Origin of the sequence: Streptomyces sp. NPDC090445 (genome assembly GCF_044769385.1) — a bacterium.
Taxonomy (GTDB): domain Bacteria; phylum Actinomycetota; class Actinomycetes; order Streptomycetales; family Streptomycetaceae; genus Streptomyces.
In genome coordinates this window covers 1-55,186 of sequence record NZ_JBIVXV010000015.1, presented here as the reverse complement: position 1 = coordinate 55,186, position 55,186 = coordinate 1, and the positions used below count along the sequence as shown (strand labels likewise).

Below are 55,186 nucleotides of genomic sequence, written 5' to 3'. Positions count from 1 at the left end.
TGCCCCCCCTGCCCCAGCCGGCCCCTGTTCCTGTCAATGGGGGCTGTGGGGGTTGTGGGGCCCGGGGGGGGGGGGGGCCGCGGCCCCGGGGGGGGGGGGGGGGGGCCCCCCCCCCCGCGGCGTACGGGCCGCGGCCGCTCAGCCGGCCAGGTTGTCGGCCATCTCCTCGCTGAGGTTCGACTCGGTGCCCGGGATGCCGAGGTCCTGGGCCCGCTTGTCGGCCATCGCCAGCAGGCGCCGGATCCGGCCGGCGACCGCGTCCTTGGTCAGCGGCGGGTCGGCGAGCGCGCCGAGCTCCTCCAGGGAGGCCTGCTTGTGCTCCATGCGCAGCCGGCCCGCGGCGGCGAGGTGCTCGGGGACCTCCTCGCCGAGGATCTCCAGGGCGCGCTGGACGCGGGCCCCGGCGGCCACGGCGGCCCGCGCCGAACGGCGCAGGTTGGCGTCGTCGAAGTTGGCGAGACGGTTCGCGGTGGCGCGGACCTCGCGGCGCATCCGCCGCTCCTCCCAGGCCAGCACCGACTCGTGGGCGCCGAGCCGGGTCAGCAGGGCGCCGATCGCGTCGCCGTCGCGGACCACGACCCGGTCCACCCCGCGCACCTCGCGCGCCTTGGCGGCGATGGAGAGCCGGCGGGCGGCGCCCACCAGGGCCAGCGCGGCCTCCGGGCCGGGGCAGGTGACCTCCAGGGAGGAGGACCGGCCCGGCTCCGTGAGCGAGCCGTGGGCCAGGAAGGCACCGCGCCAGGCCGCCTCCGCGTCACAGGTGGCCCCGGAGACCACCTGCGGGGGCAGGCCCCGGATCGGGCGGCCGCGGCCGTCCACGAGCCCCGTCTGGCGGGCCAGCTGGTCGCCTCCGGCCACGACCCGGACGACGTACCGGCTGCCGCGGCGCAGGCCGCCCGGGGCCATGACCACCAGGTCCGACGAGTGGCCGAAGATCTCCAGGATGTCCTTGCGCAGGCGCCGGGCCGCGATCCCGGTGTCCAGCTCCGCCTCGATGACGATCCGGCCGCTCACCAGGTGCAGCCCGCCCGCGAACCGAAGGATCGCCGAGACCTCCGCCTTCCTGCAGCAGGTCCGGGTGACGGGGAGCCGGGAGATCTCATCCTTCACCGCTGGCGTCATCGCCATGGGCCGATCCTTCCATGCATCCGAAAAATACGGTCGTACGCGGCGGCCAGCAGCTCCGGGTCGTGCTTCGGGGAGCCGTCCTCCCTGGCCACCGGCGCCAGCTCGACCGCGGCGCCGAAGCGCTGCGCGGCATCGGCGAGGGACTCGCGGTCGGGCACGGCGGCCTGGTCGGCCAGCACCACGTCCAGGGCGAGTTTAGGGGCGTGTCGGGCCAAAACCTCCAAATGACGCTGCGGAGAGAAGCCCTCGGTTTCGCCGGGCTGCGGAGCCAGGTTCAGCGAGAGGACCCGCCGCGCCTTGGTCGCCATCAGCGCGTCGAGCAGCTCCGGCACCAGCAGGTGCGGGATCACGGACGAGAACCAGGATCCGGGGCCCAGCACCACCCAGTCCGCGTCCAGGACCGCGGCCACGGCCTCCGGCACGGCCGGCGGGTCGCCCGGCACCACGTGCACGGACAGCACCTCGCCGGGCGTGGTGGCGACGGTGGCCTGCCCGCGGACGGTGTCGACGTCCGCGGGCCGGGCCGGGTCGTGGCCCCTGACCATCGCCTGGAGCTCCAGCGGCACCGCCGACATCGGCAGCACCCGGCCCTGCGCGCCGAGCAGCCTGCCGACCAGGTCCAAGGCCTGGACGGGGTCGCCGAGCTGCTCCCACAGGGCCACGATCAGCAGGTTGCCCACCGCGTGCTCGTGCAGGTCGCCGGCGGACTGGAAGCGGTGCTGGATGACGCGGGCCCAGGTCTGGCCCCAGTCGTCGTCGCCGCACAGGGCGGCCAGTGCCTTGCGCAGGTCGCCGGGCGGGAGCACGCCGAGCTCCTCGCGCAGCCGGCCGCTGGATCCGCCGTCGTCGGCGACGGTGACCACGGCCGTGAGCTCGCCGGTGATCCGGCGCAGGGCGGCCAGGGAGGCCGACAGCCCCATGCCGCCGCCGAGGGCGACGACCTTGGGGGCGGCCCCCTTGGAGGCCGCGCCGCGGCGCGGCGCGGTGCGGCCGGCGATGTCCTCGCCCCGCCCCGAGGTGAGGCGGCGCAGGCGGCGCAGCCTCAGGGTACGTCCGGTCACTCGCGCCCCATGTCCCGGTGGACCACGACGGTCTCGACCCCTTCGGAGGCGAGGCGGGCGGCGAGCTTCTCGGACATGGCGACGCTGCGGTGCTTGCCGCCCGTACAGCCGACGGCGATGGTCACGTACCGCTTGCCCTCGCGGCGGTAGCCCGCGGCGATGAGCTGGAGCAGCTCCGTGTAGCGGTCCAGGAACTCCTTGGAGCCCGGCTGGCTGAAGACGTAGCCCGACACCTCCGGGTTGAGGCCGGTGAAGGGCCGCAGCTCGGGCACCCAGTGCGGGTTCGGGATGAAGCGGCAGTCGACGACGAGGTCGGCGTCGACGGGCAGGCCGTACTTGTAGCCGAAGGACATGACGGTGGCCCGCAGCTCGGGCTCCTCTTCGCCGGCGAACCGGGCGTCCATCTTGGCGCGCAGCTCGTGCACGTTCAGGCTGGACGTGTCGATCACCAGGTCGGCGTCGCCGCGCAGCTCGCGCAGCAGGTCGCGCTCGGCGGCGATGCCGTCGACGATGCGGCCGTCGCCCTGGAGCGGGTGCGGGCGGCGGACCGACTCGAAGCGGCGCACCAGGGCCTCGTCGGAGGACTCCAGGAACACGATGCGCCGGGTGACCCCGCGCAGCTCCAGGTCGGCGAGGGACTCGCGCAGGGCGTCGAAGAACTGGCGGCCGCGGACGTCGACGACGACGGCGATCCGCGCCACGTTGCCCTGCGAGCGGGCGCCGAGCTCCACCATCGTGGGGATCAGCGCCGGCGGAAGGTTGTCCACGACGAACCAGCCGAGGTCCTCCAGGCACTTCGCCGCGGTGCTGCGGCCGGCCCCGGACATCCCGGAGATGATCACCAGCTCGGGGATGGCGGCCTCGGCGCTCTCGCCGGGCTCTGGTGTCGTGCCCGTACTCACCTGTGCTCCGTCTCGGTCGTACTCGGTCTCGTGCTCGGTCATTGCTCGGTCCCCCGTTCGGACGATGTCCCCCGGCTGCCGCCGGGCGGTACCCCCACCGCCTCCGCGGGGGTCTCATCCTCAATGATCTCTCCTGTCGCCGTGTTGACGGCAGGAGCGGCGGGGGCCGCCCGGGCGAGGGCCGCGGCCACGGTCTCGGCCGTCTTGCGTCCTATGCCCGGGACCTCGCAGATCTGGTCGATTGTCGCCTGCCGGAGCTTCTTCACCGAACCGAAGTGCTTGATCAGGGCCTGCTTGCGCGTGTCGCCGAGCCCGGGCACCTCGTCCAGCGGCCCGGCCTTGAGCCGTTTGCCGCGCTTGCTGCGCTGGTACTGGATGGCGAACCGGTGGGCTTCGTCACGTACCCGCTGGAGCAGGTACAGGCCCTCGCTGGTGCGGGGCAGGACGACGGGGTCGTCGTCGCCGGGCAGCCAGACCTCCTCCAGCCGCTTGGCCAGCCCGCACACGGCGACGTCGTCGATGCCGAGCTCCTCCAGGGCCCGCCGGGCGGCGGCCACCTGCGGCTGCCCGCCGTCGACCACAACCAGCTGCGGCGGGTAGGCGAAGCGCTGGGGCCGCCCGTCGTCCGGCGCCTGCCCCTGCGCTCCGTCCCCGTCCCCGTCCCCGTCCGCGTCCCCGTCCTCGGGAGACCACTCGCCGGTCTTCAGCTTCTCCTGGAGGTAGCGGCGGAAGCGGCGCGAGACCACCTCGTGCATGGAGCGGACGTCGTCCTGGCCCGCGAACGACTTGATCTGGAAGCGCCGGTACTCGCTCTTGCGGGCGAGCCCGTCCTCGAAAACGACCATGGACGCCACCACGTCGTCGCCCTGGAGGTGCGAGATGTCGAAGCACTCGATGCGCAGCGGGGCACTGTCGAGGTCGAGGGCCTCGGCGATCTCCTCCAGGGCCCGGGAGCGGGTGGTGAGGTCGGCGGCGCGCTTCGTCTTGTGCAGGGCCAGGGCCTGGAGGGCATTGCGGTGGACGGTCTCCATCAGAGCCCTCTTGTCCCCGCGCTGCGGCACGCGCAGGCTCACCAGGGAGCCGCGCCGCTCCGCGAGCCACTGCCCGAGGGCGGCCTCGTCCTCGGGCAGGACCGGGACCAGCACCTCCTTGGGAACGGCCTCGCCGGTCTCCTCCCCGTACAGCTGCTGCAGGGCGTGCTCGACAAGCCCGGCCGTGTCGACGGCCTCGACCTTGTCGGTGACCCAGCCGCGCTGGCCGCGGACCCGGCCGCCGCGCACATGGAAGATCTGGACGGCGGCTTCGAGCTCGTCCTCGGCGACCGCGATCAGATCGGCGTCGGTGGCATCCGCCAGCACGACGGCGTTCTTCTCCATGGCGCGGCGCAGCGCCCCTATGTCGTCCCGGAGCCGGGCCGCCTTCTCGTACTCCATCTCCTCGGCGGCCTCGTGCATCTGCGCTTCGAGCCGGGAGAGGTAGGCCCCCGTCCGCCCGGCCATGAAATCGCAGAAGTCCTCGGCCAGTTCCCGGTGCTCCTCGGCGCTCACCCGGCCGACGCACGGCGCCGAGCACTTCCCGATGTAGCCGAGCAGGCAGGGCCGGCCGATCTGCGCAGACCGCTTGAACACCCCGGCCGAGCAGGTCCGCACGGGGAACACCCGGAGCATCAGGTCGACGGTCTCGCGGATGGCCCAGGCATGCGCGTACGGCCCGAAATACCGCACGCCCTTCTTCTTCGGCCCCCGCATGACCTGGACCCGCGGGAACTCCTCGTTCATGGTCACGGCGAGGGACGGGTAGCTCTTGTCGTCCCGGTACTTGACGTTGAACCGGGGGTCGTACTCCTTGATCCAGGAGTACTCCAGCTGGAGCGCCTCGACCTCGGTGGACACCACGGTCCACTCGACGGATGCGGCGGTGGTGACCATCGTGGCCGTACGGGGGTGGAGGCCGGCCACGTCCTGGAAGTAGTTCGCCAGGCGCTGGCGCAGGCTCTTGGCCTTCCCGACGTAGATCACGCGGCGGTGCTCGTCACGGAATCGGTAGACGCCCGGGGAGTCCGGGATCTGTCCCGGCTGGGGACGGTAGCTGGAAGGGTCGGCCATGCCGCCACCCTACTGTCGCCCACCGACAAGCCGTACGCTCCGCGCCCCCACGCTCCGCGCCCGCCGCTGGGGGGGGCGCCCCCTGCCCGATCACGTGCGGGCCGCCCGTACCTGAGCGCGCAGTTCCCCGCGCCCCTGATGGGGTGCCCCCTGCTCGGTCGTCGCCTGCGGGCCGTGCGGGGCTGGTCGCGCAGTTCCCCGCGCCCCCGGGGCCCCTGCTCGGTTGTCGGGTGCGGGATGTTTCGTGGCTGAGCGCGCAGTTCCCCGCGCCCCTGAGGGGGCGCCCCGCCAGGGGCGCGGGGAGCTGCGCGGATGGCTTCGGGCGGCCGCGGGCGACGCGGTGGCCGCGGGGCTCAGCCGGCGATCAGCTTGCCGCCCTCCGCCCGGACCGGAACCGCCGGCAGCGGGTCGGTGGCCGGCCCGCGCAGCACCTTCCCGGTGGCGACATCGAAGCGGCTGCCGTGGCAGGGGCAGTTGCCCTGCCCCTCGACGATCTTGTCCAGGACGCAGCCGGCGTGCGTGCACTGCGCGCTGAACGCCTTGTACTGGCCCTCCGCCGGGCAGCTGACCACCAGCTTCCGCTCCCGGTACAGCTTCGCGCCCCCGACCGGCACCTCGGAGGCCGCGCCCAGTTCCACCGGGGCGGTGGGAACGGCCGGGGAGCCTGCGCCGCTGTTGGTCTCGGTGGAGCAGCCCGTGAGCGCCGCCCCGGCCCCGGCGGCCCCGACGATCGCGGCGGCGCCCTTGAGCACGGTACGGCGGGCTGCGGCGGGCGGCTGCGGCGCGGACATGCGGTTCTCCTGGCGTGAGCGTGAGGGTTTTGGGCCCATCCGACGATACCGGCGGCGGATGGGATACCTTCCCCCGCGTGATCGTCGTCGGTGGAGAAGCCCTGATCGACCTGGTGCCCGTGGCGCAGCCGCCGGGTGCGCTGCTGCCGCGGCCGGGCGGGGGCCCGTACAACACGGCCGTGGCGCTGGGCCGGCTCGGCGCCGAGGTCGCGTTCTGCTCCCGGGTGTCGTCCGACGGGTTCGGCGAGGGCCTGCTGGCGGGACTGCGGGCGGCCGGGGTGGACTGCTCGCTGGTGCAGCGCGGGCCGGAGCCCACCACGCTGGCCGTGCCCTCGCTGGGCCCGGACGGCTCGGCGGCGTACGGCTTCTACGTCGAGGGCACGGCGGACCGGTTGTTCCGGCTGCCCGGGGTGCTGCCGCGGGAGGCCCGGGCGCTGGCGCTCGGCACCTGCTCGCTCGTGCTGGAGCCGGGCGCGAGTGCGTACGAGGCCCTGCTGCGCCGGGAGGCCGGGCGGGGGCTGCTGACCTTGCTGGACCCGAACGTGCGCCCGGCGCTGGTGGCGGATCCGGCGGCGTACCGGGCCCGGTTCCTGGACTGGCTGCCGTCGGTGTCGGTGCTCAAGCTGTCGGAGGACGATGCCGACTGGCTGGGCGGGCGGGTGGCGGACTGGCTGGCGGCGGGGCCGTCGGCGGTGGTGCTCACCCGCGGGGCGCAGGGGATGAGTGTGTGGACGCGGGAGGGCGCCCGGTATGCGGTGGCTTCGCCGGCGGTGGCGGTGGCGGACACGATCGGCGCGGGCGACACGGTCAGTGCGGCGCTGCTGCACCGGCTGGCGGCTCCGGGGGGCGGTCCCGGCGGTGCGGTGGACTGGCCGGAGGTGCTGGCCTATGCCGCCCGCGCGGCGGCGTTGACCTGTACCCGGAGGGGAGCCGAGCCGCCGTACGCGGCCGAGCTCGGCTGAGCGTCGTCGCCGGGCGCGGCCCGGAGGGTGTGTAGCGAGTACGGCCCTGCCCCTGCCCGGGGGTGTCCCGGGCAGGGGCAGGGCCGACCGGCGCTGCGCTGCCGCTGACCCGCAAGGGGCGCGCGGCTAGGCCTTGCGGGCGCGGGCCGCGGTCGTCTTCTTCGCCGCGGTCGTCTTCTTCGCCGTGGTGGTCTTCCTGGCGGTCGTCTTCTTCGCCGGGGCGGCGGCCGGGGCCGCGTCGGAGATCCGCTCCGCGCCGAGGATGTCGCGCAGGAACTTGCCGGTGTGGCTGGCGCCCACGGACGCCACCTGCTCGGGGGTGCCCTCGGCGACGACGAGTCCGCCGCCGTAGCCGCCTTCCGGGCCCATGTCGATGACCCAGTCCGCGGTCTTGATGACGTCCAGGTTGTGCTCGATGACGATCACCGAGTTCCCCTTGTCCACCAGCCCCGACAGCACCTTGATCAGCTTCGAGATGTCCTCGAAGTGCAGGCCGGTCGTGGGCTCGTCCAGGACGTAGACCGTCCGCCCCGTCGACCGCTTCTGCAACTCCGACGCCAGCTTCACGCGCTGCGCCTCACCGCCGGACAGCGTCGGCGCGGACTGGCCGAGCCGGACGTACCCGAGGCCGACCTCGGTCAGCGTCTTCAGGTGCCGGGCGATCGTCGGAACCGCCTCGAAGAATCCGAGCGCCTCCTCGATCGGCATGTTGAGGACCTCGGCGATGGACTTGCCCTTGTAGTGGACCTCCAGCGTCTCCCGGTTGTACCGGTCTCCGTGGCAGACCTCGCACGGGACGTACACGTCCGGCAGGAAGTTCATCTCGATCTTGATGGTGCCGTCGCCGGAGCAGTTCTCGCAGCGGCCGCCCTTGACGTTGAAGGAGAAGCGGCCCGGCAGGTAGCCGCGCACCTTCGCCTCCATCGTCTCCGCGAACAGCTTGCGGATGTTGTCGAAGACGCCCGTGTACGTGGCCGGGTTGGACCGGGGGGTGCGGCCGATCGGCGACTGGTCGACGTGCACGACCTTGTCGACGAGGTCGTCGCCGTCGACCCGGGTGTGCCGGCCCGGCACGGAGCGGGCGCCGTTCAGCTCGCGCGCCAGGTGCGTGTACAGGATGTCGTTGACCAGCGTCGACTTACCCGAGCCCGACACGCCCGTGACGGCCGTGAGCACGCCCAGCGGGAAGGACACGTCGATGTCCCGCAGGTTGTTCTCCTTGGCCCCGTGGACCGTGAGCCTGCGGTCCCCGTTGACGGGTCGGCGCACGTCCGGGATGGCGATGGACCGCTTGCCGGACAGGTACTGCCCGGTCATGGAGGCGCTGTTGTCCAGGAGCTCCTTGAGCGAGCCGCTGTGCACGACCTTGCCGCCGTGCTCGCCGGCGCCCGGGCCGATGTCGACGACCCAGTCGGCGGTCTTGATGGTGTCCTCGTCGTGCTCGACGACGATCAGGGTGTTGCCCATGTCGCGCAGCCGGACGAGGGTCTCGATGAGCCGGTGGTTGTCGCGCTGGTGCAGGCCGATGGAGGGCTCGTCCAGCACGTACAGCACGCCGACCAGGCCGGAGCCGATCTGGGTGGCCAGCCGGATGCGCTGGGCCTCGCCGCCCGACAGGGTGCCGGCGGCGCGGTTCAGCGACAGGTAGTCCAGGCCCACGTCGACGAGGAAGCGGAGCCGCTCGTTGACCTCCTTCAGGACCCGCTCGGCGATCTTCTTGTCGCGGGCGTCGAGCCGGAGCCGGCCCAGGAACTCCGCGCACTCGCTGATCGACATCGCGGCGACCTCGGCGATGGACTTCTCCATCACCGTCACGGCGAGCACGATCGGCTTGAGCCGGGTCCCCTCGCAGGTGGGGCAGGGCACCTCGCGCATGTAGCCCTCGAAGCGCTCGCGGCTGGCGTCGCTCTCGGACTCCGCGTGCCGGCGCCGGACGAACGGCACGGCGCCCTCGAAAGCCGTGGTGTACGCGCGCTCGCGCCCGTACCGGTTGCGGTAGCGGACCTCGATCTGCGTCTTGTGCCCGTACAGCAGGGCCTTCCTGGCCCGCAGCGGCAGGCCGGCCCACGGGATGTCCGTGCGGAAGCCGAGCTCGCCGGCGAGGGCGCCGACGAGCCGCTGGAAGTAGTCCTTGGTGTGGCCGAGCGACCACGGCGAGACGGCGCCCTCGTCGAGGGACTTCTCCTCGTCCGGGACGATCAGCTCCGGGTCGACCTCCATGCGCGTGCCGATGCCGGTGCACTCGGGGCAGGCGCCGAAGGGCGAGTTGAAGGAGAAGGAGCGCGGCTCCAGCTCCTCGAAGGACAGGTCGTCGTACGGGCAGTAGAGGTGCTCGGAGAACATCCGCTCGCGCTCGGGGTCGTCCTCGGCGAGGTCGACGAAGTCCAGGATCACCATGCCGCCGGAGAGGCCGAGGGCGGTCTCCACGGAGTCGGTGAGCCGGCGCTTGGCGCTGTCCTTGACGGTGAGGCGGTCGACGACCACCTCGATGGTGTGCTTCTCCTGCTTCTTCAGCTTCGGCGGCTCGGAGAGCTGGATGGTCTCCCCGTCCACCCGGGCCCGGCTGTAGCCCTTGGTCTGCAGGTCCGCGAAGAGGTCGACGAACTCGCCCTTGCGCTCGCGCACCAGCGGCGAGAGCACCTGGAAGCGGCTGCCTTCGGGCAGGGCGAGCACCTTGTCGACGATCGCCTGCGGCGACTGCCGCGAGATCGGGCGGCGGCACTCGGGGCAGTGGGGCTTGCCGATGCGCGCGAAGAGCAGGCGGAGGTAGTCGTAGACCTCGGTGATGGTGCCGACCGTCGAGCGCGGGTTGCGCGAGGTCGACTTCTGGTCGATCGAGACCGCCGGGGAGAGGCCCTCGATGAAGTCCACGTCGGGCTTGTCCATCTGGCCCAGGAACTGGCGGGCGTACGACGAGAGCGACTCGACGTAGCGGCGCTGGCCCTCGGCGAAGATCGTGTCGAAGGCCAGGGAGGACTTGCCGGACCCGGACAGACCGGTGAAGACGATGAGCGAATCGCGGGGCAGGTCGAGCGAGACGTTCTTGAGGTTGTGCTCGCGAGCGCCACGAACGATGAGTCGGTCGGTCACGCCGGTCCGCACCTTTCTTGAGAGAACGGGGGCACAGCCCCCGTCCCAGGGTATGGGGGGCGCCTCTGCATTGGGGTCGAGATGGGAGTCGAGCTGACGGAGTCAGGCTGGACTTCCGAGCGTATAGCACGCGCATTCGATTTAAGGCACTCCGCCGACCGCTTCACCCGTTCGTGTGGCCCGGGGCCCTGCCGCGCCCCGCAGGGAGCGCGGGGAACAGCGCGGCCGGACCCCGCCGGCCCGCGCTTTCACGACCGGACTCCGGCGGAGCGCTTAGGCTCGGCTCCATGACCGATCATGTGCACGACCTGCACGTCGTACGTGAAGCCACAGACCGGCTGCTGACCGCGGTCGGACGACTGGACAACGCCGCCTTGGCCGAGGAGTCACACCTCCCGGGCTGGACCCGCGGCCACGTGCTCGCCCACCTCGCGCGCAACGCCGACGCCCTCGTCAACGTCCTCGCCGGGCGGCCCATGTACGACAGTGCCGACGCCCGCGACAAGGACATCGAGGAGGGCTCCGGCCGCCCGCTCCCGGAGCAGCTCGCCGACCTGCGCGCCGGCCACGACCGCTTCATGGCGCAGACCGAGGGCGACCAGGACTGGTCCCGCACCGTCGAGCTCCGGGGCGGCGTCACCGACCTCGCCGCGAACGTGCCGTTCCGCCGGCTCGTCGAGGTCGAGCTGCACCACGTCGACCTGAATGTCGGCTACGGGCTGGAGGACCTCCCGGAGGAGTTCACCGGCCGCGAGATCGACTTCCTCGCGGACCGCTGGTCCGCGCGTCCCGAGGTCCCGCCGACCGCCCTGGCCGCCGACGACGGCCGCACCTGGCGCACGGGCGCGGCCGGGGAGCCGGCCGTCACCGTCTCCGGCCCGGCCGCCGCGCTGCTGGCCTGGCTGGCCGGCCGCGGCGACAAGGGCGCCTCCCTGACCACCTCGGGCGGCCCGCTCCCGACCCTCCCGCCGCTTTAGGATCAGCACATGACGTACACCGGAGCGGTCAAGGTCGGCGGTCCCGCCGACGTACACGAACTCGCGGACCTGATGATCTCCAAGGTCGCGGTGGGTCCCATGGACAACAACGCCTACCTGCTGCGGTGCCGGGCCACCGGCGAGCAGCTGCTGATCGACGCGGCCGCCGAGCCCCGGACGCTGCTGAACCTGATCGGCGACGACGGCATCGCGTCCGTCGTCACCACGCACCAGCACGGCGACCACTGGGGCGCCCTGAGGGAGGTGGTCGACGCGACCGGCGCGCGGACGTACGCCGGCGCCCTCGACGCCGAGGGCATCCCGGTGCCCACCGACGTGCCCGTCGAGGACGGGGACGTGATCCGGGTCGGCCGGGTCGAGCTGACCGCCCGGCACCTGGTCGGGCACACCCCCGGCTCGATCGCCCTCGTCTACGACGACCCGCACGGGCACGCGCACGTGTTCACCGGGGACTGCCTCTTCCCCGGCGGCGTCGGCAACACCCACAACGACCCGAAGGCCTTCGCCAGCCTCATCGACGACGTGGAGCAGAAGCTCTTCGGCCGGCTCCCGGACGAGACCTGGGTCTATCCGGGCCACGGCAACGACACCACGCTCGGTGCCGAGCGGCCGCATCTGGCCGAGTGGCGCGAGCGCGGCTGGTAGGTCCGGCCGGTAGGTCTCGGTCACCCTTCGGGCCCCGTGCACTCGTTCCGGTCGAAGATGACCGGACGCACCTCCCGGCGGCGCGGGGAGGGGTAACTGCTGCACCATGCAACAGGACCCCTCCCCGTCCCCGGTTCCCCGATCCCCCTCGATGCTGCGCCTCGCGTCGGCCGCGCTCGCCGGCACCGCCATCGAGTTCTACGACTTCTTCGTCTACGGCACGGCCGCGGCTCTGGTCCTCGGCCCGCTCTTCTTCCCCTCGTTCTCCCCGCTCGCCGGCACCCTGGCCGCCTTCGGCACGTTCGGGGTCGGCTTCCTCGCCCGCCCGCTGGGCTCGGCGCTCTTCGGGCACGTCGGCGACCGCTACGGGCGGCGTCCGGTGCTGCTCGCCTCGCTGCTGCTGACCGGCCTGGCGACGGTGGCGGTCGGCTGCGTGCCCACGTACGCCTCCATCGGGCTGGCCGCGCCGGTGCTGCTGCTCGTGCTCCGCTTCCTCCAGGGCCTCGGCCTCGGCGGCGAATGGGGCGGGGCGGTCCTGGTGACCGCCGAGCACGCCCCCGAGGGGCGGCGCGGGCTGTGGTCGAGCTTCCCGCAGGTGGGCCCGTCGGTGGGCTTCCTGCTGGCCAACGGCATCACCCTCGCGCTGTCCGCGACGCTGACCGACGCCCAGTTCGCCGCGTGGGGCTGGCGGCTGCCGTTCTGGGCGGCGGGGCTGCTGGCCCTGGCGGGGCTGTGGCTGCGCCGCTCCGTCGAGGAGACCCCGCAGTTCCGTGCGCTCGCCGAGTCCGGGCAGCGGGCCGAGGCCCCGCTGTCGGAGGTCGTGCGCGGGCACTGGCGGCTGATCCTGCTGACCGGCGGGGCGCTGGCCGCGGCGTACGCGGTCTTCTACGGGGTCACCACCTGGTCCCTCGCGTACGGCACCGAGCACCTCGGGGCGGACCGCACCACGATGCTGGTCTGCGTCATGACCGGGGTCGGGGTCATGGCCCTGTGGACGCCGGTGGCGGCGGTCCTCGGCGACCGCTGGGGGCGCCGCCCCATGTGCCTGGCCGGCTGCGCGGCCTGCGCGCTGTGGATGTTCCCGTTCGTGGCGCTGCTGGGGACGGCCGACGCGGTGCCGATGGCGGTGGGCGCGGTCGGCGCGCTGCTGTGCATCGGGACGGTGCTGGCGGTGATCGGCGCGTACTTGCCGGAGCTGTACGCCCCGCGGATCCGCTGCACGGGTGCGGCCGTCGGCTACAACCTGGGCGGGGTGATGGGCGGGGCGCTGACCCCGATCGTGGCGACGGCGCTGGCGGACGGCTCGGGTCCGCCGTGGGGCGTGGCGGCCTACCTGGGCGGGATCGGGCTGGTGAGCCTGGTCTGCTTCGCGCTGCTGCCGGAGACCAACCCGGAGCTGGTGCGGCGGGCCGCGCACACGGAAACGGGGGCGGCCGAAGCGACCGCCCCCGTGTAGCCCCGGGCCGGGGCCTGCCGTACCGCGCGTAGTGCGTCGGCGTCAGGCCTCCGTCAGGCCTCGATGGTCTCCTGGGCCTGCTCGCCGTCCCGGCGGGCGGCGGGCACGGCGGCCGCCTCGGCGGCGGCCTGCTTCTTCGAGGCCATCAGGCTGGTGATGGTGGTGATGACGAGGACACCGCAGATGACGCCCAGGGAGACCGGGATGGAGATCTGCGGGACGTGGACCCCGGACTCGTGCAGGGCGTGGAGGACCAGCTTGACGCCGATGAAGCCGAGGATGACGGACAGGCCGTAGCTGAGGTGGACCAGCTTCTTGAGCAGGCCGCCGATCAGGAAGTACAGCTGGCGCAGACCCATCAGGGCGAAGGCGTTGGCCGTGAAGACGATGTACGGGTCCTGGGTGAGGCCGAAGATCGCGGGGATCGAGTCCAGGGCGAACAGCACGTCGGTGGTGCCGATGGCGAGCATGACCACCATCAGCGGGGTCAGGATGCGCTTGCCGTTGTTCGTGATGAACAGCTTGGTGCCGTGGTACTTGTCGGCGACGCCGAACTTCTTCTCGATCGACTTCAGGAGGCGGTTCTCCTCGAACTCGTCCTCCTCCTCGTCGGCGCGGGCCTCCTGGATGAGCTTCCAGGCGGTGTAGATCAGGAAGGCGCCGAAGAGGTAGAAGACCCAGGAGAAGGAGGTGATGATCGCGGCGCCGGCAGCGATGAAGATCGCACGCAGGACCAGGGCGATCAGCACGCCGACGAGCAGCACGCGCTGCTGGAGGTGCGAGGGCACCGAGAACTTCGCCATGATCAGGACGAAGACGAAGAGGTTGTCGACGCTCAGGGACTTCTCGGTGATGAAGCCGGCGAAGAACTCCTGGGAGGCCTGGCCGTTGCCGAAGTACAGCAGGCCGAGGCCGAAGAGCGCGGCGAGGACGACCCAGACGACGGTCCAGGTGCCCGCTTCCTTGATCGACACGTCGTGCGGTTTGCGGCCGATGAAGAAATCGGCGCCGATGAGGATGCACAGACCGAGAATGGTCAGCACCCACACGTTCAACGAAACATCCACGGTTCAGGCCTCCGGCAGATGGCTTGGCACACAGGTCAGCGACATCGCTGCCGGAGGTCTCTTCCACCCGGGCGGCCTGGAGGCCGTGGGCCGGCGCCCCGGGACCGCCTATGGGTCCGTATTGACGGGCACGCCGTAGCAGGAAAGCAGGAATACTCCCCTCCGCGGGCACCAGGGTACCCGCGGAGGACCGAAAAGGTAAAGGGAAGGCCAAGGACTGGTCATGGACGGGCATGGCGGCGGGCCGTGGCGACCCGCTGCAGCGCCTCCTCCAGCACCAGGCTGCCGGGCGGTGGCAGGTCCGGTTCGAAGGTCCAGTGGTGGCTGACCCAGGGGTCGGCGAGGTGGTCGTCGGGCACCGGCGTCAGCCGCATCAGCGAGCGCCACAGCGGGTCCAGCAGGGGCCCGTACGCCGAGGCCTCGTCCCGGTCGGCGACCAGCAGCAGGTGCACGCCGACCGCCGGGCCCTCGTCGGCGAGGTAGCGCAGCCGGGTGACGGCCCGGTCGTCGAAGCCGTGCGGGAAGTCGTGCACGATCAGCAGCTGCTCGGCCGTGTCCAGGTCGGGCGGCAGCTCCTCGGGCGCCCCGGCCCGCAGCGCCATCTGTACGAGGTCCACCCGGCGGGTCAGCCGTGCCAGCGTCTCGGAGACCCCGGCGGCCCCCGCGGCGGGCGGCGCGGCGAGCACCCCGGCGTGCACGAGCGGGCCGAGGGAGGCGGCCCCGGCCCCGGCCGCGTCGATGACGTGGACGGAGAACCGGCCGGCGGGGTGGACGGCGAGCAGCCGCGCCGCGTGCGCGACGGCCATGTCCATGGCGGCCTTGCGGAGCCGGTCGGTGTCGGTGGCCATGGCGGCCTCGGAGCCGGTGCGGCCGTTGTCGATCCACAGGCCGCGCTCCAGCGGGACCCGGACGAGCATGGGGATCCGCAGACCGGGCCGCTCCGGCAGGTGCAGGTCCCCGAGGCGCAGGGCCATCGGGGCCTCCTCGGGCAGCGCGTGCCCCTGCCAGACCGGGTTGGACCAGCGGGCGTACGCGGCCGGCAGGGCCGGTTCGACCACGTCGGACTCGGCGGCCAGCTGGGCGAGGTCCCGGTCGAGGGCGGCCTTGGCCTGGGCGACGAGTTCCTCGCGGCGGGCCCGGGCCGCCGCCTGCGCAGGGGCGCCGGCCGCGCGGTCGCGGGGGTCGGAGAGGGCCTGGTCGAGCTCGCGGTCGAGCCGGGAGTCGGCGAAGTCGCAGGCGCTGCGGTACGCCGCGACCGTCCGGGCCAGGTCCTCGAACATGCCCCAGACCTGGTTGTAGAGCCGCTCGTCCATGGACCAGCCGGAGGCGTCGCCCGCGACGGGGGTCGGCGGCTCGCCGGGCCGGCCGGGTGCGGCGGCAGCGGGCGCCGGCTCGGGCGGCTCGTCGGTGGTGCGGCGGCGGCGCGGGTGCACGTAGTCGACGGTCGGCGGGCCGCCGGCGGTGTCCGCGGGTCCGGCTGCGGGGGCGGGGCCCGGCGTGCCCGGGTACGGGATGCCGGTGACCGGGACGGCGACCGACTCGGCGTCCGGCCGGCCGGTCGGCCCGGTCGAGCCCGTCGAGCCGGTCGGCCCCGTCGGCGTGAGGCCCTGCGGCGGAGTGGGCGCGGCCGCGGCCTGCACGGGAGTGAGCGCACGGCCGTCCGCCGCGGCCGGCCCCGCCACCGCGGAGGCCAGCTCCGCGGCCGCCGGGGCGCTCAGCCCCGCGTCGGCGAGCAGTGCGGCGAGCCCGTCGGCGTAGCCCTGGCCGACGGCGCGGACCTTCCAGGCGCCCTGGCGGCGGTACAGCTCCAGGGCGACGACGGCGGTCTCCGGGTCGAGGCCGGTCAGCGCGTATCCGGCGAGCGCATCGCCCTCCGGGGCGGCCACGGCCACGTACGGGGCCGGGATCGCCCCGAACCGGGCCGGGCCCCCGGGCGGCAGCACGAGCGCCACCTTGACCTGGTCCGTCCCGGGCCCGACGGCGCCGAGGTCGACCGTGAAGCGGTGCTCGCCGGCCGCGGGACCGGGCGCCTGCAGCCCGGGCGGGGCGGAGGAGCCGGGGCGGGCCAGCGCGCCGGGCCCGCCGATCCGGCCCTCGGCATCGCAGACTGCGGCCAGGGCGAGCACCGGTGCGCCCGCCGTGACCCTGATCTCCACCCGGCTCCGGTGCAGGGGGTGGTTCTGCCCCCGGACCAGTTCGGCCGTCATCGTGCAGCCCTCCCCCGTGGCCTTGCTCTTCCGTTTCTCCGTGTACTGCTTACAGGTGCGGCACGATCGCCGGCATCAGGTCCTGGAACGTGCGGCCGTTGGCCGCCTCGCCCAGGGCCGTCATCTGCCAGCCGCCGCCGCTGCGCGACACCTTGGCCATGATCTGCGCCGTGTACTGGCCGCCGCCGTCGAGGGTGTACCGGGCCAGCTCCTGGCCGTTGGTCTCGTCGACGAGGCGGCAGAACGCGTTCTGCACCTCCTGGAACGTCTGGCCGGTGAACGAGTTCACCGTAAAGACGATCTGGTCGATGTGGACCGGGACGCGCTGGAGGTCGACGAGGATCGACTCGTCGTCCCCGCCCTGGCCGGCGCCGCCGATCAGGTTGTCGCCGGTGTGCCGGACCGAGCCGTCGTCGCTCTGCAGGTGCCGGAAGAACACCACGTCCACCGGCTGCTTCTCGGCGAACAGCACCGCCGAGGCGTCGAGGTCGATCTCCCGGGTCCGCGAGCCGAACAGGCCGCGGCGCTTGGCCGCCTGCCAGCCGAGCCCCATGCGGACCGACGTCAGCGAGCCGCCGTCACCCTTCGTCAGGCTGATGGCCTGACCCTTGGTCAAGTTGACCGTCACGCGCTGTCCCCTTTCCATAGCCACCCCCAGGCAGCGTGTACCTGCGGCTGACGCCAACCCTACTGACCTCCGCGGGGGTCAGGCGAGGCCCGCTTCCTTCATCTGCCGCAGCTCCTTCTTCAGCTCGCCGACCTCGTCCCGGATCCGGGCCGCGACCTCGAACTGGAGCTCGGCCGCGGCGGCCCGCATCCGCTCGGTCATCTGCTCGATGAGCGAGGCCAGTTCCTCGGCCGGGCGGTCCGTCACCGCCACGGCGCCCTTGGCCCCCTTGGCTCCCTTGGCCGCCTTGCCCGGCGCGGTCTTGGCCCCCGACAGGGCGGACACGGGTGCCTTGGCGCCCTTGCCGTCCTTCGCCTGGCGGTAGCCGGTGCCGAGCAGCTGCTCGGTGTCGAGCTCCTCGCGGGCGAGGGTGGCGACGATGTCGTTGATCTTCTTGCGGAGCGGCTGCGGGTCGATCCCGTTGGCCTTGTTGTACGCGATCTGCTTCTCGCGGCGCCGGTTGGTCTCCTCGATGGCCTTCTCCATCGCCGGGGTCATCTTGTCCGCGTACATGTGGACCTGGCCGGAGACGTTGCGCGCGGCGCGGCCGATGGTCTGGATCAGCGAGGTGCCCGAGCGCAGGAAGCCCTCCTTGTCGGCGTCGAGGATCGCCACCAGGGACACCTCGGGCAGGTCCAGGCCCTCGCGCAGCAGGTTGATGCCGACCAGCACGTCGTACTCGCCGGCCCGCAGCTCGCGCAGCAGCTCGACGCGGCGCAGCGTGTCGACGTCGCTGTGCAGGTAGCGCACGGCGATGCCGAGCTCCAGGAAGTAGTCCGTGAGGTCCTCGGCCATCTTCTTGGTGAGGGTGGTGACCAGGACGCGCTCGTCCCGCTCGACGCGCTGCCGGATCTCGTGCACCAGGTCGTCGATCTGCCCCTCGGTGGGCTTGACGACGACCTCGGGGTCGACGAGGCCGGTGGGGCGGATGATCTGCTCGACGAAGCCGTCGGAGCGGGACAGCTCGTACGCGCCGGGGGTGGCGGACAGGTAGACGGTCTGACCGATCCGCTTCTGGAACTCCTCCCACTTCAGCGGCCGGTTGTCGAGCGCGGACGGCAGCCGGAAGCCGTGGTCGACGAGGGTCCGCTTGCGCGAGGCGTCGCCCTCGTACATGGCGCCGATCTGCGGCACGGTGACGTGCGACTCGTCGATGACGAGGAGGAAGTCGTCCGGGAAGTAGTCGATGAGGGTGTGCGGCGGGGAGCCCGGCTCGCGGCCGTCCATGTGGAGCGAGTAGTTCTCGATGCCGGAGCAGGAGCCGATCTGCTGCATCATCTCCAGGTCGTACGTGGTGCGCATGCGCAGCCGCTGGGCCTCCAGCAGCTTGCCCTGCTTCTCCAGCTCCCCCAGGCGCCGGGCGAGCTCCGTCTCGATGCCGCGGATCGCGTTCTGCATGCGCTCGGGGCCCGCGATGTAGTGGCTGGCGGGGAAGACGTACAGCTCGCGGTCCTCGCTGATCACCTCGCCGGTCAGCGGGTGCAGCGTGGACAGGGCCTCGATCTCGTCCCCGAACATCTCGATGCGGACGGCCAGTTCCTCGTAGACCGGGAAGATCTCGACGGTGTCGCCGCGGACCCGGAAGGTGCCGCGGGTGAAGGCCACGTCGTTGCGGGTGTACTGGATGTCGACGAAGCGGCGCAGCAGCTGGTCCCGGTCGATCTCCTCGCCGACCTTGAGGGGGACCATCCGGTCGACGTACTCCTGCGGCGTGCCGAGGCCGTAGATGCAGGAGACGGACGCGACCACGACGACGTCCCGCCGGGTGAGCAGCGAGTTCGTCGCGGAGTGGCGCAGCCGCTCCACCTCCTCGTTGATCGAGGAGTCCTTCTCGATGTACGTGTCCGACTGCGGGACGTACGCCTCGGGCTGGTAGTAGTCGTAGTACGAGACGAAGTACTCGACGGCGTTGTTCGGCAGGAGCTCGCGGAACTCGTTCGCCAGCTGGGCGGCGAGCGTCTTGTTCGGCGCCATGACCAGGGTGGGCCGCTGGAGCTTCTCGATCATCCAGGCGGTCGTCGCCGACTTGCCGGTGCCGGTCGCGCCCAGCAGGACGACATCCTTCTCACCTGCGCGGATGCGCTTCTCCAGCTCGGCGATGGCCGTCGGCTGGTCACCGCTGGGCTGGTAGGAGCTGACGACCTCGAAAGGCGCCACCGTGCGTTCGATCTTCGATACGGGCCGCATGACTCCACCGTACGACCCGCCACTGACACTCACGCACCCACACGGCCCCGCGGGCGGCCCGCACGGCCCGGCCGGGTCCGGCGCGCCCGGCACGCTTCCCCCTTTCTGGTCCGTTTGTCGTAGTTCGGTGGCGGCCCGGTGATCTTCGAGCCCATGATCGCTTCAACGGACACCGCAGTCGCTGCGTCGCGGCAACGGCTGCCGTTCTGCGCCCGTTTGACGCCGGAGCAGGGTTCACGACCCGAGGAGAAGAACGCACATGTACGTCCGACCCTCCGCAGCGGCCGCCGCCGCATTCCTGGGCTTCACCCTCACCGCGCTGGGCGGGACGGCCGCGGCCGCCGCCACCGACCCCGGGTCCCCCGCCGACCGGCCGGGGGTGCTGGGCCCCGTCGTGTACGCCCACCGGGGGGCTTCGGCGTACGCCCCGGAGAACACCCTGGCCGCGGTCGACGCGGCACTGCGGCTGGGCTTCAGCTGGGTCGAGAACGACGTCCAGCGCACCCGGGACGGAGAACTGGTCGTGATCCACGACGACACCCTGGCCCGCACCACGAACGCCGAGGAGGTGTTCCCGGACCGCGCGCCCTGGCGCGTGCGGGACTTCACGGCCGCGGAGATCGCGCAGCTCGACGCGGGCAGCTGGTTCGGCGCGGCGCACGCGGGCGCCCAGGTGCCGACCCTGCGGGAGTACCTGGCCAGGATCGAGCGCAACCGGCAGCGGCTGCTGCTGGAGATCAAGAAGCCCGAGCTCTACCCCGGGATCGAGAAGCAGACCCTGGAGGTCCTGGACGAGGCCGGGTGGCTGGACCGGGGGCATGTGCAGCGCCGCCTGGTCGTGCAGAGCTTCAGCGCCGACACCGTGCGCCTCGTGCACGAGCTGCGGCCGGACCTCGAAACGGCCTTCCTGGGCACGCCGAAGGTCGCCGACCTGCCGAAGTACGCCGCGTTCACCGACCGCATCAACCCCTGGCACACCACCATCACGGCGGAATGGGTGGCGGCCGTGCACGGCCTGGCGGGGGCCCACGGCAAGACGATGGAGGTGGACACCTGGATCGTGGACGACGCGGTGACCGCCCGGAAGGTCCAGGGGATGGGCGTCGACGGGATCATCACGAACGCCCCGGACGTGGTGCGGCAGGCGGTGATCGGCGCCTTCGCCGACTGACCAGGGGCTCGCCGACGAAGCAGGAGGCTCGCCGACGGAGCAGGGGGGTCGCCGACCGATCGGGGGCGGGGCTGTCGGTGGCCGCCCGTACGGTGGAGGGGTGGACACCACCGAGCGGCCGCGCGGGCCGCACCTGGAATGGACCGTCGTCGCGAGCGACATCGGTCCGCTGCTGCTGGCCGCCACCCCGGAGGGCCTGGTCCGGGTCGAGTTCCATGCCGGTCCGGACCGGGTCGAGCGGATGATCGGCGCGCTGACGTCCCGGCTCGGCGCCGACGCCCGGCGGCCGGAGCGGGGCGAGGAGGTGCTGCTCGCCGAGCCGGTACGCCAGCTCTCCGCGTACTTCGAAGGCTCGCTGCGGCGCTTCGAGCTGCCGCTGGACTGGCGGCTGAGCTCCGGTTTCAACCGGACGGTGCTGCAGGAGCTGAACCGCTCGGTGCCGTACGGGTCGGTCGTCGGGTACGGGGAGCTGGCCGCCCGCGTCGGGCAGCCGGGCGCGGCCCAGGCCGTGGGCCACGCCATGGGGTCCAATCCGCTGCCGCTGGTGGTGGCCTGCCACCGGGTCGTGGAGAACGACGGGGGGATCGGCGGCTTCGGCGGCGGGGTGGAGACCAAGCGGGCGCTGCTGGCGCTGGAGGGCGTGCTTCCGCAGCCGCTGTTCTGAGGGTGTCGCTGTTCTGAGGGAGCCACGGTCCTGAGGGCCGGCGCGCCGGGCCTGCGGGCGGGCTCCGGGCCTGCGGGCGGGCTCCGGGCAGGGAACCGGGCGGTCTTCTTCCTGTTCCGCCAGGGGGTAAGGGGTGGGAAACTGCTGCGGTGACTACTCCTGCCGCACCAGGTTCCGCCGCTCCCGCTCTCCTCCGGGCACACCGCACGGGACGCCCGCAGTGAGCGCCGCGCCCGGCACCGGAACGGGCACCGGCACCGGCCGGCCCGTCGCGGCCGTGGACCCGGCCGAGCTGCCCCGGCTGCGCCGCCGCACCTCCTCCGTGCTGATCGCCTCCCAGGCCCTGGGCGGCCTCGGCGTGCCCGTCAGCATCGCCCTGACCCCGGCCCTGGCCACCGAGGTCAGCGGCACCGAGGCACTGTCCGGGCTCGCCTCCACCGCCGCCGTGGTCGGCACCGCACTCCTCTCGCTTCCCCTCGCCGCCCTGATGACCGCGCGGGGCCGCAGGCCCGGCCTGGTCCTCGGGTACGCGATCGGGGCCGCGGGCGCGGCCCTGGTCGTGCTGGCCGCCGCCATCCGGAGCTTCCCGCTGCTGATGCTCGGCATGGCCGCGTTCGGAGCCGCCTCCTCCGCCAACCTCCAGGCCCGATTCGCCGCCGCCGACCTGGCCGCCCCGGACCACCGGGCCCGGGCCATCTCCGTCGTGGTCTGGGCGTCCACCATCGGCGCGGTGCTCGGCCCCAACCTCTCCGCCCCGGCCAGCCGCACCTTCGCCGGGACCTCCATACCCGAGACTGCGGGCCCCTTCCTGTGGGCCGGCGCCGTCTTCGTCCTCACCGGCACGCTGATCGCCGTGCTCCTGCGGCCCGACCCGCTGCTGACGGCCCGGGCGCTGGCCGGGCCCGAGGAGCACGTCCGCGGAGGCCACTCGGTGCGCGCCGGGTTCGCGGCCGTCAAGGCCTCCCCACGGGCGCGGCTCGCGCTGGTCACCGTCGCCGTGTCACACACCACCATGGTCTCGATCATGGTGATGACCCCGGTCGACCTCGGCCACCACGGCGCCGGGATCCAGCTCATCGGCCTCGTGATCAGCGGGCACATCGCCGGCATGTTCGCCTTCTCGCCGGTCATGGGCTGGCTGTCGGACCGGCTCGGCCGGCTGTCCGTGATCGGCCTGGCGGCCGGGCTGCTGTCGGCGGCCGCCCTCCTCGCGGGCACCGCGGGCCCGCGCCACGGGCAGACCGCGCTCGGCCTCTTCCTGCTGGGCCTCGGCTGGTCGGCCGGCATGGTGTCCGGATCGGCGCTGCTGACCGACTCGGTGCCCACCCGCGCCCGGGCCGCCGTACAGGGCCTGAGCGATCTCACGATGAACACCTGCGCGGGCGCCGGCGGGGCCCTGGCCGGCCTGGTCATGGCGGAGGCGGGCTACGGCTGGCTGAACGCGATCGGGGCCTCGCTGCTGCTGCCGATGGCGGTGCTCGCCCTGTTCACCGCACGCCGCCATCCGGCGGTCACAAGCTGATGTGGTAGGCCTTGCGCAGCGTCTCGTGAACCGTCCAGGTGGTCCGGTCGCCCTCGCGGAGCACGCAGGCCGATCCGGGCCCCACCTCCAGGGTCGCGCCGCCCTCGACCTCGACGGTCGCACGGCCGCTGACGACGACGAACAGCTCGTTCGCCTCGACGTCCGTGACCACCCCCGGGGTGATCTGCCAGATGCCGCGCACCTGCGTGCCGTCCGGGGACTCCCACAGCACCTTGCCCGTCACGACGGGGCTGCCGGAGACGATCCGGCCGGGGTCCAGCTCCTCGGCCTCCAGCTCGGCGTCCGGAACGTCCGGTACGGAGACGGCGAAGGAGGCGGGGGCCGCTGCGGCGGGGGCCGCCGCGGCGGCGGCCGCGGTGTCGTGGTCGCTGGTGCTCATGGCGCGCCAGCGTAGTGCGGGCGGACCCCGCCGCGGAGTGGCCACAGTGTCCAGCCCGGCCGCACCGGGGAAGGCATCCTGTCGGGGACGGCGACAACCGGCCACTGCGCGGGCGCCGCGTTTGGCGGTGCTGATCGCGTGCCAGGGATGGGGGCATGTCACAGCACACAGCATCCGCACCCCCGCCCCCGCCCGGCGCTCCCGTCCTGTCCGAGGAAGTCCGCGAGGCACTGGAGCAGGGGCAGCCCGTCGTGGCCCTGGAGTCCACGATCATCACGCACGGCCTGCCGCGCCCCCGCAATCTTGCGGTGGCCGCCGAACTGGAGGCGATCGTCCGCGCCGAGGGGGCCGTTCCGGCCACGATCGCCGTTGTGGACGGGGTGCCCCACGTGGGCCTGGACAAGGAGCAGCTGGAGCGGATCGCGGGCGGCGAGGGGGTGCGCAAGCTCGGCCACCGGGACCTGGCGCCCGCCGTCGCGGCGGGCGCGACCGGCGCGACGACGGTGTCGGCGACAGCGTTCCTGGCCGCGCGGGCCGGGCTGCGGGTCTTCGCCACGGGCGGGCTGGGCGGCGTGCACCGGGAGTGGGCGCAGACCCAGGACGAGTCGGCAGACCTGCGGCTGCTGGCGCGGACGCGGATCACGGTGGTGTGCGCCGGGGTGAAGTCGATCCTGGACGTGCCGGCCACGCTGCAGCGGCTGGAAACGCTGGGGGTGACCGTGGTGGGGTACGGGACGGAACGTTTCCCCGGCTTCTACCTGGCCAGTTCCGGCGAGCCGGTGGACTGGACCGTGCACCGGCCGGAGGAGGTGGCGGAGGTGATGGCCGCTCAGGACCTGCTGGGCGGCCCCGAGTCCGCACTGCTGGTGGCCAACCCGGTGGACAAGGCGGAACAGCTGGATCCGGGCCTGCACGACCGGGTGCTGGCGGAGGCCCTCGACGAGTGCCGGAAGCAGGGGATCACGGGGCAGGAGGTGACCCCGTTCCTGCTGGGCTTCCTGGTGCGGGCGACGGGCGGGGCCTCACTGGAGGCCAATCTGGCGGCGGTAAGGGGCAACGTGGCCCTCGGGGCCGGCATCGCCGGGGCCTGGGCGGCCCGACAGTGACAACGGCCGGCCCGGAGCCGGAGCGGGGTGCGGTGCCGGAGCCCGGGCCGGAGCCGGAGCCGGAGCCCGGGCCGGAGCCGGGGTCCGGGCCGGAGCCGGGGTCCGGATCGGGGGCGGGGTCCGGATCGGGGGCGTTGCTGGTCGTCGGGGACGTGGTGACGGACGTGGTGGCGGTGCACCCGGAGCCGCTGGTTCCGGCCACCGACACGGCGGCCCGGATCCGGACCCTGCCCGGCGGCGCCGGAGCCAACGCGGCCTGCTGGGCGGCCCGCGCCGGGCTCGCCGACGTACGCCTCCTCGCGCGGGTGGGCGCGGAGTCGGCGCAGTGGCACGAGCGGGCCCTGCTGGCCGGCGGGGTGCGGCCGCGGCTGGTGGTCGACCCGGACGCGCCGACGGGGACCGTGGTGGCGCTGGTCGGCAAGGACACGGAGCGGACCTTCCTCACCGACAGCGGGGCGGCACTGCGGCTCTCCCCCGCCGACTGGGCGCCCGACCTGCTGGACGGGGTCGCCCACCTGCACCTGTCCGGCTACCTGTACTTCGCCGACAGCAGCCGCGAGCTGGCCCTGGTCGCGCTGCGGGACGCGCGCGCCCGCGGGGTGCCGGTGAGCGTGGACCCGGCCTCGGCGGGGTTCCTGGCCACGCTCGGGCCGCGGCGCTTCCTCGACGCCGTGGCGGGGGCGGGCGTCCTGCTGCCCAACGAGGACGAGGCCCTGCTGCTGGCCGGGCTGCCGCGGCCGGCCGGGGCGGGCGGGGCGGCCCGGGCCGCGGCGGAGCTGAGCCGTCTGGTGCCGCTGGTGGCGGTCACCCGGGGTGCGGCGGGGGCGCTGGTCGCCCAGGGGGGCCGGGTCACGGCCGAGGTGGCCGCGGAGCCGGTGCGGGCGGTGGATTCCACCGGCGCGGGGGACGCGTTCACCGGCGGGTTCCTGGCGGCGCGGCTCGCCGGCGCCGACCCGGTGGAGGCGGCCCGGGCCGGCTGCCGGTCGGCGGCCTGCGCGGTCACCCGGCTGGGCGGACGCCCGTAGCCGCCCGGGCGCCCGTAGCCGCCCGGCCCCCGCAGCGGCTCGGACTCCCGCGGCGGCCGGGACACCCGTTGCGGCGCGGACGCCCGTTGCGGCTCGGACGCCCGTTGCGGCCCGATCGGCCATGGCCGCCCGATCGCCCGGGGCTCCCGGGGCGGTCGGCCGGGTCAGTGGTTCAGGCCCGTCCACGCGGGGTGGCGCGGATCGTCGGCCCGGACCACGGCGTCGGCCAGCGAGGCGGGGTCGGTCTCGGCCTCGTAGCGGGCGAAGGCGGGCAGGGTCCAGCGGGCGGCCTCCTCGGTGCGGCGGGCCAGCGCGCCCGGGGAGAGCCGGATGTGCACGCCGAGGTCGAAGGGGAACCAGCGGCCCAGCAGGAGCGGGCCGTGCACGATCACGACGGCGCCCGGCGGCAGTTCGGTGTACGGGCTGCGGGTCGCCCGGTCGGTCGCCGGGTCCCACAGGTCGGGCAGGACCCGCCCGGTGCCGCCCGGGTCGGTCGGGCCGAACACCTCCCGCCAGAGGGCGGCGGTGTCGTACCAGCCGCCGAGGTAGGAGTCCACGTCCTCGCGGCCGTACTCGAACCGCAGCGAGGCCGGCCGCAGGAAGCCCTCGGCGGGGACGACGAGGGCGGTGCGGCCGTGTCCGCGCAGCGCCTCGGCGAGCAGTCCGGCGAGTCCGCCGGTGTCGGCGGCGGGCGCGCCGTCGATGCCGACGCGCTGCCACATCGCCTCCCCCGCCTCGGGTTTGCGGTCGTCCAGACGGTCTGCGAGCTGCTCGGCCATCCGCTGCCAGGTGATCGCTTCCAGGTGCACGGGCCCATTGTCAGTGCCGGCCCCTAGCTTTTTTCCACGAGGGAACACCGGCGGGCAGAGCCGTCGGGCCCGGCCTTGGGGAGGGGTCTGTCATGGCTCGCGAGACGACGTACCTGGAGCTGTCGCAGGACGGTGGCGGCGCGCACAAGTTCTACGAGGTGACCGTGGACGGTACCGCGGTCACGGTGCGGTACGGGCGTATCGGCGCGGACGGCCAGCAGCAGAACTCGACGTTCCCGACCGCCGAGAAGGCCCGGGCGGCCGCCGCCAAGAAGATCGGGGAGAAGGTCCGCAAGGGGTACGCGCCGGCGGTGCAGGGACAGCGCGCGGCCCGCCCGGTGACCCGCCGCCAGGTGGCGTCCGCGCCGTCGACGGCCCGCGCGGCCGCCCCGGTGCTGTGGCGGTTCCGCACGGGCGCCTCGGCGTTCGGGATCCACGTGGACGAGGACCGCTGCTGGGTCGGCAACCAGGCGGGCGACGTGTACACGCTCAGCCACGGCGGGGAGGTGCTGGCCCGGTACTCGCTGCCGGACGGGGTGAAGTGCCTGGTGGCGGACGATTTCTGGATCTACGCGGGCTGTGACGATGGCGGCGTCTACGACCTGTCGTCGAAGGTCCCGTTCAAGGCGTACGACATCGCCGACGACGTGGACATCTTCTGGCTCGACATCCGCGAGGGCGTCCTCAACGTCTCCGACGCGAACGGCGGCCTGACGGTCATCGACCACGAGGACGAGTTCCAGTGGTCGCGCCGGTCGGCCGGGGTCCACGCCTGGATGGTGCGGGCGGACGAGCGTGCCGTCTACCACGGCCACACGACGGGCGTGACGGCGTACGCCCCGGACGGCAGCGGCGAGTTGTGGCACACCAGGACCGCGGGCGGAGTGCTCTTCGGCTGGCAGGAGGAGCACGCGGTCTTCGCCGGCACGGGCCGCCACACCGTGCAGCGGCTGGCGAAGGACACGGGCGCGATCGAGGCCTCGTACCGCTGTGACGCGGCGGTGTACTCCTGCGCGACCTCCCCCGACGGCCGGCACGTGTTCGCCGGCGACTCCGCCTCCTCCGTCTACTGCTTCGACGCGGCCGGGAACCGGCTGTGGAAGCTCGGCACGGGCAGCGGCTCGGCCCTGTCCATGCAGTACCTGGACGAGCGGCTGTACCTGGTCACCACGGACGGCTCGCTGGTCTGCGTGGACGCGAGCGAGGCGGCGATCGGCGCGGCCCAGCAGGGCACGGTGCCGACGGCCCGGGACGTGAAGTCCGCTGCCGCCCTGCCGGTGTTCACCCCGGCGGCTTCGGCTGCCGCGGTGGTGACCGTGTCGGCGGCGGCGGCCCCGGCCGACGGCGTGGTGGTGGAGTGCGTGCAGCAGGGCAACCGGATGCGGGTGCAGGTGGTGTCGAGCGGGTTCGAGCGCTCGTGGAACGTGCAGTTCCCGCGCGGGATCCGGGAGCCGGGGGCCCGGTACGTGGTGGACGGGCTGCACGCGGCCTCGGGCGGCTTCTACCGGGTGCGCGGGGAGATTCGCCGCCTGGTGTGAGCGGGCGGCGCCGCGGCGGGGCGGGTCACCAGGCGTGGCCCGCGCAGGCGCACGGGGCGGCTGCGGGCGGGGCGTCGGCGGGGATGGAGAACGGCTCGCCCTCGGCGAGGGTGCTGGTCACGTACAGCACGACGGGTTCGGTGCCGAGGTTGCGGCCGAGGTGGAGGTGCTCGGGGCCGGCGGGTTCGATGAAGCTGGTCCCGGGCAGGTGCACCACGGTGCTGTTGTCGTGCAGGATCCGGGTGAGCGTCCCGGACTTGAGCAGGGCGATCAGCGGGACCCGGTGGAAGTGCCAGCCGGTGCAGGCGCCGGGTGCGATGACCACCTCCCGCCCGGCGAGATTCGGCGCGCCGACCCCGGCGCCCGCCACTGCCCCGGGTATGCCCGCACCCGCCGGTATGCCGGGGCCCTGTATCGACGGGCCCGGTATCGGCAGGACCGGTATCGGCAGGACCGGTATCGCAGGCCGCTCCGTCGCCGTCTGACGTCCGCTCATGTCTCCCCCTCGGTCGCGAGTCGCGGGCACCCCGGGCGTCACAAGCCACACCGCAAGTCCCGGCCACCACCGTAAGCGACTTCCCCAAATCGAGGGAGAGTTGACGGTTCCCCGACCGTCGCGCCACGCGGGGTGATAGAGGGGCCGAACGGCGGTATCACACGGGCATGAGCCTGGTCGTGTTCGAGTCGGTGAAGGCGATCCACTGCGCGCAGTGCAGTCGGGGACCGCTGCGGCATCTGGTGCGCGAGGCGGGCGTGCCGCGCTGCCTGGACTGCGCGGACCTCGGGCACCTGGTCTACCTGCCGCGCGGGGACGCCGCGCTCACCCGCCGGGCGCGCGAGGCCAGTTCGCTGTCCGCCGTCGTCGTCCGCTTCAACAAGCGCCGCCGCCGCTACGAACGCCAGGGCCTCCTCGTCGAGGATCCCGCCCTGGCGCGGGCCGAGCGTGCGTGCCTCGCGGACGCGGAGGCGCGGGCGCGGCGCCGGGAGCGCGACCGGTTGCGCCGGACGGCCGAGGACACCCGGTTCACGGCGGCGTTCGCGGCGGAGATACGGCGGCTGTTCCCGGGCTGCCCGGCCGACCGGGCGGCGGCGATCGCCGCCCACGCCTCGGTGCGGGGCAGCGGCCGGGTCGGCCGCACCTCGGCCGGCCGGGCCCTCGACGAGCTCGCGGTGGCGGTGGCGGTGCGGGCGGCGGTGCGGCACGTCGACACCGAGTACGACGCGCTGCTGATGGCGGGCGTGCCGCGGTTCGCGGCCCGGGCCCGGCTGGCCGCGCAGATCGACGCGGTCCTCGACACCTGGCGGATCCCGCCGGCCGCCGCGGACACCGGATCCGGTCCCGCCGCGGACAACGGGGCCGACCCCGGATCCGATCCCGGTGCCGACCCCGGGGACCGGCTCGGCACCGGGTACGAGGAAGCCCCCCGGGCCGCGGCCGTGCCGGGCGCCGAGGGGCTGTGATCCTGCGGACCCCGCGGTCCTACTGGTGGCGGAAGCGCCGGTAGAGCAGCGCCCCGCCGAGGAGCAGGGCGCCGGTACCGGGCAGCAGGTAGCCGAGGCCGTCGGACCCGGTGTGGGCGAGAGCGCCCGGGGTGTGCTGCTCCTGCTCCGGCGCGGGCGGGGTCACCGGGGACGGGACGGTGGGCTTCTCCACGGGCTTCGTCGGCTGCGCGGGCTCGACGGGCTTCGCCGGCTGCGGCGGCTTGGCCCCGCTGGGCTGCTCGACGTTGACCGAGCTGTTGCCGGTGGACGGGTTGCCGACGCCGACGATGTTCACCGAGTTGCCGCTGACGTTGACCGGGAGCTTGACCGGCAGCTGGATCGCGTTCCCGGTCACCACCCCGGGCGAGTCCTTCGCGGTTCCGTCGGCGTGGGTGCTGCCACCGGTGGCGGACCCGGAGCCCTTCGAAGAGCCGGAGCCGGCATTGGTGCAGCTGTTGCCCGCGGCCGGGTTGAGCAGGCCGACGATGCTGACGGTGTTCCCGCACACGTTGACCGGGGTGTGGATGGGCAGCTGTACGAGGTTTCCGGACAGCAGCCCCGGCGAGCGCTCGGTCTTCCCACTCGCATCCGCGTCGGCGTAGGCGAAGCCGCCCACACCCGCGACCGCGAGTCCGCCTCCCGCGACCAGCGTCGCGATCAGGCCGTTCCGGCGACTGTGACGCATCAGTTTTCCTGCCTTCCGGAAAAGTTCACGGGCGCTGCACTGCACCCGCATGAGGAGACAACGCGCCAAAACCCGTTCGGGTTATAGAGCCGATAGGCATTTCACTCCATCGTGTAGCGGGTAGTGGCTGGTCCATGACCACCGATCGCCCGCTGCTCCTCCTCGACGTGGACGGCCCCCTCAACCCCTTCCGGTCCCGCCTGGCCGGTCTGCGCGGGTACACCAGCCACCGGATGCGTCCCGCGGTCTGGATGTCGTACCGCAGCCCGGACTCGCGCAGCGCACGGCGCGGCCTGAAGGTCCGTCTGCACCCGTCGCACGGCGCGCGACTGCTCGCCCTGCCGTTCGACCTGGCCTGGGCCACGACCTGGATGAACGAGGCCAACACGATGGTCGCCCCGCACATCGGGCTCCCCGGCGACCTGCCGTTCATCGAGTGGCCGGAGCTGTTCGCCCGGGACCCCGACGGGCTCTCGTGGAAGACCCGCCCGCTGCTCGCGTGGGCGGCGGGCCGCCCCTTCGCCTGGGTCGACGACATGATCAACGCTCGGGACCGGGCCTGGGTCGCCGCCCACCACCCGGCGCCCGCCCTGCTGCTGCGCATCCACCCCCGCCGCGGCCTGCGCGACCGGGACTTCACCGCCCTCGGCAGCTGGGCGGACGGGATCAGTACGGGAGCGCGCTGACCGGGTCCGCGGACGGGCGGCCCGCCGGCCACCAGTCCTCGCCGCCCGGCCGGGACTCGTACGCGTACCAGAGGCCGTCGCGGCCGAGCCGCAGCTGCCGGGTGCCCGCGGTCAGCCGGTTCCGCTCGGGCCGGAACGATCCGCGGGAGGCGGCCAGGAGCGCCGGGCGGGCCCGGTCGAAGGGGCCGGCCGGCGGATCCCAGGGCTCTTCCAGGGCGTTGAGCGCGGGCAGGCCGCCCTGGCGCCAGGCCGCCGCGGCCCGGGCGAGGTCGGTCGTGGTGCGGCCGGTGGCCCGGGCCAGGTCCCGGTAGAGGGTGCGGGCGGTACCGGTCAGGCCCGCGGTGTGGTGCGCGGACGCCAGACGGACGGCGTCCTGCCACAGGGTGAGCCCGCCGATCGGGTCCTCGCCGGTGCGCAGCAGCGCCAGCGCGCGGGCGGCCGCATCCGTGGCGAGCTGGTCCAGCGCCAGCGGGTCCGGCGCGCCCGGCACACCCGGCTCGTCCGGGCAGGCGGGCGGCAGCCCCGGCACGGCGGGCGGGGCGGGCGGGGCCGGCAGCGGGGGCAGGGTGGTGCGGGCCAGCGCGGCACGCGCCGGGATGCCGGGGAAGTCCGGGGTCGCGGCGGGCTGTTCGCGCGCGGCATGGGCGGCATTGCGGCGGCCGAGCTCGTCGAGGAGCTCCCGCTCGCCCCGGCCGCGCAGGAGCAGCAGCAGGAAGGGGTCCTCGTCGAGGAGGAGGGCGGCGCGGTAGCACAGGGCCGCGGCGTGCTTGCACGGCGGACGGGCCGGGTCCGGGCAGGAGCAGCGCGGCAGCAGCTCGCCCGGCCCGGGCAGGATCCGCCCCGCCAGGGACTGCGGAACCTCCCGCTCCAGCAGGGCTGCCAGGGCCGCCGGATCGGCGGCGGCCGCCTCCAGCAGCTCGTCCCACCCGGCGGCCTCGAACGGGGCCAGGGCCAGTTCCGTGCGGTACGGGCGGGCCCGGGTGCCCCGTACGTAGGCGACGATCCGGCCGGGCGTGACCGTGACCGCCTCGACGTGCCCCTCCTCCGCGTAGGCGCGGCCGCGGGCCAGGCGGGCCGGGTCCCGGGCCGTGAGCTCCAGGGCCGACACCCAGGCCCGGCCCCACCAGCTGGCGGCGTCCCCGCCGGCGGGCACCGTCTCGAAGGTGCGGCGGCGGTCCTCCCGCGAGGTGATCATGCGGGCCTCCTCAGGGAGACGAGGTCGGCGAGCTCGCGGTCGGTCAGCTCGGTCAGGGCCGCCTCCCCCGAGCCGAGGACGGCGTCGGCCAGGGCCCGCTTCGACTCCAGCAGTTCGGCGATCCGGTCCTCCACGGTGCCCTCGGCGATGATCCGGTGGACCTGGACGGGCTGCTCCTGGCCGATGCGGTAGGCGCGGTCGGTGGCCTGCTCCTCGACGGCCGGGTTCCACCACCGGTCGAAGTGGACGACGTGTCCGGCGCGGGTGAGGTTCAGCCCGGTGCCGGCCGCCTTCAGGGACAGCACGAAGACCGGGACCTCCCCGGACTGGAAGCGGTCGACGAGCTCCTCGCGCTGCGCGGCCGGGGTCCCGCCGTGCAGGAACTGGTGGGAGATCCCGCGCGCCGACAGGTGCCGCTCGATGATCCGGCCCATCGTCACGTACTGGGTGAAGACCAGCACCGAGCCGTTCTCCGCGAGGATCGTGTCCAGCAGCTCGTCCAGCAGGGCCAGCTTGCCGGAGCGGTGCGGGATCCGGGGCCGATCCTCCTTCAGGTACTGCGCCGGGTGGTTGCATATCTGTTTCAGCGAGGCCAGCAGCTTCATGACCATGCCGCGCCGCTCCATCCCCTCGCTGCCCCCGATCACGGCCATCGCCTCGTCCACCGCGGCCTGGTACAGCGAGGCCTGCTCGCGGGTGAGGGACACCGGGTGGTCGGTCTCCGTCTTCGGCGGCAGCTCGGGGACGATGCCCGGGTCGGACTTCCGGCGCCGCAGCAGGAACGGCCGGACGAGCGCCGCCAGCCGGGCCACGGCCGCCTCGTTGCCCCCGTCCTCCTCCTGCTGGTGCTCCACCGGCCGGGCGTGCCGGGCCCGGAACGCCGTCAGCGGCCCGAGCAGGCCGGGCGTGGTCCAGTCGAGCAGCGCCCACAGCTCGGAGAGGTTGTTCTCCACCGGGGTGCCGGTGAGCGCCACCCGGGCCGGGGCGGGGATCGTGCGCAGCGCCTTCGCGGTCGCCGAGTGCGGGTTCTTCACGTGCTGCGCCTCGTCGGCGACGACCATGCCCCAGGCCTGCCCGGCCAGCCGGGCCGCGCTCGCGCGCATCGTCCCGTACGTGGTGAGGACGAAACCCCCGGCCAGCCCGTCGAGGCTGCGGCCGCCGCCGTGGAAGCGGCGCACCGGGACCCCGGGCGCGAACTTCTCGATCTCCCGCTGCCAGTTGCCCAGCAGCGACGCCGGGCAGACGACGAGGGTGGGTTCGGGACGGTCCCGGTGCAGGTGGAGCGCGATCAGCGTGACGGTCTTGCCCAGGCCCATGTCGTCGGCGAGGCACCCGCCGAGGCCGAGCGAGGTCATCAGGTCCAGCCAGGCCAGGCCGCGCGCCTGGTAGTCGCGCAGGACGGCCTTCAGCCCGACGGGCTGCGGCAGCGGGACGAGTTCGCCGGTCAGCCGCTCGCGGAGGGCGGCCAGGGCCCCGACCGGCACCGCCTCCACCTGCTGCCCGTCGACCTCGGCCGTGCCCGTCAGTACGGTCGCCAGCGCGTCCACCGGGTCCAGCAGGCCCAGGTCCCGCTTGCGGGCCTTGCGGACCAGCTCGGGGTCGACGCGCACCCACTGGTCGCGCAGGCGCACCACCGGCCGGTGCGCCTGCGCGAGCGCCTCCATCTCGGACGGGGTGAGCCGGTCGCCGCCCAGGGCGAGTTCCCAGGAGAACGCGAAGAGCTGCTCGGCGTCGAAGAAGGCGGTGCCGTCGATGGCGGAGCCGGGCGCGGTGGAGCGGACGACCGCGGTCGCGGAGAGCGTACGGGCCAGCTGGCGCGGCCAGTGGACCGGGACTCCGGCGGCCGCCAGCCGGGTCGCGGCGGTGCCGAGGAGGTCTTCGAGCTCCGGGTCGGACAGCGGCAGCAGGTCGGGGACGGGCCGGTCCAGCAGGCGCAGCAGCGGCGGCCAGACGCGGGCGGCCCGGCGCAGCGCGAGGACCGCGTCGATGCGGGCGCGCGGCCCGAAGCCGGCGGGGGCAGCGCCGGCCCACAGCTGCGCGGCGTCGGTGACGAGCGTGGGGTCCGCCAGGCTGTGCACCTGGACGACGGCGGCGCCCGCCCGGCGCAGCTCCGCCCGCCCGGCGCCGGCGGGCGCGTCCGCGTCCGTATCTGCGTGTGCGTCGGCGTCTGCGTCTGCGTCCGCGCCGTCGCCGGAGTCGAAGAGGCTGAAGGAGGACAGGTCCAGCAGCAGCGAGATCCCCACCCCCTCGTCGGCGCCGGCCGCGACCTGCGCCGCCCAGTCCCTTATCCCGGGCACCCGCTGCGGCTCCCGGTCGGCGAACGGCCGCCCGGCGGCCACGGGCGCGGCCGGGGTCCGGGGCAGGCAGTCGGTGACGGCGTCGAGGAACGCCCGGACCAGGGCCTCCGGCTCGGGCAGCTGGAGCGGGCGGCGGCCGGGAAGGGGCGTGGCGTACCCCTCGTACGGGAGCGCGGCGGCGACCGCGCGGAGGTGGCCGACGTCCTCGGCGTCGAGCGGGCCGGCCCGCCAGGCGTCGACGTCGTCGGGGGTGAGCCCGGGCAGCAGCCGGCCGCGGGCGGCGAGCGTGAGCGCATGGGTGGCGGCGGTGCCCCAGGCCCGGGTGGCCGGGTGGGTGACGGCGGTACGCGGGGCGCGCACCAGCAGGGGCAGCGCGTCGGCGACGGCGAGGGTCACGGCGGGCACGGTCCGCGTGCGCACGCCGCTGCCGTGCGGGCGCACCACCTCGATCCGGGCCTGCGCCCCCTCCGGCACCTCGGGGAGGGGGTCGCCGTCCGGCGCCCAGAACGCGATACGGCCCTGGCGCGGGACGGGGGCGGGCAGGAAGACGGCGGCGTGGCGCAGCAGTGCCTGCTGCGGCGGTTGCGGTGTCACCATGCCCCCCTTCCTGCCGTTTCCGTCGGTCTGACCACGTCTTCCGCCGAGTTTAGGCGCGCACAGTGACAATCCCCGCTGACCTGCGTGTTCCCCGGCGCCGGGAGGGCCGGTGGCACCATGGGACGTAGGCCGTCCACGACCGGAACGGCCGGGCTGTCAGGCAATGAGGCGATGGGCCCATGCGTACCGGAAACGAGCCGGTGACCGCCCGCAGTCCGCTGCGGCTGAGATTCTGGCTGAGCGTGTGGGGGCTGGTCTGGGCCGCCGCCGGAACGGTCCTGTTCTCCCTGGCCGCCCGCCCCGGGTGGGCTGCGGCGTGCGGCGTGGTCGCGGTCCTGGCCACGGTGGACATGGCCGTGGTGGCCCATCACATCCACCAGGGCCCGCACTACCAGCCGGGCCGGGACATCCCCCCGTACGAGCCTCCGCACCGGTAACCGGCCGGGCCCTGGTACAGGACCCGATGGGCCCGTGCGCGGGACCCGGTCAGGAGGGGCCCGGGTCGTCGAAGCGGGCGGCCGCCACGTAGTCCGGCCGGGGGTCCAGGGCGGCGGCGAGCCGGAAGTGCCTGCGGGCCTGGTCGGGCCGACCCGCGCGCTCATGGGTGCGGGCGAGTGCGAAGTGCGCGAACGCGTTGTCCGGCTCCCGCTCCACGATCAGTTCGAGCTCCCGGGTCGCGCTCCCCAGTTGGGCGGAGGCGAAGTACGCCCGGGCGCGCAGCAGCCGGGCCGCACCGCTCTCCGGGTGGGCGGCGATGACCGAGTCGAGGAGTTTCACGGCGCCGCGGGGGTCGCGGGCGGCCAGCAGCCGCTCGGCGGCCCGGAAGTCGATGACGTGCGTCTCCGGGGACGAGGGCGCCGATCCGGGCGGGGGAGCCTGCGGCACGGGGTCTGTCACGGTCTGCTCCTTCCCTCTCCTCACGCGATCCACGCAATCCACGCAATCCACCGGATCCACGCCATCGGCGCAAGCCACTGGATCCACGCGACCGTGGGCCGGTCGGTCCCGGCGCGCCGGTCGGCCCCCGGCGTGCCGGTCGGCCCCCGGCGTGCCGGTCGGTCTCCGGCGTGCCGGTCAGTCCCCGGCGGCCGCTGCCTTCGCCCGGGTGGTCAGCTCGTCCCACACCGCGCGCACCTGCGGTTCCAGCGCCTCCAGCGGCCCGTCGTTGTCGATCACGAGGGTCGCCACGGCGAGCCGCTGTTCCCGGGTGGCCTGTGCGGCCATCCGGGCCCGGGCTTCGTCCTCGGCCATCCCGCGCAGGGCGGTCAGCCGGGCGAGCTGCGTCTGCGGGGCCGCGTCGACGACCACCACGAGGTCGTACAGCGGGGCGAGGCCGTTCTCCGTGAGCAGCGGTACGTCGTGCACCACGATCGCGTCGGGGCCGGCGGCGGCCTCCAGCTCGGCCGACCTGGCCCGGACCAGCGGGTGGACGATGCCGTTGAGGGTCTGGAGCCTCTCCTGGTCGGCGAAGACGATCGACCCGAGCTTCGGCCGGTCGAGCGTCCCCTCGGGGGTCAGTACGGACTCCCCGAAGGCCGCGACGATGCCCGCCAGCCCGGGCGTGCCCGGTTCGACGACCTCCCGCGCGATGCGGTCGGAGTCGACGAGGATCGCCCCGTATCCCGCGAGCAGCCGCGAGACCTCGCTCTTGCCGGCGCCGATGCCGCCGGTGAGTCCTACCCTGAGCACGCCTCTGCCTCCACCCCTCGTCCCCGCCCGTGCGGGAAGCAGTCTCCGGCGCCCGCGAGCGCCAGGCTAGCCGATCGGTGCCGGGCGATCAGCCCTCGCCCTCGCGTTCCGCGAGGAACCGCTCGAACTCGCGGCCGATCTCGTCGGCGGACGGGATCTCCACCGGCTCGGCGATCATGTTGCCGCGGGTCTCGGCGCCGGCGGCCGCGTCGTACTGGTGCTCCAGGCCCTGGACCAGGGAGACGAGCTCCTCGTCGCCCTCCCGGATCTGCCGGTCGATCTCGGTCTGGGTGCGGTGGGCCTCGGTGCGCAGTGCGTGGGCCACGGCCGGCAGGACCAGCCCGGTGGCGGCGGTGATCGTCTCCAGTACGGTCAGCGCGGCGTCCGGGTACGGGGACCGGGCGATGTAGTGCGGTACGTGCGCGGCGACGCCCAGCACGTCGTGACCGGCCTGGCCGAGGCGGAACTCCAGGAGCGATTCGGCGCTCCCGGGCACCTGGGCCTCGTCGAAGGGGCTGGTGTGGCCCGGCGTCAGGTCGGTCCGGTTGCCGTGCGGGGTGATGCCGACGGGCCGGGTGTGCGGGACGCCCATGGGGATGCCGTGGAAGTTGACCGACAGCCGGACGCCGAGGCGTTCGACGATCTGCCGGACGGCGACGGAGAAGCGCTCCCACTCCACGTCCGGCTCGGGGCCGGACAGCAGCAGGAACGGGGCGCCGGTGGCGTCCTGGACGAGGCGGACGTCCAGGCGGGGCTCCTCGAACTCCGTCCAGTGGTCGCGCCGGAAGGTGAGCAGCGGGCGCCGCGCCCGGTAGTCGATCAGGCGGTCGGCGTCGAACCGGGCGACGACCTGGTGGGGCAGGCTGTCGAGCAGCCGCTCGACGATCTGCTGCCCGGTCTCGCCGGCGTCGATGTACCCCTCGAAGTGGTAGAGCATGACCAGTCCAGCCGAGTCCTGGGCGAGTGCCAGGTCGGCCACCGCCAAGCCCTTGGCGTCCCACTCGTACAAACCCTTTGGATCCTTCGGATCAAGCACTGTCACCGCTCCTCCTCGCCGCGTTCTCTGGGTGAACGTACGAAGGGGCCCGCACCATTCCCCGTCCGTCCGGGCGATTCACGGGAACGCACCGCGGAAGGGGCCGGGAAGCAGCAAAGGGCCGGGGACGGCAGAGCGGGGCCGGGACGGCAACAAGGCCCGCCCCCGAGGGGGACGGGCCTTGCTTTCAGCTCAGCTCACTCCCGGATCGCTCCGGGTGTGCGCGGTGTGCTGCGATCCTGCGATCAGCTCTGGCCGCCGGCCAGCTTCTCGCGGAGCGCGGCCAGGGCCTCGTCGGAGGCCAGGGCGCCCGAGGTCTCGTCCGACTCCGAGGAGTAGGAGCCACCCGAGATACCCGCACCGGCGTTGCCGGCGGCCGGGGCGGCAGCACCCTCGGCAGCGGCGGCCTCGTCGGCCTCGCGGGACTTGATGACCTGGGCCTGGTGCTGCTCGAAGCGAGCCTGCGCCTCGGCGTACTGGCGCTCCCAGGCCTCGCGCTGAGCCTCGTAGCCCTCGAGCCAGTCGTTGGTCTCGGGGTCGAAGCCCTCGGGGTAGATGTAGTTGCCCTGGTCGTCGTAGGACGCGGCCATGCCGTACAGGGTCGGGTCGAACTCGACCGACGCCGGGTCGGCACCGAAGGACTCGTTGGCCTGCTTGAGGGACAGCGAGATCCGGCGACGCTCCAGGTCGATGTCGATGACCTTGACGAAGATCTCGTCGTTGACCTGGACGACCTGCTCCGGGATCTCCACGTGGCGCTCGGCCAGCTCGGAGATGTGGACCAGGCCCTCGATGCCCTCGTCCACGCGGACGAACGCACCGAACGGAACCAGCTTGGTGACCTTACCCGGGACGACCTGACCGATCTGGTGGGTCCGGGCGAACTGCTGCCACGGGTCCTCCTGGGTCGCCTTCAGCGACAGGGAGACACGCTCGCGGTCCATGTCGACGTCGAGGACCTCGACGGTGACCTCCTGGCCGACCTCGACAACCTCGGACGGGTGGTCGATGTGCTTCCAGGACAGCTCGGAGACGTGGACCAGACCGTCGACGCCACCCAGGTCCACGAAGGCACCGAAGTTGACGATCGAGGAGACGACGCCGGAGCGGACCTGACCCTTCTGCAGGGTGGTGAGGAACGTCTGGCGGACCTCGGACTGGGTCTGCTCCAGCCAGGCACGGCGGGACAGGACCACGTTGTTGCGGTTCTTGTCCAGCTCGATGATCTTCGCCTCGAGCTCCTTGCCCACGTAGGGCTGGAGGTCGCGGACGCGACGCATCTCGACCAGGGAGGCCGGGAGGAAGCCGCGGAGGCCGATGTCGAGGATGAGACCACCCTTGACGACCTCGATGACGGTACCGGTGACGATGCCGTCCTCTTCCTTGATCTTCTCGATGGTGCCCCAGGCACGCTCGTACTGGGCGCGCTTCTTCGAGAGGATCAGGCGGCCTTCCTTGTCCTCCTTCTGGAGAACCAGGGCCTCGATCTCGTCGCCGACCTTGACGACCTCGTTCGGGTCGACGTCGTGCTTGATCGAGAGCTCGCGGCTCGGGATGACGCCTTCGGTCTTGTAGCCGATGTCGAGCAGGACCTCGTCCCGGTCGACCTTCACGATGACGCCGTCGACGATGTCGCCGTCGTTGAAGTACTTGATCGTCTCGTCGATCGCGGCGAGGAAGGCTTCCTCGTTACCGATGTCGTTGACCGCAACCTGCGGAGTGGTGGCGGTGGTCTCGGTGCTGCTCGTCATGTGGGAAAGGGCTCCGGTACGGACATGAAGTCGTAGGTACTGCTACGCCGGGAGCCCTTATCGGCATCTGCCGAAGAAGCCGGACAGCCTAGGAAGCCCAGATCCGCCGAAAGCGGCAGGGCCTCGAGAACCGAGGGGACATCAACAGATGCAAGCGCAGCCTGCTAGGTCTGAGGAGCACAGGCTCGCAGCGCAACTTGTAGCATACGGGTATGGCCGGGCAGGGTCAATGCGCGAAGGCGCACACCCGGGGCGGATCACCGCACAACCGGCACAATTCATGGGCGGGCAAGCACGAATGGCCCTCCCGACTTCTTTCGCAGACTACGACGACGGGCCCCATGAACCAAGAGGACTACGCCCCCGAACACGCACACGGCACCCATGGAGACACCGGGGACGACGCCGTCGCCACGCGGCGTGACGCCGGCGAAACGGAGAGCAGCCGGGCCAGCCGCTCCTGGTGGGACCGGAACGCGGACGAGTACCAGCGCGAGCACGGCGCCTTCCTCGGCGACGACCGCTTCGTGTGGGGTCCCGAGGGCCTCGACGAGGCCGACGCCGCCCTCCTCGGCCCGACGGACGCCCTGAACGGCAAGGACATCCTGGAGATCGGCGCCGGCGCCGCCCAGTGCTCCCGCTGGCTGGCCGCCCAGGGGGCCCGCCCGGTGGCCCTCGACCTCTCCCACCGCCAGCTCCAGCACGCCCTGCGCATCGACGGCGGCGCGGTCCCCCTGGTCCAGGCGGACGCCGGGAACCTGCCGTTCCGCGACGGCTCCTTCGACCTGGCCTTTTCCGCGTACGGTGCCGTGCCCTTCGTCGCCGACCCGGTGAACGTCATGCGGGAGGTGCACCGCGTGCTGCGCCCCGGCGGCCGCTGGGTCTTCTCCGTCACCCACCCCATCCGCTGGGCCTTCCCGGACGAGCCCGGCCCCGAGGGGCTGTCGGTGGCGGCCTCCTACTTCGACCGGACCCCGTACGTCGAGCAGGACGACCAGGGACAGGCCGTGTACGTGGAACACCACCGCACCCTCGGCGACCGGGTCCGCGACGTGGTGGCGGGCGGGTTCCGCCTGCTCGACCTGGTGGAACCGGAATGGCCCGCCTGGAACAGCCAGGAGTGGGGCGGCTGGTCCCCGCTGCGCGGCAACCTGATCCCGGGCACCGCGATCTTCGTGTGCGAGCGAAGCGAGACGGCGACGCCCCCGGCCGAAGGCCGGGGGAGGAACTGACGCAGGACATGACACCGCCACCGCAGTCGCAGCCGCTGTCGCCGCGCACCGGCGCCCTCGACGCCCTCCCCGTACGGGAGGCGCTGCCCGCGCTCGCCTCGGCCCTCGACGGCCACGGCACCGCGGTGCTGTGCGCCCCGCCCGGCACCGGCAAGACCACGCTGGTGCCGCTGACCCTGGCCGGGCTGGTCGGCGGCGGCCCCCGGCGCCGGGTCGTCGTCGCCGAGCCCCGGCGGATCGCCGCCCGGGCCGCGGCGCGGCGGATGGCCTGGCTGCTGGGCGGCCGCGTCGGCGGCCAGGTCGGCTACACGGTGCGCGGGGAGCGGGCGGTGGGCCCCGACACGGTGGTGGAGGTGGTCACCACCGGTGTCCTGCTGCAGCGCCTGCAGCGGGACCAGGAGCTGGCCGGCGTGGACGTGGTCGTCCTCGACGAGTGCCACGAGCGGCACCTCGACGCGGACACGGTCGCCGCGTTCCTCCTGGACGTACGGGAGACCCTGCGCCCGGAGCTGCGGCTGGTCGCGGCGTCGGCGACCACCGACGCGGAGGGCTGGGCACGGCTGCTGGGCGGTGCGCCGGTGGTGCGGGCGAACGGTGTCTCGTACCCGGTGGAGACGGTCTGGGCCCCGCCGGCCCGGCCGGTGCGGCCGCCGCACGGGATGCGGGTGGATCCGGCGCAGCTGGCGCACGTGGCCGCGGTGGTGCGGCGGGCGCTGGCGGAGCGGTCCGGGGACGTGCTGTGCTTCCTGCCCGGCGTCGGCGAGATCGGCCGGGTGGCCGGGCTGCTGGCCGGGGTCGGCGCGGAGGTGCTGCAGGTCCACGGACGGGCTCCGGCGGCGGTCCAGGACGCGGCGCTGACGCCGGCCGGGCACCGCAGGGTGATCCTCTCGACGGCGGTGGCGGAGTCGAGCCTGACCGTGCCCGGGGTGCGGGTGGTGGTGGACTCCGGGCTGGCCCGCGAGCCGCGGACGGACCACGCGCGGGGCCTCGGCGCGCTGACGACCGTACGGGCCTCCCGCGCGGCGGCCCGGCAGCGGGCGGGGCGTGCGGGGCGCGAGGCGCCGGGCACGGTGTACCGGTGCTGGGCGGAGGCGGAGGACGGGCGGCTGCCGGCGTTCCCGGCCCCGGAGATACGGCTCGCCGACCTGACGGCGTTCGCACTGCACACGGCCTGCTGGGGTGATCCCGACGCGTCCGGGCTGGCGCTGCTCGACCCGCCGCCGGCGGGGGCCATGGCGGCGGCGCGGTCCGTGCTGTCCGCGGTGGGCGCGCTGGACGCGGCCGGGCGGGTCACGCCGCGGGGCACGGCCATGTCCCGGCTCGGCCTGCACCCGCGGCTGGCCCGCGCGCTGCTGGACGGGGCGGCGGCGCCGGGCGTGGACGGGCGTCGGGTGGCGGAGGTGGTGGCCCTGCTGAGCGAGGAGCCGCCGCGGGAGTACGGAGACGACCTCGTCGCAGCCTGGCGCACCGCCCGCACCGCCGGGGGTGCGCGGGCCACCGAAGCCGCCGAGTCCCGGGCCGCCGGGGGCCCGCGGGGCGGGGGTGACGGCCATGCGGGGCGCTGGCGTGCCGAGGCCCGGCGGCTGGCCGCGGCGTTGGCGGCCGCGGAGACCTCCCCCACCCCGCCCCTTCCCGCTGTATCCGATGGCCGCTCGTCGGACGCTGCGCGCCCGACCCGGGGCTCCGCCCCGGACCCCGCTCCTCGAACGCCGGAGGGGCTGGATCTGAGGCTGGATCTTCCCGCCGACGCCTTCAAAGGTGCCGGGCGGGCACATTCAGCCTCGCCGGCGTCTGAGGCGCGGGGGTGTGGGGTCGGAGCCCCCGCAGGGGGTCGCGGGCCCGCTCCGGCGGCAGACGACCACGTCGCCGGGCTCGTCGTCGCCCTCGCGTTCCCCGAGCGCGTGGCCCGCGCCCGCGGCCGCGGCCAGTACCTCATGGCCTCCGGCACGGGAGCCGCGCTCCCCGACGGCTCCCGCCTCGCCACCGCGGGCGACTGGCTCGCCGTCGCCGTCGCCGACCGCAGCACCGGCTCCGCCGACGCCCGCATCCGGCTGGCCGCCGTCCTCGACGAGGGCACGGCCCGGGCCGCCGCCGAGCACCTGTTCACCTCCTCCGAGGAGGTGCACTGGGAGGGCGGAGCCGGCGGAGATCTCGTCGCCCGCGCCGTGCAGCGCCTCGGCGCGATCGAGCTCACCGCCCGCCCGCTCCGCGACCCGGACCCGGCCCTGGTGCGCCGCGCCCTGCTGGAGGGCCTCGCGGCCGAGGGCCCGGGGGCGCTGCTGCGCTGGTCCCCGGACGCCCTGGTCCTGCGCGAGCGCCTCGCGTTCCTGCACCGCACCCTGGGCGCCCCCTGGCCGGACGTGACCGACGCCGCCCTGCTGGCCCGCCCGGCGGAGGACTGGCTGGAGCCGGAGCTGTCCTCGGCCCGGCGCCGCGCCGACCTGGCGCGGATCGACGCCGGCCAGGCCCTGACCCGGCTGCTGCCCTGGGCCACGGGCGAGGCGGCCCGCCTCGACGAGCTGGCCCCGGAGCGGATCGAGGTGCCGAGCGGCTCCCGAATCCGGGTGGACTACTCGGCCGAGCAGCCCGTGCTCGCGGTCAAGCTGCAGGAGCTGTTCGGGCTGGCGCAGACGCCCCGGGTGGCGGGGGTGCCCGTACTCGTGCACCTGCTGTCGCCGGCGGGGCGGCCCGCGGCGGTCACCGCCGACCTGGCCTCGTTCTGGCAGGGCGGCTACCGCGCCGTCCGTGCCGAGCTCCGCGGCCGCTACCCGAAGCACCCCTGGCCGGAGGATCCGGCGACGGCCGAGCCGACCCGGCACACCAACGCCCGCCTCAGGCGCTGACCCCCGCCCCCGCCCCGGCCCCGGCGGCGGCGGTGCGGCGGCCGCGCGCCTCCAGCCACAGGGCGGCCCCGAGCAGTGCGAGCCCGGCGGCGGCCAGCCCGGCGGGGGCGTACGTGTGCAGGGCGAGGACCTTGGCCCGGTTCGACCGGACCAGGCCGACGGTGTACCGGCTGTAGTCCTCGCGCATCTTCACGTGCCCGGCGAAGACGGTGAGCCGGCCTTCCGGCGCCCCGGCGGCGATGCCTCCGCGCATCTCCTGCTCGACGACCTGCTCGGCGTTGACGGGCGCCCCGGTGACCGGGTCGACCCAGAACATCGCCTTGGCCCGGTACCAGAGGCTGGTGCCGGTGCTCTGTTCGAAGGTCGCCGGGTCGATGCCCTCGATCGGCATCTTCTTGGGCAGGGGGACCTTCGTCCAGGGCACGTGCTGCTCGTAGTAGTACACGTCCATGCCGCGGAACGTGCGCGGGCCGACGTAGTGGACGGGGGTCGCGGTGCGGGTCTGGGCGTCGAAGTAGAGGTAGTCGCGCGGCTCGGTGAAGAACGGCCACTTGAACTCGATGCCCTCGCGCTGGACGGGGTCGCCGTCCACGGCCTCGCCGGCGGCGTGCACGGGCGCCTGGGTGTGGGCGTCGAAGATGTAGCGCTCGGGGATCTGGGAGACCATCTTCCCGTCGGGGCCGGCGATGTGGGACAGGGTGTCCCAGACGACGACGTCCCGGCCCGCGCTCGCCTCGATCTCCCTCGACGCCTCGACGTTGCCCTTGAGGGTCTGGATGATCGTGACCTTGTCGACCTTCTTGGGCTGCATGCCGCCGGTGTAGTCGAGGAGGGTCGCGTCCTTCGCCTCCAGGACCATCTCCTGGTACTGGTTCGGCGGGATCTTGGCGAGCCCGGGGTACGCGTACCAGCGCAGCAGCGGCGCGAGGGCGGTGCAGAACACCGCGAGGGCGATGAGGACGAGGCTCGCTCGGCTTCGCACGTCCGGCCTCCTCACTGCTGCCCGGGCGCGGCGGGCGCGGTGGTGAGCAGCGGTCTGGGCGAGGTCTTGCCTTCCTGCGCCCCGAGCGCCGTGACGGCGAACGCGAGGGCCAGCGCGGCGGCAAGGCCGATGGCGGCGGCGACGAGTGCGCGCATACCGGGCCTCCGAATCTGATGGAGCGTCAGGGCGGAGGCACGGTAGCAACGCGCGTGCGAGATGAGAACCGTTCGACTACGGGGTTTGCGTGCCGCCGCGCGCCGCGCTCGGGGACGCCGACGGGGAAGGCGATCCGGTCGGCTGGGCGGCGGAGGGCGTCGGCCGGACGCTCGCCGTGGGGCTGGGCGTGGGCCGGGGGCTCGCCGTCGGCTTCGGCGTGGGGGTCGGCGTGGTGGTGGGAGTGGGCGTCGGTGTCGGTGTCGGTGTCGGCTTGGGCGTAGGCGTAGGCGTAGGCGTCGCGGGCGGAGTCGGCGTCGGGGTCGGCTTCGGGCTCGGAGCGGGCGTCGGCGTGGGCGTCGGCCGGGGGCTCGGTGTCGGGGACGGCGTGGGCTTCGGGGACGGCGTGGGCCTCGGCTGCGGCTTCGCCGGCGTGCCCGCGCCGCCGCCTCCCGCGTTCGGGACTTCGTGGACGCCTTTGAGGTAGTACGCGAACCAGGACCGCACCGTCCGCAGGTACTCCGAGGAGTGGTTGTAGGAGAGCACCGCCCGGTCCAGGTCCGCGTCCCGGTGCAGGTCGCGACTGCCCGCGCACAGGTAGCGCCCGGCGGCGAGGGCGGCGTCGTACACGTTGCCGGGGTTGCGCAGGCCGTCGCCGTCGGCGTCCTGGCCCCAGGCGGCCCAGGTGGAGGGGATGAACTGCATGGGCCCGACGGCTCGGTCATAGGCGGCGTCGCCGTCGTGGCGGCCTCCGTCGGTGTCCCGGATCACCGCGAAGCCGTTGCCGTTCAGGACCGGTCCGAGGATCGGCCGCAGGGTGGTCCCGGCGGCGTCGACGCGCCCGCCGCCCGCGTGCCCGGACTCGACCTTGCCGATCGCCGCGAGGAGTTGCCAGCCCAGCCCGCACCCCGGATCGGTGCGGCCGATCCGCTCCTCGGCCTGCCGGTACGCGGTCAGTACGGTCGCCGGTATCCCCTGCGCGCCCTCCGCGCCGCCCATGGCGACGGGCTGGTTGGGGGATCCCGCCGTCTCGCCGGGGGTCGCCGGCGGGGTCTGCGCGCCCTCCGGGAGCGGGGCGGGCGGCGGCTCCGGGCTGGTGAGGGGCGGGAGTTCGGTGAGGTAGACGCCGTCGCCGCCGTCCGCGCCGCCGGCCGGCGGGGGCGCGGCGGCCTGCGCGGTGCTCTCCCCGGCGGGGGCCGTACGGTGGCCGGGCGGTGCCTGAGAGGCGGTCACCGCGGCCGCCACCAGAGCGCACGCCACGGCGGCGGTCCCTCCCCTGTGCAGCCTGCCCCGAGCCGTCCAACGAGCCGACATGAGCCGGTCCCCTCCCCCTCGACGTCGGCGTGACCCTACGTCAACTCCCTTCACACCGCGCCGATCGGCGCCCGGGCTTCACCACTTCCCCACGTCATGTGCAGGTCACGCATACTGTCCGGACCGGTTCGGGCCGCATTGGCCTGAAGTAAAGACACCGTCACCCGGCGTGACCTCGCGCCCCGACGCCCGCTCCACCCGCCAGACCCGCCAGACCCGCCCGACGCGCCAGACCCGCCCGACGCCCGCCGAACCACCAAGAGGTGCCGTGCCGTTCACCCTCAGCCATGCCGCCGCCGTCCTGCCCGCCATACGCCGCACCGGCCGTGCCCGCGGCCCGCTCGTCGCCTCCGCGCTCGTCCTCGGCTCGTTCGCGCCCGACACGTTCTACTTCGCGGACGCCGTCGTCGGCGGCGTCATGCAGTACGGGGGGTTCACGCACTCGCTGCCCGGCGTGCTGACCGCGGACGCCGTCCTGACCGCCGTTCTCGCGGCGTGCTGGCTGCTGCTGCGCGAACCGCTGGTCGCGCTGCTGCCGCGGGCCCGCCGGGGCCGGGTCCACGCCCTGCTCCGGGGTGAGGACTGGCGGGGCGGGCCGGGCGGACGGGGCGCGCGGCGGCCGGCGGTGCTCGCGCTGTGGTTCTACCTCTCGGCGGTGCTGGGCTCGCTCACGCACGTGGCGTGGGACAGCTTCACGCACCTGGACCGGTGGGGGACGAACGCAATGCCCTGGCTGGGCGAGCCGATCGCGTACGGATACCCGCTCTACACCTACCTGCAGTACGGCTCGTCGGCGGCCGCGGCGGGCGCGCTGCTCTGGTTCGCGGCGACGGCCGTGCGCCGGATGCCCGACCGGCCCGCGCCCTCGGCGGTGCCGGTGCTGAGCCGGGCCGAGGTGCTGGGCTCGGCCCTCCTCGTGGCCGGGTGCACGGCCGCCGGGGTGACGACGCGGGTGATGCGCTTCTTCACCTACTACGACCGGGTCCGCTCGCCCCTCGACATCATCCCGACCGTCTGCTTCGGCGCGGGCGCCGGCCTCGCGGTGGGCCTGCTGCTGTACGGGGCCCTGGTGCGGCTGCGGCACCGCCGTCCCGGACCCGACCGGGACGACCGGGACGACCGGGACGACCGGGACGACCGGGGCCGCCGCCACCCCGCGGACGGCGAAGCGCCCGCCCCCCTCGCCACCCGCTAGCCCGCGCCCCCCTGCACGTGTGCCCGCCCCCGCCGGAAGGCGGGGGCGGGCACACGGCATCACACGGCATCACACGGCATCACGCGGCGCACGGGCTCCGGGTCAGTGCGCGGCGGACTCCCAGTCGGAGCCGACGCCGACGGACACGTCCAGCGGGGCCCGCAGCTCGACGGCGGCGGCCATCTCGCGGCGCACCAGCTCCTCGACCCGCTCGCGCTCGCCCGGGGCGATCTCCAGCACGATTTCGTCGTGGACCTGGAGCAGCATCCGCGACGTCAGGCCGGCCTCGGCGATCGCCCGGTCCACGCGCAGCATGGCGACCTTGACGATGTCGGCGGCGGTGCCCTGGATCGGGGCGTTCAGCGCCATCCGCTCGGCGGCCTCGCGGCGCTGGCGGTTGTCGCTGCCCAGGTCCGGCAGGTAGCGGCGGCGGCCGAAGACCGTCGCCGTGTACCCGGTGGCGCGGGCCTCTTCGACGACGCGCTGCAGGTAGTCCCGGACCCCGCCGAACCGCTCGAAGAAGGTCTCCATCAGCCCGCGCGCCTCGGCCGGCTCGATCCCGAGCTGCTGGGCGAGGCCGAAGGCGGAGAGCCCGTACGCGAGCCCGTACGACATCGCCTTGATCTTGCGCCGCATCTCGGCGTCGACGGCGGACCGCTCCACGCCGAACACCTGGGAGGCGACGGTGGTGTGCAGGTCCTCGCCCGACAGGAAGGCCTGGATCAGGCCCTCGTCCTCGGACAGGTGGGCCATGACCCGCAGCTCGATCTGGCTGTAGTCGGCGGTCATGAGGGACTCGTAGCCCTCGCCGACGACGAACCCGCGGCGGATGGCGCGGCCCTCGTCGGTACGCACCGGCACGTTCTGCAGGTTGGGGTCGGTGGAGGACAGGCGTCCGGTCGCGGCGGTGGTCTGGCTGAAGCTGGTGTGCACCCGGCCGTCGGCGGCGACCGTCTTGACCAGGCCCTCCACGGTCACCCGCAGCTTGGCCTGCTCCCGGTGCCGCAGCATGATCACCGGGAGGTCGTGGTCGGTCTGGGTGGCCAGCCAGGCCAGGGCGTCCGCGTCCGTGGTGTAGCCGGTCTTGGTCTTCTTCGTCTTCGGCAGGTCCAGCTCGCCGAAGAAGACCTCCTGCAGCTGCTTGGGCGAGCCGAGGTTGAACTCGTGGCCCACCGACGCGTGCGCCTCCTTCACCGCCTGCTGCACGGCCCCGGCGAACTGCTGCTCCATGGCCTCCAGGTGGTCGCGGTCGGTGGCGATGCCGGCCCGCTCCATCCGGGCCAGCAGCTCGGACGTGGGCAGCTCCATGTCGTGGAGCAGGTCGGCGGCGCCGACCTCCACGAGCTTGCCGGTGAAGGCCTCCCCGAGGTCCAGGACGGCGCGGGCCTGCGCCATCAGCGCCTCGGCCTCGGCGGTCTCGTCGGCGCCGAAGGCCAGCTGGCCGTCGGCGGCGGCGGGCTGCAGCTCGCGGCCCAGGTACTCCACCGACAGCACGTCCAGCGCGAAGGACCGGCGGCCCGGCTTGACCAGGTACGCGGCGAGGGCGGTGTCCATGGTGACGCCGTCCAGGCGCCAGCCGTGCTCCGGGAAGACCCGCATCAGGACCTTGGCGTTGTGCACGACCTTGGGCCGGTCCGGGTCGGCGGCCCAGGCCGCGAAGGCCTGGTCGTCGGCCTCGTCCAGCGCGGACGGGTCGAACCAGGCGGCCGCCCCGCCGGCCGCGGCCAGCGCGATCTCGGCGACGCTGCCCTGGCCCAGTGCCCAGCTGTCCACGGTGCACACGCCGAGGGGGCCGCCGCCGTGGGCCGCGAGCCACGGCGCGAACTCGCCCGCGCCCAGCACGGACCCGTCCAGCTCCACACCGGCGGCCGGAGCCGGGGCCTCCTCCTCGCCGGCGCCCGGGTCCACCGCCAGCAGCCGCTCGCGCAGCGAGGGGTTGCGGATCTCCAGCACGTCCAGCACGCCGGTCACCGCGGACCGGTCGTACGGGGCGCGCTGCAGGTCGGCCGGGGTCTTCTCCAGGTGCACGTCGCGGACCATCTCGGTCAGGACGCGGTTGAGCTTCACGGCCTCCAGGTGGTCGCGGAAGTTCTGCCCGACCTTGCCCTTGACCTCCTCGGCGCGCTCCACCAGCTCCGCGAACGACCCGAACTGGTTGATCCACTTGGCGGCGGTCTTCTCGCCGACGCCCGGGATGCCCGGCAGGTTGTCCGACGGGTCGCCGCGCAGCGCCGCGAAGTCCGGGTACTGCTGCGGGGTCAGCCCGTACTTCTCCACGATCTTCTCCGGCGTGAACCGGGTCAGCTCGGAGACGCCCTTCGTCGGGTACAGCACCGTCGTGTGGTCGGAGACCAGCTGGAAGGAGTCCCGGTCGCCGGTGACGATCAGCACCTCGTAGCCGAGCGCCTCCGCCTGCGTCGCCAGCGTCGCGATCACGTCGTCGGCCTCGAAGCCCTCGACCGCGAACCGCGGCACGTTCATCGCGTCCAGCAGCTCGCCGATCAGCTCCACCTGCCCCTTGAACTCGTCCGGGGTCGAGGAGCGGTTCGCCTTGTACTCGGGGAACTCCGTCGAGCGCCACGTCTTGCGCGAGACGTCGAACGCCACCGCGAAGTGCGTGGGCGCCTCGTCGCGCAGCGTGTTCGCCAGCATCGACGCGAACCCGTAGATCGCGTTCGTCGGCTGGCCGGTCGCCGTCGTGAAGTTCTCCACGGGCAGCGCGAAGAACGCCCGGTACGCCAGGGAGTGCCCGTCCATGAGCATCAGGCGGGGACGGTCCGCTGCGGTCGTCTGGTCGGTCTTCTTCGATGCGTTCTCTGCCACGCCCCCGATCCTAGGCGTCCCCGCCGACAATTCCGGCGTCGGCGATCACCGCCCCGGTCGTGACAGGATTCGGACCCGAATGCGAAGCGCGCCGCCCGGCCGGCGCACTGCCCGACGTGCTCAAAGGGGAGCGACATGGCCACGAAGCCGCCCGCAGGTGATCCCGTACAGGACGCGCCGCAGGTCGCGCCCCCGCAGCACGCCGCCGCCGGCCTGCCCGCGATCAAGCACACCCTGCGGATCGCGCAGGCCCAGATGGGCCTGACCCGCACCGCCCGCACCCTCCTCAAGGTCAACCAGAAGAATGGCTTCGACTGCCCCGGCTGCGCCTGGCCCGAGGGCGACAAGCGGCACACCGCCGAGTTCTGCGAGAACGGCGCCAAGGCCGTCGCCGAGGAGGCCACGCTGCGCCGGGTCACCCCGGCCTTCTTCGCCGCCCACCCGCTCGCCGACCTCGCCGACCGCTCCGGCTACTGGCTGGGCCAGCAGGGCCGCATCACCCAGCCCGTGTACCTGCCCGAGGGCGCCGATCGGTACGAGCCCGTCACCTGGGAGCGGGCCTTCGAGATCATCGCCGAGGAGCTGAACGCCCTCGGCTCCCCCGACGAGGCCCTCTTCTACACCTCCGGCCGCACCAGCAACGAGGCCGCGTTCCTCTTCCAGCTCTTCGCCCGTGAGTTCGGCACGAACAACCTGCCCGACTGCTCCAACATGTGCCACGAGTCCTCGGGCTCCGCCCTCACCGAGACCATAGGGATCGGCAAGGGCAGCGTCTCCCTGCAGGACCTCCACCAGGCCGACCTGATCATCGTCGCCGGACAGAACCCGGGCACCAACCACCCCCGCATGCTCTCCGCCCTGGAGAAGGCCAAGACCTCCGGCGCGCAGATCATCTCGGTGAACCCGCTCCCCGAGGCCGGCACCGAGCGCTTCAAGAACCCCCAGACCCCGATCGGCATGCTCAAGGGCACCGCCCTGACCGACCTCTTCCTCCAGATCCGCATCGGCGGCGACCAGGCCCTCTTCCGCCTCCTCAACAAGCTCGTGATCGACGCCGGCGCCGTCGACGAGGACTTCGTCCGCGAGCACACCCACGGCTACGAGGACCTCCGCACCGCCGCGGCCGGGGCCGACTGGGACGAGACCCTCACCGCCACCGGCCTGACCCGGCCCGAGATCGAACGCGCCCTCGCCATGATCCTGGCCTCGCAGCGCACCATCGTCTGCTGGGCCATGGGCCTCACCCAGCACAAGCACGCCGTCGCCACCATCCGCGAGGTCGTCAACCTCCTCCTGCTCCGCGGCAACATCGGCCGCCCCGGCGCCGGCGTCTGCCCCGTCCGCGGCCACTCCAACGTCCAGGGCGACCGCACCATGGGGATCTTCGAACGCCCCGCCCCCGCATTCCTCGACGCCCTCGACCGGGAGTTCGGGATCACCTCGCCCCGGCACCACGGCTACGACGTGGTCCGCTCCATCGAGGCCCTGCGCGACGGCAAGGCCAAGGTCCTCTTCGCCATGGGCGGCAACTTCGTCGGCGCCACCCCCGACACCGAGGTCACCGAGGCCGCGATCCGCCGCGCCTCCCTCACCGTCCACGTCTCCACCAAGCTCAACCGCTCCCACGCGGTCACCGGCCGGCGCGCCCTGATCCTGCCCACCCTCGGCCGCACCGACAAGGACGTCCAGGCCTCCGGCCGGCAGTTCGTCACCGTCGAGGACTCCATGGGCATGGTCCACGCCTCCCGCGGCAACCTCGCCCCCGCATCCCGGCACCTGCTCTCCGAGCCGGCGATCGTCGCCCGCATGGCCCGCGCCGTCCTCGGCGACGCCTCCGCCACCCCCTGGGAGGAGTTCGAGCGGGACTACGCCGCCGTCCGCGACCGGATCGCCCGCGTCGTCCCCGGCTTCGAGGACTTCAACGCCCGCGCCGCCCGCCCCGAGGGCTTCCGCCTCCCCCACGCCCCCCGCGACGAGCGCCGCTTCCCGACGGCCACCGGCAAGGCCAACTTCACCGCCGCGCCCGTGGAGTACCCGAAGGTCCCCGAGGGCCGGCTGCTGCTGCAGACCCTGCGCAGCCACGACCAGTACAACACCACCATCTACGGCCTCGACGACCGCTACCGCGGCATCACCGGCGGCCGCCGCGTCGTCATGGTCCACCCCGAGGACGCGGCCGAGCTCGGCCTCGCCGACGGCTCCTACACGGACCTCGTCAGCGAGTGGAAGGACGGCGTGGAGCGGCGCGCGCCCGGCTTCCGCGTGGTCCACTACCCCACCGCCCGCGGCTGCGCGGCGGCCTACTACCCCGAGACGAACGTGCTCGTCCCGCTCGACTCCACCGCCGACACCAGCAACACCCCCGCCAGCAAGTCCGTCGTCGTGCGCTTCGAACCGGCCTGATAGAACGACGTCAGGACAAGATGGTTAACGAGCGTTGACGAACGGAGCCGGCCCATGGGCGAGCAGCACGCTGTGAAGTTCCCGCAGGAGGTCCTGGACGAGTACGCAGCCCTGGGCATCGACCTGCCCGCGCTGTTCTCGGCGGGCCACCTCGGCGAGCGGATGGACATCCGCATCCTGGAGGCAGCCCCCGACCGCGTCGTCGGCACCATGCCGGTCGAGGGCAACACCCAGCCCTACGGACTCCTGCACGGCGGCGCCTCCGCCGTCCTCGCCGAGACCCTCGGCTCGGTCGGCGCGATGCTCCACGGCGGCATCGACAAGATCGCCGTCGGCGTCGACCTGAACTGCACCCACCACCGCGGAATCCGCGCCGGCCTCGTCACCGGCGTCGCCACCCCCGTACACCGCGGCCGGACCACCGCCACCTACGACATCGTGATCAGCGACGAGCAGGACCGGCGCGTGTGCAGCGCCCGCCTGACCTGCCTGCTGCGCGACGCCGCCGCCGCACCGGCAGCCGAGACCGCCGAGGCCTGACCCGGCCCGCGCCGCGCTCCCGGCCCCGGCCCCGTCCAGGCCCGGTTCCCGCCCCTCCCCGGGCGGGAACCGGGCCTGCGCCGTCTTCCCCGGCCCTCCGCTCCTCCGTACCGCCCCCACGCCCCTCCTCCGCCCCTCCCGCGCCCCCACGCCGCCTCCGCCCCTCAGCGCCGCCTCCACGTCGTCTCCGCCCCTCCGCGCCGCCCCACGTCGTCTCCGCGCCGCCTCCGCCCCTCCGCGCCGCCCCGCCTCGTCTCCGCCGCTCCGCGCCGCCCCGCCCCCGCCCCACGACCCACATCCGCCCGTCCCGCCGCGGCCCCGTAGCACCCGCGGCCGCGGCAACCGCCCGGAATCCGCCAATCCGCACCTGCCCCGTGCACGGCCGTTGTGTCACCGAAGGTGACGGCCTACCGTCCCCCTCATGGGTACCCAGCCTCCCGGCACGGCCCGGTACGGCGCCGCCGCGCTCCTCGCGGCCCTCGCCCTCGGGGCGGGATCCGCCTGCGCCCCGGGCGTCCCGAAGTCCCCGCAGGAGGCGGCTCCGAGCCCGTCCACACCTGCCCGGATCTGCACAACTCTGGTGTCCTACTGGGCGAGAGAGGCCCTCAAGGGCAGCTACTGGGCCGGGCTGGACTGGGAGCAGAAGGGCATGTCCAATGCTCAGTACGCGATCCACGAGGAGGCCGTCGCCGCAGGTCGGGCCGAGGAGCGAACTGCCGGACAGGGCAAGGCATTTGAGCTTGTCGACCGGCTCGTCGCACAGCGGTGCGCGGAGCAGGACGGGGCCACCTGGAGCTCCGAGAACTGGCGGCCGCCCAGCCCGGCCGGGTGACCGGAATCCCGATCCCGCTGTCCGGCTTCCGGGCACCCGGCGGCGCACGGCCGAACCGCAGTTCGGGGGCGTTCCGCCCGTTTCGGTCACGCTCCAATCGTACGAAGCGGATCAAGAACCGTCATTACTGCCAGTAATGCCCACGTCCGACAGAAGCCCCTTTTCCCCGCACGGAATGCCACCCCCGGGATTCTTTCGGACACGCGCTGCGACATTCGGCCCGATTTGATCTATGACAGGACCATGAGGCCCTCAAGCCCCTTAGAGATCCGGGGAATTCTCACGATGCGGACGATCCGTAGCGTCGCCAAACGCCCGATCTGTCCGAACTCCCGCCTCACATTCTTGGCCTTGGCATAACAAGACAGTCACATCCTCCTTTCCCCGCTCCCCCGCGCTCGCCACCTCGGCCTAGAGTCACGGCCAGTCACCGCGCCACAGAGCGCAAACCCAGCACGGCCGTGGAACTCCCAGTGCGGCCCGGTTCCCGTTCGGCACCCTCGACTTCGAGGGCGGCCGCGCCAGGGAAAGGAAGAATCGTGCGACACCGTTCTCTGCTTGTCCTCACCACCGTGATCACCACGGGAGCCCTCACCCTTACCGCCTGCGGCTCCCGCGATGCGGGGAAGACCGGGGACAAGGCCGACGGCTCCAAGACCGTCGTCGTCATCGGCGTTGACGCCCCCCTCACCGGCTCCCTTTCCGCTCTCGGCCAGGGCATCAAGAACTCCGTGGACCTCGCGGCCAAGACCGCAAACAAGAACAATGAGGTCCCCGGCGTTGAATTCAAGGTCGAAGCCCTTGATGACCAGGCAGTTCCTGCCTCCGGCCAGGCAAACGCCACCAAGCTCGTAGGCAACAAGGACGTTCTCGGCGTTGTCGGCCCCCTGAACTCCGGCGTCGCCCAGCAGATGCAGGGCGTCTTCGCCTCCGCCAACCTCGCCCAGGTCTCCCCGGCCAACACCAACCCGGCCCTCAGCCAGGGTGACAACTGGGGCAAGGGCGAGTTCAAGCGCCCCTTCAAGACCTACTTCCGCACCGCCGCCACCGACGTCGTCCAGGGCAAGTTCGCCGCCCAGTACCTCTTCAAGGACGCCGGCAAGAAGAAGGTCTTCGTCGTCGACGACAAGCAGACCTACGGCGCCGGCCTCGCCGGCATCTTCGCCGAGGAGTTCAAGAAGCTCGGCGGCGAGATCGTCGGCACCGACCACGTCACCGTGAAGGAGACCGACTTCTCCTCCACCGCCGACAAGGTCAAGTCCTCCGGCGCCGACTCCGTCTACTTCGGCGGCCAGTACCCCGAGGGCGGCCTGCTCTCCGACCAGATCAAGAAGACCGGCGCCAACATCCCGCTCTTCGGCGGCGACGGCATCTACGACCCGGCCTTCATCACCGCCTCCGCCGAGGCCAACGACGGTGACCTCGCCACCTCCATCGGCGCCCCCGTCGAGAAGCTCGACACCGCCAAGAAGTTCATCGAGGACTACAAGGCGGGCGGCTACAAGGACCCGTACGCGGCCTACGGCGGCTACTCCTACGACGCCGGCTGGGCCGTCATCCAGGCCGTCAAGGCCGTCGTCGCCGCCAACAACGGCAAGGTCCCGACCGACGCCCGCGCCAAGGTCGTCGAGGCCCTCGGCAAGGTCTCCTTCGACGGCGTGACCGGCAAGGTCTCCTTCGACGAGAACGGCGACACCACCAACAAGCAGCTCACGGTCTACAAGGTCGAGGGCGGCAAGTGGATCGACGTCAAGAGCGACACCTTCAACCAGTAGTCGCCACGCCTGACGGCGTAACCACCTGACCCACCCAAAGGAACAAGCCGCGGGGGGGCGCCCCCCCCCCCCCCCCCCCCGCCCCCCCACCCCCCCCCCCACCCCCCCCCCCCCCCCCCCCCCCAGGCCCCCCCCCACGCCCACCCCCCCGCCCCCCCGGGCCGCCAAAGCCCCA

General features: G+C 73.6%; 43 protein-coding genes and 1 pseudogene. 20 read left to right on the top strand and 24 right to left on the bottom strand.

Annotated features, from left to right (window positions below):
* Positions 1-138: 138 nt before the first annotated feature.
* From whiA to ACIQUT_RS25300, 5 genes are all read right to left on the bottom strand, one after another.
* Positions 139-1,128 (bottom strand): DNA-binding protein WhiA, encoded by a 990-nt coding sequence (gene whiA / locus ACIQUT_RS25320; RefSeq protein ID WP_179172094.1) that lies wholly within the window; start codon positions 1,126-1,128, stop codon positions 139-141.
* A complete protein-coding gene (yvcK, locus tag ACIQUT_RS25315) occupies positions 1,119-2,189 on the bottom strand; it encodes a uridine diphosphate-N-acetylglucosamine-binding protein YvcK (protein ID WP_403565888.1) in 1,071 nt (356 codons plus the stop codon). Before yvcK ends, whiA begins: the two co-directional genes overlap by 10 nt.
* Positions 2,186-3,133, bottom strand: a complete 948-nt coding sequence (rapZ, locus tag ACIQUT_RS25310) for an RNase adapter RapZ (RefSeq protein ID WP_403565887.1) — start codon at positions 3,131-3,133, stop codon at positions 2,186-2,188. Before rapZ ends, yvcK begins: the two co-directional genes overlap by 4 nt.
* Positions 3,130-5,196 carry an excinuclease ABC subunit UvrC gene (gene uvrC, locus ACIQUT_RS25305; protein WP_403565884.1) on the bottom strand — a complete coding sequence of 689 codons (2,067 nt, stop codon included), beginning with the start codon at positions 5,194-5,196 and terminating at the stop codon, positions 3,130-3,132. Before uvrC ends, rapZ begins: the two co-directional genes overlap by 4 nt.
* Positions 5,197-5,549: 353 nt before the next feature.
* Positions 5,550-5,987, bottom strand: a complete 438-nt coding sequence (locus ACIQUT_RS25300) for a Rieske (2Fe-2S) protein (RefSeq protein WP_403565883.1) — start codon at positions 5,985-5,987, stop codon at positions 5,550-5,552.
* Positions 5,988-6,064: 77 nt separating this feature from the next.
* Between ACIQUT_RS25300 and ACIQUT_RS25295 the strand changes: the two genes are divergently transcribed.
* Positions 6,065-6,949 (top strand): carbohydrate kinase, encoded by an 885-nt coding sequence (locus ACIQUT_RS25295; RefSeq protein WP_403565881.1) that lies wholly within the window; start codon positions 6,065-6,067, stop codon positions 6,947-6,949.
* A gap of 126 nt (positions 6,950-7,075) precedes the next feature.
* Here ACIQUT_RS25295 and uvrA read toward each other — a convergent pair whose 3' ends face one another.
* Positions 7,076-10,039 carry an excinuclease ABC subunit UvrA gene (gene uvrA / locus ACIQUT_RS25290; protein WP_403565879.1) on the bottom strand — a complete coding sequence of 988 codons (2,964 nt, stop codon included), beginning with the start codon at positions 10,037-10,039 and terminating at the stop codon, positions 7,076-7,078.
* 287 nt (positions 10,040-10,326) lie between these two features.
* Here uvrA and ACIQUT_RS25285 point away from each other — a divergent pair, with 287 nt between their 5' ends.
* The 3 genes from ACIQUT_RS25285 (at position 10,327) to ACIQUT_RS25275 (ending at position 13,138) form a co-directional block, all read left to right on the top strand.
* Positions 10,327-11,016, top strand: coding sequence for a maleylpyruvate isomerase family mycothiol-dependent enzyme (locus ACIQUT_RS25285; protein ID WP_403565878.1), 690 nt, complete (start codon positions 10,327-10,329; stop codon positions 11,014-11,016).
* 9 nt (positions 11,017-11,025) lie between these two features.
* Positions 11,026-11,682, top strand: a complete 657-nt coding sequence (locus tag ACIQUT_RS25280) for an MBL fold metallo-hydrolase (RefSeq protein WP_403565876.1) — start codon at positions 11,026-11,028, stop codon at positions 11,680-11,682.
* Positions 11,683-11,788: 106 nt separating this feature from the next.
* Positions 11,789-13,138, top strand: coding sequence for an MFS transporter (locus ACIQUT_RS25275; protein WP_403565874.1), 1,350 nt, complete (start codon positions 11,789-11,791; stop codon positions 13,136-13,138).
* A 53-nt stretch (positions 13,139-13,191) separates the two neighbouring features.
* On the opposite strand, the gene ACIQUT_RS25270 is transcribed toward ACIQUT_RS25275, so the two are convergent.
* The 4 genes from ACIQUT_RS25270 to uvrB all read right to left on the bottom strand — a co-directional run bounded on the left by ACIQUT_RS25270 (position 13,192) and on the right by uvrB (position 19,266).
* Positions 13,192-14,205, bottom strand: coding sequence for a TerC/Alx family metal homeostasis membrane protein (locus tag ACIQUT_RS25270; protein WP_403565872.1), 1,014 nt, complete (start codon positions 14,203-14,205; stop codon positions 13,192-13,194).
* A 221-nt stretch (positions 14,206-14,426) separates the two neighbouring features.
* Positions 14,427-16,412: a TerD family protein gene (locus ACIQUT_RS25265; RefSeq protein WP_403565870.1), complete on the bottom strand. Its 1,986-nt coding sequence runs from the start codon at positions 16,410-16,412 to the stop codon at positions 14,427-14,429.
* Positions 16,413-16,461: 49 nt separating this feature from the next.
* Positions 16,462-17,040, bottom strand: a complete 579-nt coding sequence (locus tag ACIQUT_RS25260) for a TerD family protein (RefSeq protein WP_179172105.1) — start codon at positions 17,038-17,040, stop codon at positions 16,462-16,464.
* Between the two features lie 78 nt (positions 17,041-17,118).
* Positions 17,119-19,266 (bottom strand): excinuclease ABC subunit UvrB, encoded by a 2,148-nt coding sequence (uvrB, locus tag ACIQUT_RS25255; protein WP_403565868.1) that lies wholly within the window; start codon positions 19,264-19,266, stop codon positions 17,119-17,121.
* A 259-nt stretch (positions 19,267-19,525) separates the two neighbouring features.
* Between uvrB and ACIQUT_RS25250 the strand changes: the two genes are divergently transcribed.
* The 3 genes from ACIQUT_RS25250 (at position 19,526) to ACIQUT_RS25240 (ending at position 22,623) form a co-directional block, all read left to right on the top strand.
* Positions 19,526-20,437: a glycerophosphodiester phosphodiesterase gene (locus ACIQUT_RS25250; RefSeq protein WP_403565866.1), complete on the top strand. Its 912-nt coding sequence runs from the start codon at positions 19,526-19,528 to the stop codon at positions 20,435-20,437.
* Between the two features lie 100 nt (positions 20,438-20,537).
* Entirely contained in the window at positions 20,538-21,101 is a 564-nt protein-coding gene (locus tag ACIQUT_RS25245; RefSeq protein ID WP_403565864.1) for a methylated-DNA--[protein]-cysteine S-methyltransferase, read from the top strand.
* A gap of 220 nt (positions 21,102-21,321) precedes the next feature.
* Complete coding sequence (locus ACIQUT_RS25240) at positions 21,322-22,623, top strand: MFS transporter (protein WP_403565862.1); 1,302 nt, start codon at positions 21,322-21,324, stop codon at positions 22,621-22,623.
* On the opposite strand, the gene ACIQUT_RS25235 is transcribed toward ACIQUT_RS25240, so the two are convergent.
* A complete protein-coding gene (locus ACIQUT_RS25235) occupies positions 22,613-23,023 on the bottom strand; it encodes a cupin domain-containing protein (protein ID WP_403565860.1) in 411 nt (136 codons plus the stop codon). The genes ACIQUT_RS25240 and ACIQUT_RS25235 overlap by 11 nt on opposite strands.
* Before the next feature lie 155 nt (positions 23,024-23,178).
* Between ACIQUT_RS25235 and ACIQUT_RS25230 the strand changes: the two genes are divergently transcribed.
* Together ACIQUT_RS25230 and ACIQUT_RS25225 are read left to right on the top strand one after the other, a co-directional pair.
* Positions 23,179-24,129, top strand: coding sequence for a pseudouridine-5'-phosphate glycosidase (locus tag ACIQUT_RS25230; RefSeq protein ID WP_403565858.1), 951 nt, complete (start codon positions 23,179-23,181; stop codon positions 24,127-24,129).
* Positions 24,130-24,263: 134 nt separating this feature from the next.
* Positions 24,264-25,154: a carbohydrate kinase family protein gene (locus ACIQUT_RS25225; RefSeq protein WP_403565856.1), complete on the top strand. Its 891-nt coding sequence runs from the start codon at positions 24,264-24,266 to the stop codon at positions 25,152-25,154.
* A 164-nt stretch (positions 25,155-25,318) separates the two neighbouring features.
* On the opposite strand, the gene ACIQUT_RS25220 is transcribed toward ACIQUT_RS25225, so the two are convergent.
* Positions 25,319-25,963 carry a uridine kinase gene (locus ACIQUT_RS25220; RefSeq protein WP_403565855.1) on the bottom strand — a complete coding sequence of 215 codons (645 nt, stop codon included), beginning with the start codon at positions 25,961-25,963 and terminating at the stop codon, positions 25,319-25,321.
* 92 nt (positions 25,964-26,055) lie between these two features.
* On the opposite strand from ACIQUT_RS25220, the gene ACIQUT_RS25215 reads away from it, so the two are divergent.
* Entirely contained in the window at positions 26,056-27,501 is a 1,446-nt protein-coding gene (locus tag ACIQUT_RS25215; protein ID WP_403565853.1) for a WGR domain-containing protein, read from the top strand.
* Positions 27,502-27,526: 25 nt separating this feature from the next.
* Here ACIQUT_RS25215 and ACIQUT_RS25210 read toward each other — a convergent pair whose 3' ends face one another.
* Entirely contained in the window at positions 27,527-27,997 is a 471-nt protein-coding gene (locus ACIQUT_RS25210; RefSeq protein ID WP_403565851.1) for a cupin domain-containing protein, read from the bottom strand.
* A 167-nt stretch (positions 27,998-28,164) separates the two neighbouring features.
* Between ACIQUT_RS25210 and ACIQUT_RS25205 the strand changes: the two are divergent.
* Positions 28,165-28,806 (top strand): annotated as a pseudogene (locus ACIQUT_RS25205) (DUF2293 domain-containing protein); the annotation flags it as partial.
* A gap of 175 nt (positions 28,807-28,981) precedes the next feature.
* Here ACIQUT_RS25205 and ACIQUT_RS25200 read toward each other — a convergent pair.
* Positions 28,982-29,668, bottom strand: a complete 687-nt coding sequence (locus tag ACIQUT_RS25200; RefSeq protein ID WP_403565849.1) for a chaplin — start codon at positions 29,666-29,668, stop codon at positions 28,982-28,984.
* A gap of 134 nt (positions 29,669-29,802) precedes the next feature.
* Here ACIQUT_RS25200 and ACIQUT_RS25195 point away from each other — a divergent pair, with 134 nt between their 5' ends.
* Complete coding sequence (locus tag ACIQUT_RS25195) at positions 29,803-30,354, top strand: hypothetical protein (protein WP_403565848.1); 552 nt, start codon at positions 29,803-29,805, stop codon at positions 30,352-30,354.
* Here the strand turns inward: ACIQUT_RS25195 and ACIQUT_RS25190 are convergent.
* A complete protein-coding gene (locus ACIQUT_RS25190) occupies positions 30,335-31,549 on the bottom strand; it encodes a hypothetical protein (RefSeq protein WP_403565846.1) in 1,215 nt (404 codons plus the stop codon). The genes ACIQUT_RS25195 and ACIQUT_RS25190 overlap by 20 nt on opposite strands.
* The gene (locus ACIQUT_RS25185) at positions 31,546-34,443 is read right to left on the bottom strand and encodes a DEAD/DEAH box helicase (RefSeq protein ID WP_403565844.1); all 2,898 of its coding nucleotides are present in this window, start codon (positions 34,441-34,443) and stop codon (positions 31,546-31,548) included. The genes ACIQUT_RS25190 and ACIQUT_RS25185 overlap by 4 nt, the downstream gene beginning before the upstream one ends.
* 179 nt (positions 34,444-34,622) lie before the next feature.
* Here ACIQUT_RS25185 and ACIQUT_RS25180 point away from each other — a divergent pair, with 179 nt between their 5' ends.
* Positions 34,623-34,880 (top strand): DUF6343 family protein, encoded by a 258-nt coding sequence (locus ACIQUT_RS25180; RefSeq protein WP_403565842.1) that lies wholly within the window; start codon positions 34,623-34,625, stop codon positions 34,878-34,880.
* Positions 34,881-34,929: 49 nt separating this feature from the next.
* Here the strand turns inward: ACIQUT_RS25180 and ACIQUT_RS25175 are convergent, their stop codons facing one another.
* The 4 genes from ACIQUT_RS25175 to rpsA all read right to left on the bottom strand — a co-directional run bounded on the left by ACIQUT_RS25175 (position 34,930) and on the right by rpsA (position 38,919).
* Positions 34,930-35,340 carry a tetratricopeptide repeat protein gene (locus ACIQUT_RS25175; protein ID WP_403565840.1) on the bottom strand — a complete coding sequence of 137 codons (411 nt, stop codon included), beginning with the start codon at positions 35,338-35,340 and terminating at the stop codon, positions 34,930-34,932.
* A gap of 177 nt (positions 35,341-35,517) precedes the next feature.
* Positions 35,518-36,132, bottom strand: coding sequence for a dephospho-CoA kinase (gene coaE / locus ACIQUT_RS25170; protein WP_403565838.1), 615 nt, complete (start codon positions 36,130-36,132; stop codon positions 35,518-35,520).
* Between the two features lie 88 nt (positions 36,133-36,220).
* Positions 36,221-37,141: a PAC2 family protein gene (locus ACIQUT_RS25165; protein WP_218783157.1), complete on the bottom strand. Its 921-nt coding sequence runs from the start codon at positions 37,139-37,141 to the stop codon at positions 36,221-36,223.
* A gap of 272 nt (positions 37,142-37,413) precedes the next feature.
* Positions 37,414-38,919 (bottom strand): 30S ribosomal protein S1, encoded by a 1,506-nt coding sequence (gene rpsA, locus ACIQUT_RS25160; RefSeq protein WP_179176975.1) that lies wholly within the window; start codon positions 38,917-38,919, stop codon positions 37,414-37,416.
* 341 nt (positions 38,920-39,260) lie between these two features.
* Here rpsA and ACIQUT_RS25155 point away from each other — a divergent pair, with 341 nt between their 5' ends.
* Both ACIQUT_RS25155 and ACIQUT_RS25150 read left to right on the top strand, forming a co-directional pair.
* Positions 39,261-40,151: a class I SAM-dependent methyltransferase gene (locus tag ACIQUT_RS25155; protein WP_403565836.1), complete on the top strand. Its 891-nt coding sequence runs from the start codon at positions 39,261-39,263 to the stop codon at positions 40,149-40,151.
* An 8-nt stretch (positions 40,152-40,159) separates the two neighbouring features.
* On the top strand, positions 40,160-42,994 hold the full coding sequence (locus ACIQUT_RS25150) for an ATP-dependent RNA helicase (RefSeq protein WP_403565835.1): 2,835 nt from the start codon (positions 40,160-40,162) through the stop codon (positions 42,992-42,994).
* On the opposite strand, the gene ACIQUT_RS25145 is transcribed toward ACIQUT_RS25150, so the two are convergent.
* The 3 genes from ACIQUT_RS25145 to ACIQUT_RS25135 all read right to left on the bottom strand — a co-directional run bounded on the left by ACIQUT_RS25145 (position 42,984) and on the right by ACIQUT_RS25135 (position 45,443).
* Positions 42,984-43,976 (bottom strand): DUF3068 domain-containing protein, encoded by a 993-nt coding sequence (locus ACIQUT_RS25145; protein WP_403565834.1) that lies wholly within the window; start codon positions 43,974-43,976, stop codon positions 42,984-42,986. The genes ACIQUT_RS25150 and ACIQUT_RS25145 overlap by 11 nt on opposite strands.
* Before the next feature lie 11 nt (positions 43,977-43,987).
* The gene (locus ACIQUT_RS25140) at positions 43,988-44,131 is read right to left on the bottom strand and encodes an SPW_0924 family protein (protein WP_179178427.1); all 144 of its coding nucleotides are present in this window, start codon (positions 44,129-44,131) and stop codon (positions 43,988-43,990) included.
* Positions 44,132-44,207: 76 nt separating this feature from the next.
* A complete protein-coding gene (locus ACIQUT_RS25135; RefSeq protein WP_403565832.1) occupies positions 44,208-45,443 on the bottom strand; it encodes a lytic transglycosylase domain-containing protein in 1,236 nt (411 codons plus the stop codon).
* A gap of 169 nt (positions 45,444-45,612) precedes the next feature.
* Here ACIQUT_RS25135 and ACIQUT_RS25130 point away from each other — a divergent pair, with 169 nt between their 5' ends.
* Positions 45,613-46,638, top strand: coding sequence for a DUF4184 family protein (locus tag ACIQUT_RS25130; RefSeq protein ID WP_403565831.1), 1,026 nt, complete (start codon positions 45,613-45,615; stop codon positions 46,636-46,638).
* Positions 46,639-46,740: 102 nt separating this feature from the next.
* Here the strand turns inward: ACIQUT_RS25130 and polA are convergent, their stop codons facing one another.
* A complete protein-coding gene (polA, locus tag ACIQUT_RS25125) occupies positions 46,741-49,461 on the bottom strand; it encodes a DNA polymerase I (RefSeq protein WP_403565829.1) in 2,721 nt (906 codons plus the stop codon).
* 135 nt (positions 49,462-49,596) lie between these two features.
* Between polA and ACIQUT_RS25120 the strand changes: the two genes are divergently transcribed.
* The 4 genes from ACIQUT_RS25120 (at position 49,597) to ACIQUT_RS25105 (ending at position 55,011) form a co-directional block, all read left to right on the top strand.
* Positions 49,597-51,864 (top strand): FdhF/YdeP family oxidoreductase, encoded by a 2,268-nt coding sequence (locus ACIQUT_RS25120; protein ID WP_403565828.1) that lies wholly within the window; start codon positions 49,597-49,599, stop codon positions 51,862-51,864.
* Positions 51,865-51,918: 54 nt separating this feature from the next.
* Positions 51,919-52,404 carry a PaaI family thioesterase gene (locus tag ACIQUT_RS25115; protein ID WP_403565827.1) on the top strand — a complete coding sequence of 162 codons (486 nt, stop codon included), beginning with the start codon at positions 51,919-51,921 and terminating at the stop codon, positions 52,402-52,404.
* A 421-nt stretch (positions 52,405-52,825) separates the two neighbouring features.
* A complete protein-coding gene (locus ACIQUT_RS25110; RefSeq protein WP_403565825.1) occupies positions 52,826-53,236 on the top strand; it encodes a hypothetical protein in 411 nt (136 codons plus the stop codon).
* Positions 53,237-53,775: 539 nt separating this feature from the next.
* The gene (locus ACIQUT_RS25105) at positions 53,776-55,011 is read left to right on the top strand and encodes a branched-chain amino acid ABC transporter substrate-binding protein (protein WP_403565823.1); all 1,236 of its coding nucleotides are present in this window, start codon (positions 53,776-53,778) and stop codon (positions 55,009-55,011) included.
* Positions 55,012-55,186: the final 175 nt, after the last annotated feature.

Bases quoted from the DNA above. Each gene is read 5' to 3' on its own strand.
- whiA (WP_179172094.1), bottom strand. From the start codon at position 1,128: ATGGCGATGACGCCAGCGGTGAAGGATGAGATCTCCCGGCTCCCCGTC.
- rapZ (WP_403565887.1), bottom strand. From the start codon at position 3,133: ATGACCGAGCACGAGACCGAGTACGACCGAGACGGAGCACAGGTGAGT.
- uvrC (WP_403565884.1), bottom strand. From the start codon at position 5,196: ATGGCCGACCCTTCCAGCTACCGTCCCCAGCCGGGACAGATCCCGGAC.
- ACIQUT_RS25300 (WP_403565883.1), bottom strand. From the start codon at position 5,987: ATGTCCGCGCCGCAGCCGCCCGCCGCAGCCCGCCGTACCGTGCTCAAG.
- ACIQUT_RS25285 (WP_403565878.1), top strand. From the start codon at position 10,327: ATGACCGATCATGTGCACGACCTGCACGTCGTACGTGAAGCCACAGAC.
- ACIQUT_RS25280 (WP_403565876.1), top strand. From the start codon at position 11,026: ATGACGTACACCGGAGCGGTCAAGGTCGGCGGTCCCGCCGACGTACAC.
- ACIQUT_RS25275 (WP_403565874.1), top strand. From the start codon at position 11,789: ATGCAACAGGACCCCTCCCCGTCCCCGGTTCCCCGATCCCCCTCGATG.
- ACIQUT_RS25265 (WP_403565870.1), bottom strand. From the start codon at position 16,412: ATGACGGCCGAACTGGTCCGGGGGCAGAACCACCCCCTGCACCGGAGC.
- uvrB (WP_403565868.1), bottom strand. From the start codon at position 19,266: ATGCGGCCCGTATCGAAGATCGAACGCACGGTGGCGCCTTTCGAGGTC.
- ACIQUT_RS25250 (WP_403565866.1), top strand. From the start codon at position 19,526: ATGTACGTCCGACCCTCCGCAGCGGCCGCCGCCGCATTCCTGGGCTTC.
- ACIQUT_RS25235 (WP_403565860.1), bottom strand. From the start codon at position 23,023: ATGAGCACCAGCGACCACGACACCGCGGCCGCCGCCGCGGCGGCCCCC.
- ACIQUT_RS25230 (WP_403565858.1), top strand. From the start codon at position 23,179: ATGTCACAGCACACAGCATCCGCACCCCCGCCCCCGCCCGGCGCTCCC.
- ACIQUT_RS25215 (WP_403565853.1), top strand. From the start codon at position 26,056: ATGGCTCGCGAGACGACGTACCTGGAGCTGTCGCAGGACGGTGGCGGC.
- ACIQUT_RS25210 (WP_403565851.1), bottom strand. From the start codon at position 27,997: ATGAGCGGACGTCAGACGGCGACGGAGCGGCCTGCGATACCGGTCCTG.
- ACIQUT_RS25200 (WP_403565849.1), bottom strand. From the start codon at position 29,668: ATGCGTCACAGTCGCCGGAACGGCCTGATCGCGACGCTGGTCGCGGGA.
- ACIQUT_RS25195 (WP_403565848.1), top strand. From the start codon at position 29,803: ATGACCACCGATCGCCCGCTGCTCCTCCTCGACGTGGACGGCCCCCTC.
- ACIQUT_RS25190 (WP_403565846.1), bottom strand. From the start codon at position 31,549: ATGATCACCTCGCGGGAGGACCGCCGCCGCACCTTCGAGACGGTGCCC.
- ACIQUT_RS25185 (WP_403565844.1), bottom strand. From the start codon at position 34,443: ATGGTGACACCGCAACCGCCGCAGCAGGCACTGCTGCGCCACGCCGCC.
- ACIQUT_RS25180 (WP_403565842.1), top strand. From the start codon at position 34,623: ATGCGTACCGGAAACGAGCCGGTGACCGCCCGCAGTCCGCTGCGGCTG.
- rpsA (WP_179176975.1), bottom strand. From the start codon at position 38,919: ATGACGAGCAGCACCGAGACCACCGCCACCACTCCGCAGGTTGCGGTC.
- ACIQUT_RS25155 (WP_403565836.1), top strand. From the start codon at position 39,261: ATGAACCAAGAGGACTACGCCCCCGAACACGCACACGGCACCCATGGA.
- ACIQUT_RS25150 (WP_403565835.1), top strand. From the start codon at position 40,160: ATGACACCGCCACCGCAGTCGCAGCCGCTGTCGCCGCGCACCGGCGCC.
- ACIQUT_RS25140 (WP_179178427.1), bottom strand. From the start codon at position 44,131: ATGCGCGCACTCGTCGCCGCCGCCATCGGCCTTGCCGCCGCGCTGGCC.
- ACIQUT_RS25135 (WP_403565832.1), bottom strand. From the start codon at position 45,443: ATGTCGGCTCGTTGGACGGCTCGGGGCAGGCTGCACAGGGGAGGGACC.
- ACIQUT_RS25120 (WP_403565828.1), top strand. From the start codon at position 49,597: ATGGCCACGAAGCCGCCCGCAGGTGATCCCGTACAGGACGCGCCGCAG.
- ACIQUT_RS25115 (WP_403565827.1), top strand. From the start codon at position 51,919: ATGGGCGAGCAGCACGCTGTGAAGTTCCCGCAGGAGGTCCTGGACGAG.
- ACIQUT_RS25110 (WP_403565825.1), top strand. From the start codon at position 52,826: ATGGGTACCCAGCCTCCCGGCACGGCCCGGTACGGCGCCGCCGCGCTC.